The organism is Dyella solisilvae, from assembly GCF_003351225.1.
Lineage (GTDB): Bacteria > Pseudomonadota > Gammaproteobacteria > Xanthomonadales > Rhodanobacteraceae > Dyella > Dyella solisilvae.
Genome location: NZ_QQSY01000001.1, coordinates 562,124 through 619,794, shown reverse-complemented (window position 1 = coordinate 619,794; position 57,671 = coordinate 562,124). Strand labels below are relative to the sequence as shown.

General features: G+C 64.9%; 36 protein-coding genes, 2 tRNA genes and 1 pseudogene (1 of these 39 cut by a window edge). 26 read left to right on the top strand and 13 right to left on the bottom strand.

Translation table 11 applies throughout. The annotated features are described in order from the left end of the window. From ileS to DVT68_RS02655, 6 genes and pseudogenes are all read left to right on the top strand, one after another. Positions 1–2,227: the 3' portion of an isoleucine--tRNA ligase gene (ileS, locus tag DVT68_RS02680; protein WP_114823502.1), read on the top strand. Its footprint begins 641 nt before the window's first position; 2,227 of the gene's 2,868 nt are visible here — the last part of the coding sequence; the start codon falls outside the window, past its left edge; it ends in the stop codon at positions 2,225–2,227. Between the two features lie 262 nt (positions 2,228–2,489). Continuing rightward, positions 2,490–2,981 (top strand): signal peptidase II, encoded by a 492-nt coding sequence (lspA, locus tag DVT68_RS02675; protein ID WP_114823501.1) that lies wholly within the window; start codon positions 2,490–2,492, stop codon positions 2,979–2,981. Between the two features lie 82 nt (positions 2,982–3,063). Then, positions 3,064–4,023 (top strand): 4-hydroxy-3-methylbut-2-enyl diphosphate reductase, encoded by a 960-nt coding sequence (gene ispH / locus DVT68_RS02670; RefSeq protein ID WP_114823500.1) that lies wholly within the window; start codon positions 3,064–3,066, stop codon positions 4,021–4,023. A gap of 52 nt (positions 4,024–4,075) precedes the next feature. Further along, positions 4,076–4,151 (top strand) — tRNA-Thr (locus DVT68_RS02665). 217 nt (positions 4,152–4,368) lie between these two features. Further along, positions 4,369–4,686, top strand: a pseudogene (locus DVT68_RS02660) (autotransporter outer membrane beta-barrel domain-containing protein); the annotation flags it as partial. A 101-nt stretch (positions 4,687–4,787) separates the two neighbouring features. Then, positions 4,788–5,600 carry a sulfotransferase family protein gene (locus tag DVT68_RS02655; protein WP_114823498.1) on the top strand — a complete coding sequence of 271 codons (813 nt, stop codon included), beginning with the start codon at positions 4,788–4,790 and terminating at the stop codon, positions 5,598–5,600. 92 nt (positions 5,601–5,692) lie between these two features. Here DVT68_RS02655 and DVT68_RS02650 read toward each other — a convergent pair whose 3' ends face one another. Next, entirely contained in the window at positions 5,693–6,589 is an 897-nt protein-coding gene (locus DVT68_RS02650; RefSeq protein ID WP_114823497.1) for an SDR family oxidoreductase, read from the bottom strand. A gap of 104 nt (positions 6,590–6,693) precedes the next feature. Between DVT68_RS02650 and DVT68_RS02645 the strand changes: the two genes are divergently transcribed. From DVT68_RS02645 to DVT68_RS02585, 13 genes are all read left to right on the top strand, one after another. Further along, positions 6,694–7,521: a helix-turn-helix transcriptional regulator gene (locus tag DVT68_RS02645; protein ID WP_114823496.1), complete on the top strand. Its 828-nt coding sequence runs from the start codon at positions 6,694–6,696 to the stop codon at positions 7,519–7,521. 390 nt (positions 7,522–7,911) lie between these two features. Then, entirely contained in the window at positions 7,912–8,439 is a 528-nt protein-coding gene (gene pilV / locus DVT68_RS02640; RefSeq protein WP_158543444.1) for a type IV pilus modification protein PilV, read from the top strand. Continuing rightward, positions 8,436–9,737 carry a PilW family protein gene (locus DVT68_RS02635; protein WP_158543464.1) on the top strand — a complete coding sequence of 434 codons (1,302 nt, stop codon included), beginning with the start codon at positions 8,436–8,438 and terminating at the stop codon, positions 9,735–9,737. Before pilV (DVT68_RS02640) ends, DVT68_RS02635 begins: the two co-directional genes overlap by 4 nt. A gap of 40 nt (positions 9,738–9,777) precedes the next feature. Further along, positions 9,778–10,431, top strand: a complete 654-nt coding sequence (locus DVT68_RS02630; protein WP_114823493.1) for a pilus assembly PilX family protein — start codon at positions 9,778–9,780, stop codon at positions 10,429–10,431. A 17-nt stretch (positions 10,432–10,448) separates the two neighbouring features. Then, on the top strand, positions 10,449–14,198 hold the full coding sequence (locus DVT68_RS02625) for a pilus assembly protein (RefSeq protein WP_114823492.1): 3,750 nt from the start codon (positions 10,449–10,451) through the stop codon (positions 14,196–14,198). 12 nt (positions 14,199–14,210) lie between these two features. Continuing rightward, positions 14,211–14,630: a type IV pilin protein gene (locus DVT68_RS02620; protein WP_114823491.1), complete on the top strand. Its 420-nt coding sequence runs from the start codon at positions 14,211–14,213 to the stop codon at positions 14,628–14,630. A gap of 5 nt (positions 14,631–14,635) precedes the next feature. Further along, a complete protein-coding gene (locus DVT68_RS02615) occupies positions 14,636–15,232 on the top strand; it encodes a GspH/FimT family pseudopilin (protein ID WP_147281658.1) in 597 nt (198 codons plus the stop codon). Between the two features lie 184 nt (positions 15,233–15,416). Then, positions 15,417–15,947, top strand: coding sequence for a type IV pilus modification protein PilV (gene pilV / locus DVT68_RS02610; RefSeq protein WP_114823489.1), 531 nt, complete (start codon positions 15,417–15,419; stop codon positions 15,945–15,947). 14 nt (positions 15,948–15,961) lie between these two features. Then, the gene (locus tag DVT68_RS02605; protein WP_158543442.1) at positions 15,962–17,263 is read left to right on the top strand and encodes a PilW family protein; all 1,302 of its coding nucleotides are present in this window, start codon (positions 15,962–15,964) and stop codon (positions 17,261–17,263) included. Between the two features lie 67 nt (positions 17,264–17,330). Continuing rightward, entirely contained in the window at positions 17,331–17,951 is a 621-nt protein-coding gene (locus DVT68_RS02600) for a pilus assembly PilX family protein (RefSeq protein ID WP_158543441.1), read from the top strand. Positions 17,952–17,963: 12 nt separating this feature from the next. After that, a complete protein-coding gene (locus DVT68_RS02595; protein WP_114823486.1) occupies positions 17,964–21,782 on the top strand; it encodes a pilus assembly protein in 3,819 nt (1,272 codons plus the stop codon). A 13-nt stretch (positions 21,783–21,795) separates the two neighbouring features. After that, positions 21,796–22,224 carry a type IV pilin protein gene (locus DVT68_RS20620; RefSeq protein ID WP_147281657.1) on the top strand — a complete coding sequence of 143 codons (429 nt, stop codon included), beginning with the start codon at positions 21,796–21,798 and terminating at the stop codon, positions 22,222–22,224. Beyond that, positions 22,224–22,838, top strand: a complete 615-nt coding sequence (locus DVT68_RS02585) for a pilus assembly FimT family protein (protein ID WP_114823484.1) — start codon at positions 22,224–22,226, stop codon at positions 22,836–22,838. Before DVT68_RS20620 ends, DVT68_RS02585 begins: the two co-directional genes overlap by 1 nt. 118 nt (positions 22,839–22,956) lie before the next feature. Here the strand turns inward: DVT68_RS02585 and recD are convergent, their stop codons facing one another. The 3 genes from recD to recC are packed head-to-tail and all read right to left on the bottom strand — an operon-like array spanning position 22,957 to position 32,082. Further along, the gene (gene recD / locus DVT68_RS02580; RefSeq protein WP_114823483.1) at positions 22,957–24,957 is read right to left on the bottom strand and encodes an exodeoxyribonuclease V subunit alpha; all 2,001 of its coding nucleotides are present in this window, start codon (positions 24,955–24,957) and stop codon (positions 22,957–22,959) included. Further along, positions 24,947–28,603, bottom strand: coding sequence for an exodeoxyribonuclease V subunit beta (gene recB, locus DVT68_RS02575; RefSeq protein WP_114823482.1), 3,657 nt, complete (start codon positions 28,601–28,603; stop codon positions 24,947–24,949). The genes recD and recB overlap by 11 nt, the downstream gene beginning before the upstream one ends. Next, the gene (gene recC, locus DVT68_RS02570; RefSeq protein WP_114824352.1) at positions 28,600–32,082 is read right to left on the bottom strand and encodes an exodeoxyribonuclease V subunit gamma; all 3,483 of its coding nucleotides are present in this window, start codon (positions 32,080–32,082) and stop codon (positions 28,600–28,602) included. Before recC ends, recB begins: the two co-directional genes overlap by 4 nt. 883 nt (positions 32,083–32,965) lie before the next feature. Here recC and DVT68_RS02565 point away from each other — a divergent pair. Then, a complete protein-coding gene (locus DVT68_RS02565; protein ID WP_114823481.1) occupies positions 32,966–33,721 on the top strand; it encodes a hypothetical protein in 756 nt (251 codons plus the stop codon). Between the two features lie 41 nt (positions 33,722–33,762). On the opposite strand, the gene DVT68_RS02560 is transcribed toward DVT68_RS02565, so the two are convergent. Further along, on the bottom strand, positions 33,763–34,215 hold the full coding sequence (locus tag DVT68_RS02560) for a hypothetical protein (protein ID WP_114823480.1): 453 nt from the start codon (positions 34,213–34,215) through the stop codon (positions 33,763–33,765). 968 nt (positions 34,216–35,183) lie between these two features. After that, entirely contained in the window at positions 35,184–35,369 is a 186-nt protein-coding gene (locus DVT68_RS02550) for a hypothetical protein (protein ID WP_114823478.1), read from the bottom strand. A 283-nt stretch (positions 35,370–35,652) separates the two neighbouring features. Here DVT68_RS02550 and DVT68_RS02545 point away from each other — a divergent pair, with 283 nt between their 5' ends. Beyond that, positions 35,653–36,363 (top strand): rRNA pseudouridine synthase, encoded by a 711-nt coding sequence (locus tag DVT68_RS02545; RefSeq protein WP_114823477.1) that lies wholly within the window; start codon positions 35,653–35,655, stop codon positions 36,361–36,363. A gap of 383 nt (positions 36,364–36,746) precedes the next feature. Here the strand turns inward: DVT68_RS02545 and DVT68_RS02540 are convergent. After that, a tRNA-Val gene (locus tag DVT68_RS02540) sits at positions 36,747–36,821 on the bottom strand. Between the two features lie 132 nt (positions 36,822–36,953). Here DVT68_RS02540 and DVT68_RS02535 point away from each other — a divergent pair. Further along, positions 36,954–37,295, top strand: a complete 342-nt coding sequence (locus DVT68_RS02535; protein WP_114823476.1) for a lipid-A-disaccharide synthase N-terminal domain-containing protein — start codon at positions 36,954–36,956, stop codon at positions 37,293–37,295. A 152-nt stretch (positions 37,296–37,447) separates the two neighbouring features. Here the strand turns inward: DVT68_RS02535 and metH are convergent, their stop codons facing one another. From metH to DVT68_RS02520, 3 genes are all read right to left on the bottom strand, one after another. Further along, on the bottom strand, positions 37,448–40,132 hold the full coding sequence (gene metH, locus DVT68_RS02530; RefSeq protein ID WP_114823475.1) for a methionine synthase: 2,685 nt from the start codon (positions 40,130–40,132) through the stop codon (positions 37,448–37,450). Between the two features lie 145 nt (positions 40,133–40,277). Next, a complete protein-coding gene (locus DVT68_RS02525; RefSeq protein ID WP_114823474.1) occupies positions 40,278–41,357 on the bottom strand; it encodes a homocysteine S-methyltransferase family protein in 1,080 nt (359 codons plus the stop codon). A 9-nt stretch (positions 41,358–41,366) separates the two neighbouring features. Then, positions 41,367–42,293, bottom strand: coding sequence for an ArsR/SmtB family transcription factor (locus DVT68_RS02520; RefSeq protein ID WP_114823473.1), 927 nt, complete (start codon positions 42,291–42,293; stop codon positions 41,367–41,369). 169 nt (positions 42,294–42,462) lie between these two features. On the opposite strand from DVT68_RS02520, the gene DVT68_RS02515 reads away from it, so the two are divergent. Next, complete coding sequence (locus tag DVT68_RS02515; RefSeq protein ID WP_425477423.1) at positions 42,463–43,656, top strand: acyl-CoA dehydrogenase family protein; 1,194 nt, start codon at positions 42,463–42,465, stop codon at positions 43,654–43,656. A gap of 189 nt (positions 43,657–43,845) precedes the next feature. On the opposite strand, the gene DVT68_RS02510 is transcribed toward DVT68_RS02515, so the two are convergent. Then, the gene (locus tag DVT68_RS02510) at positions 43,846–44,748 is read right to left on the bottom strand and encodes a LysR family transcriptional regulator (protein WP_114823471.1); all 903 of its coding nucleotides are present in this window, start codon (positions 44,746–44,748) and stop codon (positions 43,846–43,848) included. A 98-nt stretch (positions 44,749–44,846) separates the two neighbouring features. Here DVT68_RS02510 and DVT68_RS02505 point away from each other — a divergent pair, with 98 nt between their 5' ends. Beyond that, the gene (locus DVT68_RS02505; RefSeq protein WP_114823470.1) at positions 44,847–45,680 is read left to right on the top strand and encodes an SDR family oxidoreductase; all 834 of its coding nucleotides are present in this window, start codon (positions 44,847–44,849) and stop codon (positions 45,678–45,680) included. A gap of 151 nt (positions 45,681–45,831) precedes the next feature. Here the strand turns inward: DVT68_RS02505 and DVT68_RS02500 are convergent, their stop codons facing one another. Continuing rightward, a complete protein-coding gene (locus DVT68_RS02500; RefSeq protein ID WP_114823469.1) occupies positions 45,832–49,077 on the bottom strand; it encodes an efflux RND transporter permease subunit in 3,246 nt (1,081 codons plus the stop codon). Between the two features lie 14 nt (positions 49,078–49,091). Continuing rightward, a complete protein-coding gene (locus tag DVT68_RS02495) occupies positions 49,092–50,312 on the bottom strand; it encodes an efflux RND transporter periplasmic adaptor subunit (RefSeq protein ID WP_114823468.1) in 1,221 nt (406 codons plus the stop codon). 873 nt (positions 50,313–51,185) lie between these two features. Here DVT68_RS02495 and DVT68_RS02490 point away from each other — a divergent pair. Together DVT68_RS02490 and DVT68_RS02485 are read left to right on the top strand one after the other, a co-directional pair. Continuing rightward, on the top strand, positions 51,186–56,120 hold the full coding sequence (locus DVT68_RS02490; RefSeq protein WP_114823467.1) for an NAD-glutamate dehydrogenase: 4,935 nt from the start codon (positions 51,186–51,188) through the stop codon (positions 56,118–56,120). Between the two features lie 150 nt (positions 56,121–56,270). After that, entirely contained in the window at positions 56,271–57,032 is a 762-nt protein-coding gene (locus DVT68_RS02485) for an NAD kinase (protein ID WP_114823466.1), read from the top strand. The last annotated feature ends 639 nt before the right edge of the window (positions 57,033–57,671 follow it).

The window sequence follows — 57,671 nt, the reverse complement described above, 5'->3', positions numbered from 1 at the left end:
CGCCTATGACGCCGTCGATCCGAAGGCGCTCGCGCAGAAGTTCGGTGTCGATGCGGGCGATGCCATCGTCGCCATCCCGATCTGGACCACCACGCCGTGGACGCTGCCGGAAAGCCTCGCGGTGTCGCTGGGCGGCGATCTCGAATACGCATTGATCGAAGGCCTCGCGCGCGACGGGCATCGCGTGCTGCTGGTCGTCGCCAGCGCGCTCGTCGAAAAGGTCGCGCAGCGCTACGGCATCGAAGGCGAAGCGAAGGTGCTTGGCCACGTCGCCGGCCAGGCGCTGGAAGGCGTGCTGCTGAAGCATCCGTTTTACGTGCGCGAAGTGCCCGTGCTGATCGGCGACCACGTGTCCGCCGAAGACGGTACCGGCGCCGTGCACACCTCGCCTGACCATGGCGTGGAAGACTTCGTCGTCTCGCGCAAGTACGGCATCGAGACGCTCAACTACACCGAGGCGCGTGGCACCTATCGTGCCGACACGCCGGTGGCGCTCGACGGCACCGTCATCGCCGGCAAGCATCTGTGGAAGGCCAACGACGAAATCGTCGAGCTGCTGCGTGGTCGCGGCGTGCTGCTGGCGTTCGCAAAGATTGAACACAGCTACCCGCATTGCTGGCGCCACAAGACGCCGGTGATCTTCCGCACCACGCCGCAGTGGTTCATCAGCATGGAGAAGGAAGGTCTTCGCAAGACCGCGCTCGATGCGATCAAGCAGGTGCGCTGGGTGCCGGGCTGGGGCGAGGAGCGCATCGCCGGCATGGTCGGCGATCGTCCCGACTGGTGCATCTCGCGCCAGCGCACCTGGGGCGTGCCGATCGCGCTGTTCATCCACAAGGGCACGCAGGAACCGCATCCGGATTCCGTCGCGCTGCTGGAGCAGGTAGCCAAGCGCGTGGAGCAGGGCGGCATCGATGCCTGGTACGCGCTGGATGCCACCGAGCTGTTGGGCGACCAGGCGAAGGACTATGAAAAGGTCCTCGACGTGCTCGACGTGTGGTTCGACTCCGGCGTCAGCCACTTCGCCGTAGTCGGTCAGCGTCCGGAACTGCAGCAGGGCAAGGCCGCGAGCTACAAGGTGATGTATCTGGAAGGCTCGGACCAGCATCGCGGCTGGTTCCAGTCGTCCCTGCTGACCTCGTCGGCGATGTTCGCCAAGGCGCCGTACAACGACGTGCTCACCCATGGTTTCACGGTGGATGCGCAGGGCCGCAAGATGTCCAAGTCGCTGGGCAACGGCATCGAGCCCCAGGACATCATGAAGAACCTGGGCGCGGACATCCTGCGCCTGTGGATCTGCTCGACCGACTACCGCAACGAGATGTCGCTGTCGGACGAGATCCTCAAGCGCGTGTCCGATACCTATCGCCGCATCCGCAACACCGCGCGCTTCCTGCTCGGCAACCTCGACGGCTTCGATCCCGCCAAGCACCTGGTGCCGGTGGAGCAGAGTCTGTTGCTGGACCAGTGGGCCGTGCAGCAGGCGTACGACGTGCAGCAGGCCGTGGCGGCGGCGTACGACCGCTACGACTTCCCGGAGATCGTGCAGCGCGTGCAGAACTTCTGCACCAACGAGCTGGGTGCGCTGTACCTCGACATCACCAAGGATCGCCTCTACACGATGCCGACCGACAGCCATGGTCGCCGCAGCGCGCAGAGTGCGATGTACCGTATCGCCGAGGCGCTGGTGCGCTGGCTGGCGCCGGTGTTGAGCTTCACTGCCGAGGAAATCTGGCAGCACCTGCCGGGCGAGCGCAGCGAAAGCGTGCTGTTCGAAACCTGGTACGAAGGGTTGGCGGCCACGCAGGGTTCACCGGAACAGCGTCGCTACTGGTCGGACCTTCTGGCGATCCGCGAAACCGCGTCGCGCGTGCTCGAAGGCATGCGCAAGGGCGAGCAGATCGGCGCCTCGCTGGAAGCGAAGCTGGCGATCCACGCCGATCAGGCGATCGTGGCACGCTACCAGCCGGCGGCGTCCGAGCTGCGCTTCTTCTTCATCACCTCGGACCTGCGCCTGGACCTGGCCGGTGGCCAGCCCGCCGATGCCGTGCTGACGGAACTGGAAGGCGCCGACGTGTGGGTTTCGGCAACCGTCAGCGATGCCGCCAAGTGCGTGCGCTGCTGGCATCGTCGCGATGATGTCGGCACGCATGCGAACCATCCGGAGCTGTGCGACCGCTGCATCAGCAATGTGGATGGTCCGGGCGAAGATCGGCGCTGGTTCTGAGGCGGCAAGACACAACTTTCCCTCATCCAGCGGTCGCAAGACGTGCGGCGAGGGGAGGGTGGAGCAAAAACCAAATCTCGCCGCTGGATGACCTATCCGTCATCCCGGCGAAGGCTGGGATCCAGTGACTTTGAAGCCTGAGCTTCAAGCCAAGGCACGGGATTCTAGCTTTCGCTGGAATGACGCGGGGTGCAGCGGTTCCACGACATTCAAATCTCTCTTCCCATCAGGGACGGGACTTCAGTCGAACGTTGATTGACTCATGAAACCCAAATCCAACGCTCTGCCGTGGCTCTGGCTCTCCGCCGTCGTCATCGTGCTCGACCAGTTGAGCAAGTGGTGGGCGCTCACCTCGTTGCAGCCTGCTGGTACGCCGCATCCGGTGATCCCGGGATTCCTCAACTGGACCCTGGCCTTCAACACGGGCGCCGCTTTCAGCTTCCTCGCCAACGGCTCCGGCTGGCAGCGCTGGTTCTTCGTGCTGCTGGCGGTGGTGATCAGCGGCGTGCTGGTGGTGTGGCTGGCCCGCACCGCGCGCAGCGACTGGAAGACGGCGATGCCGCTCGCCTTGATCATCGGCGGCGCACTGGGCAACCTGATCGACCGCCTGCATGCGTCGCAGGTCACCGACTTCATTCATGTGTACTTCCGTGACTGGAGCTACCCGGTGTTCAATCTCGCCGACTGCGGGATCACCGTGGGGGCCGTGATGCTGGTGGTGTTCGGGCTGTTCACGGGCAAGGCCAAGGCCTGAACGGCCGGTTTCGTGCGGCCCGGCGGGCCGTGCGATAATGCGACGCCTGTCAGTCGACCCGTCCTCAGGGTCTGGAGCTTTCGTGGACATCCTGCTCGCCAACCCCCGTGGTTTCTGCGCCGGCGTCGATCGCGCCATCGCCATTGTCGAGCGCGCGCTCGAATCCTATGGCGCGCCGATCTACGTGCGCCACGAGGTCGTGCACAACCGCTACGTGGTGGACAAGCTGCGCGCCGATGGCGCGGTGTTCGTCGAGGAGTTGCATGAGGTGCCGGACGGCGCCACGGTGATCTTCAGCGCCCACGGCGTGTCCAAGGCGGTGCGCGAAGAGGCCGACCAGCGCGGGCTCAAGGTGTTCGACGCCACCTGTCCGCTGGTGACCAAGGTGCACATGGAAGTCGCGCGCCTCGGTCGCACCGGCCGCAGCGTGGTGCTGATCGGCCATGAGGGCCATCCGGAAGTGGAGGGCACCATGGGCCAATGGAATGCCGCCAATCGCGGCGAGATCCTGCTGGTCGAGTCGGTCGAGGACGTAAACGCGCTGGAGCCAAAGTTTCCGCACGAGCTGTCCTACGTCACCCAGACCACGCTGTCGGTGGATGACACCAAGGCCATCATCGAGGCCCTGCGCGCCAAGTTCACCGACATCGAAGGTCCGCGGAAGGACGACATCTGCTACGCCACGCAGAACCGCCAGGACGCCGTGCGCCGCCTCGCCGACGCGGTCGACCTGATGCTGGTGGTTGGCTCGGTGAACAGCTCCAACTCCAATCGCCTGCGCGAGCTGGCGGAGAAGCAGGGCGTCCGCTCCTACCTGATCGACGGCGCCGAGCACATTGAGCGCCAGTGGCTCGATGGCGTCACGCGCATCGGCCTGACCGCCGGCGCATCCGCGCCCGAGAAGTTGGTGCGCGATGTGATCGCCCGCCTGCAGTCGTGGGGCGCGGGTGAAGTGAAGGAGCTCGACGGCGAGCCGGAGACGATCACCTTTGCACTGCCGAAGGAACTGCGTCTGGCGGGTGGCGTTTCGGCCAGCCTCTGAGCGCCGACGTCTTGCGCGGTCTGCCCGTGCTCCGTAGAATTGCGGGTTCATCGCCGGAATAGCTCAGTTGGTAGAGCGGCGCATTCGTAATGCGTAGGTCGCAGGTTCGACTCCTGTTTCCGGCACCAAAATCAAGTAGTTAGCGAAAGGCCCAATCTTCAAGATTGGGCCTTTTTCTTTTGCAATGTCCCCGTTTTGTCCCGATCTATAGCGCTTGTGCTCCGCTTTTTCTGTCCCAATGGCGTCCCTGGGCGCTGAGGGACCCGCCTTTTTACTAGGCCATGCAACGGCAACTCCTCCGCACGCGCTTCTCTCTGTAGCGCTGCGTGGGGTTACCGCACCGGCACCCACACGGAACAGACCGGCACGGTGGTGTCGGGCCAGTCGGCCAACGTGGTGGCGACGCGCCTGCGCCTGCGCGGCGACTTCACCCGGGGCGACGGCCTGCCGATGCGTCCGTTTGCAGGAGTGAACTGGTGGCATGGGCCGCAGAAGCAGACGACGACCTTCGGTGGCATCGCAGTCACCGACCCGCTCCCGGCGAACCGCGTCGAAGGCAGTCTGGCGCGGGCGATCAGCCTGTGGGGTGCGCTCGGCTATCAGGCGGGTGGCAACGACTACCACGGCGCGCAGGTGCAGATGGGCGTCAAGTACACTTGGTAAGCGTGATCGCGAACGCCCCGGGCCGCGCCGGGGCGTTCGCGCCACCTCCGGTACCATGACCGGACCGTTCGCCCCATCGCGACCTCTCCAGGAGCTATGGCATGTCACGCACGATCCATTTCATCTCGGGCCTGCCGCGTTCGGGCTCCACGTTGTTGGCCGCCCTGCTGCGCCAGAACCCGCGCTTTCATGCCGGGATGAGTGGGCCGATGGCCGGCATGTTCGCCGCGATGCTGGGCGAAATGAGTGGCCGAAACGAGTTCTCGATGTTCATCACCGATGCCCTGCGGCAACGCGTGCTGCATGGGTTGTTCGAGAACTACTACGCCGATTCCCCACAGGACGTGATCTTCGATACGAATCGCGCCTGGTGTACGCGCTTGCCAGCGCTCAGGCAGCTGTTGCCAGACAGCCGCGTCATCGCCTGTGTCCGTCACGTGGGCTGGATCGTCGACAGCATCGAGCGCCTGGTGCGCAAGAATGCCTTCAGCCCCTCATCGATTTTCAACTACGCCCTGGGCGGGACGGTCTATACCCGCGCCAATGGCGTGGTCGCCAACGATGGCGTGGTTGGCTATGCGTACGATGCGCTGAAGGAAGCATTCTACGGCGAGGACACCGATCGCCTGATGCTGGTGCAGTACGAGAGCCTGGTGAAGGATCCCCACACGGTGCTCAAGGCGATCTACGACTTCATCGGTGAGCCGCCATTCGCGCACGATGTCGAGCATGTTGCCTACAGCGCGGACGAGTTTGATCAGCGTGCCGGCACGCCGGGCCTGCACGTGGTCCGTCCCAACGTGTCCATGGTCGAACGACCTACGATCTTGCCGCCGGATCTATTCCGGCGCTTTGAGCACGATGCGTTCTGGCAAGGGGCGGCCGCAAACCCCCGTGGGGTTCGCGTGATTTGACGAGCCGTCACTTCGCAGCCTGGGGTGGGACACGACACGCTCACGATGTCAGGGTCAGGGGTGAGCTGCAGACGATGCGGCTCTCCACATCGTCACGTTTCGGCGACATGTAGTTGCGCGAGATCGGCAATCAGGCCCGGCCCGGTCGGCTGCCAACCCAGCTTCTTGCGTGTTTGCTCGCTCGATGCGGGAGCGTCGTGTCCTGCAAACATCGCGAGCCAGCCGAAGAAGTCTTGTGCTTCCTCGGGAGCGAGAGATTTGACCGGTAGTTTCAGGCGTCGACCGAGGGTTTGCACGATGTCGCGCAGTGGTACGCCTTCTTCCGCCACGGCGTGATAGATGGCGTTCGGCTCGGCCTTTTCGATCGCCAGCCGATAAAGGCGCGCTACATCCAGGACGGAAGCGGCCGGCCACCGGTTGTGCCCGTCTCCGACATAGGCGCACACACCCTTGTCACGGAACACCGAGATCGCGTAGGTCACAAGTCCCTGCTTCACCGTGTCGTGAACTTGCGGAAGACGCACCACCGACACGTTGACGCCATCGGCAGCGATGGCCGCGGCGGCCTCTTCCGAGGCTGCACGGGGGATCACATCGGAGCCGATCGCCGCGTGCCGTTCCGTCGCCGGCTGACCTGGCGCGGCGTGGGCCATCCCGGTCCCGGAAGTCACGATCAGGGGCCGGTTGGAGCCGGCGAGAACCGAGCCCAGCGCCTTGATGACACGTCGATCATCTTCGCAATTTGCCGCAAATTTCGAGAAGTCGTGATTGAAGGCGAGATGGATGACGCCATCCGCTCGGGCGGCGCCGTCTTTCAGGCTATCCAGATCCTCAAGCGATCCGCGCTGAACCTCAGCCCCCGCAGCAACCAGAGCCGCCGCTTTGTCGTCCGAGCGGCAAAGGCCCAGCACCTGATGGCCCGCATCGATCAACTCTCTGACGACTGCCGATCCGATGAATCCGGTAGCACCTGTGACGAATACACGCATGAGAGACGTCTCCTTGGATTGTCAGAGACAAATCTCCACCAGAGGCATATGCTAGTAAAGTAGTGACGTCATCATGTTATACCGACTAACAGGATGGACCGGCCATGTCGCACGACAACCAGCTCGGCGTCTATCTGAGAAACCGCCGGATGAAGCTTGATCCGGTGTCGTTCGGCTTCTCCTCCGCGCGGCGCCGCACGCCGGGCTTGCGGCGCGAGGAGGTGGCACAACGCGCCAACATCAGCCCGACTTGGTACACGTGGCTGGAACAAGGTCGTGGCGGCGCTCCCTCGGCCGACGTGCTCGACCGGATCGCACACGCGCTGATGTTGACGAATGTTGAGCGCGAACATCTTTTTCTTGTGGGGCTCGGCCGCCCGCCGGAAGTGCGCTATCAGAAGAACGAGACGGTCACTCCGCGTCTGCAGCGTGTACTCGATGCGTTGAATCCCATGCCTGCCATCATCAGGACGGCGATGTGGGATGTCGTCGCCTGGAATCAGGCCGCCACTGTGATGTTGATGGACTATGCATCGCTGCCACCAGAACAACGCAACGTGCTGCGCTTCATCTTCCTCGACCCGCGGGCCCGCGTGACGCAGCCCCATTGGGAAAGTGTGGCGCGCTTTGTCGTGGGCGCGTTCCGCGTGGATGCTGCCCGAGCGGGAGCCGCGTTGGACGTTGAGCCGCTTGTCGAGGAGCTGTGCCGACTAAGCCCCGAGTTCAAAGCGATGTGGCACGACAATGATGTTCGCGGAGCGCATGGCGATGCCGTGAAGCACATCCGCCATCCGGTGCTTGGCCCGCTTGCCTTCGAATATTCGGCGTTCGCCGTCGATGGACGGACCGATCTCAGCATGGTGGTCTACAACCCGGCGACGCCCGCGGACGCGGAGCGGATCAGTGACGCACTGCATCGACTGAACACGTAGCAACCTCTCCCGATTCTGAGTGGCCGGGCAGTCGGATGCCGAGCCCCATCCAGACGTCGACCTGGCGGCGATAGCGGTCAAGACGGGAACCTTGCTGCCGAGGGCGTTTTTCCCAATGTCCATGAGGCCCATGTCAGCGGGCCTCTTTCCTGGCGCGTGAATTCCTGCGTCAGTTATACGTAAGTAATTGAATGGCAAGTAATTACGCGCAAGCGCACCGTAAGCATGCGATAAGTGCGTTGAATATGCGGGATATTTAGTGACATCGCTCAAGCTTTCGTAAGTTCTGACACCGTTTGTCGGCAATTTCTTACCATTTGTCGTCGCATCTATTTACGATACGGCGCGATGGCGGGAGTCTCACCGCCGGATGACAGGGGGAGAGCTTCCATGGGGAAAGTGTCGCGACAGCGGGGCGTCTCGCTGATCGAGGTGCTGATGGCCGTGCTGATCTTCAGCGTGGGCCTGATCGGTGTCGCGGGTCTGCTGGTGATGGCCGCGCGCTCCAATCACGCGGCGTACCTGCGCACGCAAGTGACTTTCCTGGCCGGCAACATGGCCGATCGCATGCGCGCCAATCCACAGGGTGTGTGGACTGGCGCCTACAACGCGTCGAGCTATCCCACGAGCAGCAAGCAGTCCTGCACCAACACCAGCGCATGCACTCCGGCGCAATTGGCCGTGCGCGACCAGTACATGTGGAGCCAGATGCTCACGAACCTGCTGCCGGTCGCCACGGCTTCGATCAGCTGCACCGGCGCGGACGCGATGGACTACAACCCGTCCGGCCAGCTTGGGGCGAGGCCGCCCTATGGCGGCAATTGCGAAATGACCATCAGCTGGTCCGAACGACATGCGGGCGACGCCAGCCACAGCGACGCGGCGCAGCAGACCTTCGCGTGGGAGTTCCAGCCATGATGCGCGCCACGGCAAGTCGCCCGCAGTCGGGCGTAACCCTGATCGAGCTGATGGTGGCGATGGTGCTCGGCCTGCTGGTCGCCTCCGGCATCGTGACCGTGTTCCTGTCCACCTCGAGCAGCAACCGCGCACAGAATCAACTGGCGGTGTTGCAGGAGGAAGGGCGCTTTGCCATGGCCACGCTCACCCGCGACCTGCGCCTGGCCAACGGCCACTACTGCACGAACTCCGGCGGTGTGGCCAATCAGACCTCCAGCGGCCTGCTGCTGGACAGCCTGCGCGCGCCCAAGGTCTATGCGAACGACCTGATGTCGGCGTTGAACGATGTCAGCACGCCCTGGGGCAGTTCGCCGTATCCGGCCAAGCCGGACAGTCCGTATTACCTGCCGTCGTTCCTGTCGATGCGCGGCTACGACTGTGATGACAAAGCCTGCACGCCGGCCTTGCCCAACACCATCCCGGCGCAGGGCAAGGCGGTGGGCAACCGCGTGATCGGCAGCAGCGTACTCACGGTGCGCCACCTGGACACGTCGCGCGGTTGGGCGCTCGGCGGCAGCAGCTCGGTGAACACGGCAGCCGATGGCACGGTGTCCTCGATCACCTTGTCGCCCAACAAGGACACCGAGCCGGCTATCAGCACGTTCAAGCCGGGTCACCTCGCCTTGCTCGCCAACTGCTCGAGCGCGGAGATCTTCGCTGTCGACGGTCCCAACGCGGCCGGGCAGCTGTCGCCGGCGGCTGTCGGCACCGACAGCGCCAACAACACCGGCAAGCCGGTGGCGCAGCAGCCGCAGTCGGCGCCGCGCCTGTTCGACTTCAACACCGACTACCAGACGGTGACGTACTACCTGCGCGTGGTCGATGCCGGCGACGGTCAGACCACCGGCGCACTGGTCCGTCGCGCCAACGGCGTGGAAACCGAGGTCGTGCATGGCGTCGAGCGCCTGGACTTCCTCTATGGCGTGGAAGACGGCAACGGCAATACCGGCTTCCTGACCGCGCAGCAGATCGATAGTGGCGCCAACTGCCCGCCATCCGTGCCGATCAAGTTGGGCAGCGACCCGGGCTGTCTGTGGCGGGCGATCAAGAGCATCGAAGTGCGCATCCTGATGAGCGGACAGCAGCGGTTGCCCTCGCTCAATTCCACCGTGATCGCCTACTCCTATGCCTCCGACGGCGGCGGCCAGGTGGCGGCGCCGGCGGACCACACCATCACGCCAGCCCAGCAGGGCTTTGCCGACCAGATGCTCCGCCGCGAGTTCAGCGCGATGGTGGCGCTGCGCAACTACAACCCTTGATGACAAGGCGCCGCGCAAGCGGCCGCCCTTGGAGCGCGTGATGAAGAAGCCTGTTGCCCATGGTCGCCCCCGGTCGCCGCGTCGTCAGCGGGGCGTGGTGCTGGTGGTGGCCCTCATCTTCCTGGTGCTGCTGACCGTGTTGGCGATCAGCGCCTCGACCCGTTCGCTGTTGCAAGAGCGCATGGCAGGCGGCCTGCGCAATTCGCAATTGGCCGAGATGGCGGCGGAAAACGCATTGCGCGGCGCGGAGTGGAAGCTGTGGTCCGCCGGCAGCCAGGGCGGCATCAGCTGCGGCAGCACGGTAATCACGGACTGCTATGTGTATTCGCCGAGCAGCCCGATCACGACGGTGGAAAAGTTCCGCGCCAGCGCTGGCTGGGTGACGGATGGTTCGGCCGAATACAAAGGTTCGGCTGGCAGCCTCGACTACACCAAGCTCGACAACAGCAAGCTGAGCTCGGACCAGAAGCTCATCGCGGCGCTGGCCCACAACCCGCGCTACCTCATCGAGGACCTCGGCGAAGAGCTACCGCCGGGTGTCGGCAGCCAGCACGAGTCCGGCGTGACCAGCAGCACCAATACCGGCGCCGACAATCCCTCCACTCATATCTACCGCATCACCGCGCGCGGCGTGGGCGCCAGCGAGAACGTGGTGCGCACGCTTGAATCCACCTTCGGCGCCAAGAGCAACTGAGACACGGAATGCCCCTCATGCTGATGACGATCGCTGCCAACTACCGTCTTCGTCACACCCTGCTTGGACTGGTGCTGACCACGCTGGCCGGCCATGCCGGCCTGTCCATGGCGGGCACCGTGGAGTTGAGTCCCGGCCCGCCGTCCGCCACCACCTCGGTGGCGCCGAACCTGGTGCTGACTTTCGACGACTCGGGCTCGATGAACTGGCATCACATGCCCGACGCGCGCCCCTACGACGACAAGGCTTGGGTCAACAGCACCACTGACCAGAAGCAGGACGACACCAGCAATCGCACGTATACCGCCAACTATCCCTGGTTATGCGCCGGCACGATCAATTCGGCCATTACGGATACGGCGGACGTCCGTTCATGGAGCATGAACGGGGTGTACTTCAACCCCAACAATACCTATACGCCCCCTGTGAAGGCCGATGGCAGTTCGATGGCCAACGCGACCTACGCCAGCGCCTGGGACAACGGCATCACGAACAACCGGCCGACCAGCCCGTCCACATCCACCAAGACCAACCTGGGCGCCGCCAGCTTCTGCGGCAAGACCGGCGGTGGCTATTACAAGTACACCGGCGCCACGCTGTCGGTGGATTCGAGCACAGGCAAGCTCACCAGCGCCTCCATCACCAGTCTTTACACCAGCGGCAACTGGACCTGGGTGGCCGTGACCACAGCCCAGCAGCAGAACTTCGCCAACTGGTACTCGTACTACCGCACTCGAACCATGGCGGCGGTTTCGGCGGTGTCACTGGCGTTCCAGCCATTCAGCGACAACGTGCGTGTGGCCTGGCAGAACATCAACAACAGCAGCAACGTGCTTTCCACGAGCACGAATATCTACAAGTTCGTGGATGACAACGCCGCCAAGAAAATCTCCACCGGCAACGTGCGCAGCAAGTTTTACGACTGGCTGTTCGCCATGCCGGCCACCGGCTCGACGCCCAATCGCACCGCAGCCATCCGCGTCGGCGACTACTTCACCAATCGCACCGGCGCCTCGGACAACAACCCCTACTGGGACCGCGACGTCAACAAGGAGTTGGTCTGTCGCCAGAACTACCACATCCAGATGACGGACGGCATGTGGAACAGCGATACGCCATCGGCGCAGTCGCCCAACGATACGACTTCGATCAGCAAGCTGCCTGACGGCCTGCAGGGCTTTTCCACGTCGGACGCGGAAAGCAAGGTCATCTGGAACGAGGCCAGCAACTCGGTCCCCACCATGGCGGACATCGCGTTCAAGTACTGGGCAACCGACCTTCAGGCCGGCGTGACGAGCGGCTCCAGCCTGTTCTCGACCGCAGCCAATCGCCTGAAAGTGACGCCGAGCCTGACGGACCAGTCGACCACCTTGTTCGGCAAGACGCTCTCGGCCGACTCGGATCCGCGCACGAACAAGGAGATCTACTGGAACCCGGCCAACGATCCCGCCACCTGGCCGCATCTGGTGCAGTACATGATCGGCTTTGGCGCCTCAGGCACCTTGAACAATACGGCGGCGACGCTGAAGAGCCTGCGCCAGGGCAACACTGCGTGGCCAGTACCGGTGGTGGCCACGGACGACGGCAAGAAGATCGATGACATGTGGCACGCGGCGATCAACAGCCGCGGCGCGTTCTTTGCCGCCAGCAGCCCGTCGGCGCTCAGCAATGCGCTTAAGAGCATCATCAACGGCATCATCTCGCGCAGCACCACCTCGGTGGCGGGCAGCATCAACTCCTCGGTGCTCACCTCTGGTTCCGTGACCTACCAGGCGGGCTACGACACCAATGACTGGAAGGGCAGCCTGACCGCCAACCGGGTGAATACGGATGGTTCGATCTCCACGGCAGCCTTGTGGAATGGTCGCACCTTGCTGGATGCACAGGCCAAGAAGGGCGACACCCGCGTGATCCTCACCAGCACCGCTGCCGGTACCGGCAAGGGCGCCGCCTTCACTGGCGCCAGCGTGGTGGCGGCGATCAAGGCGGTCGACGCCAATTTCGACGCATCCTCCACGGGCACGGATCGCCTGGCCTGGTTGCGTGGTGACCAGAGCAAGGAGGCCACCACGTTCCGTCAGCGCAACTCGGTGTTCGGTGCGGTCATCAATGCCCAGGTGGTCTATGTGGCGCAGCCAAGCAGCGGCTATCGCGACGTCTGGCCGGCCAAATCGCCGGAAGCCGATGGCGTCGCACTGGGCAAGACTTACGAACAGTTCCGCTACGACCATGCCAAGCGTGCGCCGACCATTTACGTGGCGGCCAACGACGGCATGCTCCACGCGTTCGACGCCACCACCTCCGATACGAAGGCCACCAGTGTCGATGTGACGCCCAATCCGGGCGCCGAACGCTGGGCCTATGTGCCGCAGTCCGCCTATGGCAGGTTGACCGGCTGGTCTTCGCTGACGAACTTCTCGTTCATGCCGTCGGTGGATGGCACGCCAGTGACCCGCGACGTGTACTTCAGTTCGGGCGCAAATACGGGCTGGCGCACCATCCTGGTGGGTGGGCTGCGCCTGGGTGGGCGCGGTGTTTACGCCCTGGACATCACCGAGCCCACCGCCAGCCAAGGCGGCGCCTCCGGCAAGGTGATGGGGCCGGCGGACAAGGTGCTGTGGGAGTTCAACAGCTCGCTGGCGTCCGGCGCCAACGGCGATCCCGCCAACCTCGGCTATACCTATGGCCGTCCGAACATCGGCCGGCTCGCCAACGGCAAGTGGGTGGTGCTGGTCCCTGGTGGCTATTTCCCCACCGGCAGCACGGAGACGGCCGCAGGCAACAATTACAGCTCGCTGTTCGTGCTGGACGCGCAGACCGGCGCCTTGTTGCAGGAGCTCAAGACGCCCACCACGGTCACCGGCATGACCGGCGACGTGGTCAGCTATGGCCTGACCACGCCGGTGATGGGCGACTACAACAGCGACCAGATTGACGATGTCGCGTTTGCCGGCGACCTGCAGGGCAACGTCTGGCGTTTCGACCTCACGGACAGTGATCCGGCCAAATGGAAGGTCGATCTGTTCTATCGCCCGCAGAACCCCGGTTACCAGCCGGTCACCGTGATGCCCCGACTTTTCCCCGATCCGATCGCGGGAGGCCTCGTCGTCCTGTTCGGCACCGGCAAGTATCTTGGCGGCGTGGACAACGTGATTGACGACAACACCCAGGTGCAGTCGATCTACGGCATCCGCGATTCTGGCGTGGCGGGGCAGACCCCGGTGGTCGGCAACAACACCAGCACGCCACTGGTGAAGCAGACCATGGTGGAGATGTCGGGCGTGCGTGGCCTGACCAGCAATCCCGTGCCAGTCAAGACTTCGGGGAACGTGCCCATCCGCGGCTGGTACATCGACCTGGACATCAGCTCCGCCAAGGGTGAGCGAGTGGTGGTGGACGCCTCGGCGATCTTCAGCACCAACCAGGCCATCCTGACCACGCTGATTCCGCAGAACAACGATCCTTGCGATCCGGCGCCGCGCGGCGCGCTGATGGTGCTCGACGCGGCCACGGGCCAGGCCAACCTCGGCGGCAATGTTGGCGCCATCGGCGGTTGGCCGGATGGTTACGCCCAGGCCGGCCTGCGCGTGAAGAACCCGCCCACCGGAGGCTTCCTGCCGGTGGCCTCGGCGATGGGCGGTGGCGTGGCCTATATCCCCGGCCTGACCTCCGACACCAGCGTGGGCGGCAGCGACGGCAAGACACCATCGTTCGGTATCCCCGTATGGCGGCGTCGCTCCTGGCGCTCGCTCAACGATGCTCAATAAGGACCACGAGACATGTCGAGGACTCGAGGATTCACCCTGGTTGAATTGATGGTGGTGGTGGCGATCATCGCCATCCTGGCTGCCATCGCGATTCCCAGCTACAGCCGGTACGCGTATCGCGCGCGCCGGGCCGATGGGCAGCAACTGCTGCTGCATATCGCCAATGCGGAGGAGCGTTATTACGCGACGTACAACAAGTACGCAGGGCTTGCGGCCATCGGCTATGCGTCGGCTGATTCGGCGACTTCCGAGCACCAGTACTACCAGGCATCGGTCGACGTGGCCGATGGCGCCCAGAGCTACACCGCAACGGCAACGCGCCAGGGCGCGCAGCAGGCTGATGTCTGCGGCAACCTCGCGATTACCAGTGCCGGGGTCAAGACGCCGCAGACCAGTGATGCCGCCGCCAACAGCAACGGTCATTGCTGGTGAACGCCATGCACATGCATTGCGGAAGGGTGAAGGGCGTCACTCTGGTGGAGTTGATGGTCACGCTGGCCGTACTGGCCGTCTTGATGATGGTCGCCGCGCCAGGATTCAGCAGCGTGATGAAACGACAGCGGGTCAATGGCGCCGCCACGCAATTGCGTGCCGACCTGGCCTACGCCCGGGCGGAGGCGGTCAGCCGCGGCAGCTTTGTTTCGATATGCGCCAGCAGCACGGGCCAGTCCTGCAGCAAGTCGCAGGACTATTCCACCGGGTGGATCGTCTACAGCTACCGGGTGGGTTCAGCTGGCGCGGATCAGGAGTACGACGCCAGCAAGAGCTCCGACGGGTTCCAGTTGCTGCGCGCGACTGATGCGCCCGCCGGTGTCTCCGTTCACGCGGCCGACGGGAACGTCATCAGCTATGGGCAGCAGGGGCAGATCAAGCGCGATCTTGCTGGCGGCGGCTACGACTTCCTGGTCTGCTCGTTTCCGCCCGGTACGGAGCGGCCGGAGAATTCTTCGTATGTGCCCGGTAGCGATCTGCGGATCAGCGGCTCGGGCATTTTGATCCTGTCGTCCATGAAGGCCGACGCCACCTGCGATTGACGTACGACGGGGTTTCACAGTGAGTGGGCGAACCGACGTGGTGCTTTGACGCAACCGATTGGGTTGCGTCATTTTTCGGGCAACTTGTTGGCCGCTCGTCCAACGTTTCCCACCGCTGGTCGGCCGGGTGCGCCGCGCGTCGATAGCATCGCCTAGAGTCCTTCCGTCAAACGGAGGGACGGTCATGGATAGACCGAAGCATCAGCGCGGCGTGTCGCTGATTGAAGTGCTCGTGGCGATGTTTGTGTTTGGGATCGGCTTGGTGGGCATGTCCGGGTTGATGCTGGTCTCGGCCCGGTCCAAGCATGCGGCGTACCTGCGCACGCAAGTGGCGTTCCTGGCCAACAACATGGCTGACCGGATGCGCGCCAATCCTGTCGGGGTCTGGACCGGTCGTTACAACGGCGGCGCCTATCCGGTGACGTCCGGTTCCGTGGAGTGCGACGCGACAACGGCCTGCTCGCCCGATGCTGTCGCGGCGCGCGACAAGGGGCTTTGGAGCCAACTGCTCGCAAGCCAGCTTCCCGACGCCAGCGCAAAAATTGAATGCACTGGCGTTGACAGGGTCGGCTATGACCCATCGGCACAGTTGGCGAAACGGCCGCCCTTTGGCGGTACCTGCACGATGTGGATTACCTGGACGGAGCAGGGGATCGGCCGTCAGCAGAATGCGCAGGCGGCCACACAATCGTTTGCCTGGATTTTCCAGCCATGACGGGGACAGGTTGCATGCGTCGCCAATCTGGCCTCAGCCTCATCGAGCTGATGGTGGCCATGGTGCTTGGACTGCTGGTGGCCGCCGGCATCGTGAACATCTTCATTTCCGGTTTGGCGAACTACCGCGCGCAAAGCCAGCTGGCCCAGGTGCAGGAAGAGGGACGTTACGCGATAGGGCGTTTGACCGACGACCTGCGGATGGCCAATGCCCAGTACTGCACGTCCACCGGAGGCGTCGCGTCACAGGGGGCCAGTGGATTGTTGCTGGATGGCCTTCGCGCGCCCGTGGTGTACGCCCGGGATCTGAGCGGGGCGTTCAAGGACAAGGACCTGACCACGGACTGGGGACATACCTCCGGCTCCAATACTTATCCGGCGATGCCTGCGGCGCCGTATTCGATGCCGTCGTTCCTGTGGATGCGTGGCTACGACTGCGACAAGCAGACTTGCATGCCCATCAAGCCACCTGCTGCCGTGGCGCCAGCCATGGGCGTGACGCCCGGGAGTCGCGTCATCGGCAGCAGCGTGCTCACGCTGCGATACATCGACAATGCGCGAGGCTGGGCGTTGGGGAGTCGAAGTTACGTCGTTGCGGATCCGACGACCGGCCTGGTGTCCTCTATCCACCTCGCGCCCGCCGCCGACGAGCCCCCCTTGTCCGACTTCAAGGCCGGCGACCTGGCCATGTTCGCGGACTGTTCGGGAGCCCAGGTGTTCGCGGTGAGCGGGTCGCCCGATCTGGCGCCTGATCCCAGTCGCAATTTCGCACAGCCGATCGCCCGCACGCCGTACTCGGCGCCTCGCCTGTTTGATTTCAATCGTGACCTCGTCACGGTGACCTATTACCTCAAGGTGGTGGCGGACGAAGACGGCTCCACAACCGGCGCGCTGATTCGCAAGGATTACACCGGAGGCCAGGAGCTGGTGCGCGGTGTGGAGCGCCTCGACTTCCTCTACGGTGTGGAAGACAGCGACGGCAATACGCGTTACCTCACGGCGGATGACGTGGACAGCAACGCGGGCGGCCGGATCGCCTGCCCACCGTCAACGGCGCTGCCGCTGAATACCGACCCCGGTTGCCTCTGGCGGGCGATCAAAAGCATCGAGGTGCGCCTGCTCCTGAGCGGTCCAAAGCCCCTCTATACGCTGACCGACAAAGAACGGATGTATGCCTACCAGTCGGATGGCCTGGATCGTCCGGCGCCGCCGGGTGCTCAGCAACGACGTGTATCGCCGGCATCGCAGGGGTTTGTCGACGCCAAGGTGCGGCGCGAGTTCATCGCGCTGGTTTCCTTGCGCAATTACAACCCGTGAAAGCGGACCGCGCGCACTAAGAAGCGCCTAAGCAGGAGCAAACAAGATGCGACAGGGAGCGTCATCCATGGATGGACGAGGGCTGTGCCGTCAGCGCGGCGTGGTGCTGGTGATAGCGCTGGTATTCCTGATGTTGCTAAGCCTGTTGGCGATCAGCGCAGCAAGTCGCTCGCTGCTCCAGGAGCGCATGGCTGGCGGCCTGAGGGATGCGCAACTGGCGGATATGGGCGCAGAGGCCGCCTTGCGTGGCGCGGAATGGCGCTTGTGGAAAGCAAGCGCGACCTCAGCCGGTTTGAGGTGCGGATCCACTGTGCTCACAGACTGTTACCAGTTTGATCTTTCGGGTCTCCAGTCGCCCGCGGTGAGCCGTTTTCGCACCGGCGTGGGCTGGAATTCCAGCAACGGCACGGAATACAACTCGGCGAACGGTGGCGCCAATTTCGTCAAACCCGGGGCGGGATTCGACAACGCTGCATTGGCCCACAATCCGCGCTACCTCATCGAGGACCTGGGAGCCGAGCTGCCTCCGGATACCGGGGCACAGCACGAGTCGGGAGCCACGGGATCGACCGGGACCGGCTACACCTCCATCACCCGCCATATCTATCGCATCACGGCGCGCTCCACAGGGGGAAGCGAAACCACGGTTCGCGTTCTCGAAAGCACGTTCTCAGCCAAGGGCGATTAGAAGGAGCTTCCCATGCGTTCTTTGATGGCGCCGGTGTTGGCGCTCATGGTTGTAGTCGGTGGCGCCATGGGGGCGCCCTCGCTGCATGCAGGGACGGTGGATCTGTCGGCTACACCGCCGGAGCTTACTCCGGCGGTGGCGCCCAACATCATCCTGACTTACGACGACTCCAACAGCATGCGCAATACGTATGTGCCTGGATATATCGGCGACGGTGAGGTGAGGTATGGGGAGCGCAGTGGCTTGATCACGGATCCGCGGACCGGTATGGCCATTTGCGGCTGGTACAGCGCGGATGACAGCAAGGTCATCCATCCCTGGAACTTCTCGCCCGCGGTCAACACGATCTACTACGACGAACAGCAAACCTATGTCGTTCCGAACAAGACGGACGGCACGCCCATGGATGCAGGCAGTTTCACCGAGGCATGGGACGACGGCGTGGCAGCCAATACAGGGGGAAGCCGCCTGGTCAAGAATCTGCTTACCGACTACTCGATCTACTGGGGCGGGAACACCATCTGGCCGGAAATCATCTACCCGGCAAGTGTTTCGCATCCAGCGTCGAGCAAATGCAGCGTCGATAAGGGTTACATGCCATTCCCGTTCTCGAATCCGAGTACCGGAATCGCTCCCGCGTTCCACTATCGGTTCAAGGGCGACCGCACACAGCGCGTTGACCTGTTTGACCCTGGCAAATACGAGGCTGTCAACGTTGCAACGCTGAGCGAAGCACAGAAGAAGAACTTCGCCATCTGGTACGGCTTTTACCGCACACGGAATCAGGCCGCGCGCAGTTCGCTTGCTCGCGCCTTCGAGAGTGTTCCGCGCTCCATCCGGATGCAGTGGCAGCGGTTGAATAGCGAGGAACTTGGCAACACCGCCGTGATACGGCCGCTTTCGGATGCTAGCCAGCTCAGGAAGCTCATGGATTTTCTCTATGCGAGCGTACCTGAAGCAGGTACGCCCACGCGAAGCAGCATGGCGCGGGTGGCGATCTATTTCGGGACCAACAACGCGAAGCTGTCCGAAACCAATCCATACTTCGATGCCGGCTCGGGAACGGAGGTGAGTTGCCGACGCAACTACAGTCTGCTCGTGACAGATGGCGGATGGAATACATATAACGAGGGCGATTTCACGAAAAACTGGTCGGATACCGCTGTCATGGGGGCCAGCGCCGGTCCTGTCGCCGCCAATCCCGATCAGCGCACTACGACATTACCCGATGGTCGCCGATACAACCCCGGCGCCGCGGTTTCCGCGGTCTATGGAGGCGGACCGTCACAGCTTGGGCTTTCCGGCTTCGCCGATGTCGCATTCCACTACTGGGCAACCGACCTGCGACCGGACTTGAGAAACAACGTAGCGCCATATTTGCCCGATCGAACTACCGGCGTGACAGGCCCGTTGATCGCCACGCCGATCGGCAGTGATGTCGCATCCTTGCCTGACGAGGTGTACTTCAATCCCGCGAACGATCCCGCCACATGGCAGCACCTTTCACAGTTCATCGTGACGTTCGGCTTGGCTGGCCAGCTGGATTTTCCGGGCGATCTCACGGACCTGCGTAAAGGCATCAAGACCTGGTCGGACTGGGCCTCGCCGCCGAACACCGAGAATGCCGACACGCCCGCCAAGGTAGACGACACGTGGCACGCGGCCATCAATAGTCGTGGTGAGTTGTTCAATGCCAACAATCCGCAACAGCTGATCGACCAGATCAAGCGGGTCATCAACAGCATCGTTGCGAGGAGTGCTGCATCGACTGCGGGGGCGATGAGCATGACGGTGCTTGCAACGGATGCCGCCTATTTTCGTACCGGATTCAGCAGCGACGATTGGAGTGGCGTCGTGCAGGCGGTGCGCGTGGACGAGTCGGGCAACTTAGGCGCAACACTATGGAGTGCCGGCGATCTTCTGGATGCACGCACGGGCGCGACGGAAAATCGAGTCATCCTCACCAGTTCGGCTCCGGGAGGTGGGCATGGAACCCCTTTCCGTGGAAGTGAGGTACTCGTCGCCATTCGTTCGGTCGACCCTGTGTTTGCCAGTGGCTCCGCCGGCGGCGATCGACTGGATTGGATTCGTGGCAACAGGGCGAAGGAAGGTACGGTTTTCCGCCAGCGCAGTTCCGTGCTCGGCGCGGTGGTCAACGCGCAGGCCGTCTACGTCGCCTATCCGGCCAGCGGCTATCGCGATGCCTTTCCACCGAGGCGCAGCCATCCGGAAGAACGGGCACCGGAGATGGAGACTAGGCCCGATGGCCGCCTGCTGCACAGCTACGAGCAATTCGTCGCCGATCACCTCAAGCGGGCGCCGACGATTTATGTTGGAGCCAACGACGGCATGCTTCATGCCTTCGACGCCACAACGGCCGGCACGAAGCCGGCAAGTGTTGATCTCGCCCCCCATCCCGGTGCGGAGCGTTGGGCTTACGTGCCTTATTCCGTCTATGGTCGATTGAGGGACATGGGTGCGTTGACCTATTACCAATATGCGCCGACGGTGGATGGAACGCCGGTGGTCCGCGACGTCTACTTCAGCGCTGGAGCGAACGTTGGGTGGCATTCCATTCTCGTTGCGGGCCTGCGGCTGGGCGGGCGCGGCGTCTATGCGTTGGACGTGACTGACGCAGGCGCCACTGAGGGGCCTTCCACGGCGGGCATGCCGGGCCCTACCGACAAGGTGCTTTGGGAGTTCAGCCATGACTCGATGGCTGGACAGGGCGTGGCCGCCAATCTGGGCTACACCTTTGGCAGACCCAACGTCGGCCGGCTCGCGAACGGCAAGTGGGTGGTGCTGGTGTCCGGGGGCTATTTCCCCACCGACAGCACGGAAGCTGCAGCATCCAATCGATTCAGCTCGTTGTTTGTGCTGGACGCCCAAACCGGATCCCTGCTGCGCGAACTGCGTACGCCGACAGCCGTCGAGGGCATGGACGTTGTCAGCAGCGGGTTGTCGACACCGGTCCTGGGCGACTACGAGAACGACCAGGTCGACGACGTCGCGTTCGCCGGCGATTTGGAGGGCAACCTCTGGCGTTTTGACTTTACCGACGAAGACCCGTCCCGGTGGCAGGTGGATCTGCTGTTCAAGCCGTCCGTTCCAGGAAGCAGGCCCATCACGGTCATGCCGCGATTGTTTCCCGATCCTGCCACCAGGCATTTCATCGTGGTGTTCGGCACGGGCAAGTATCTCGGCAGTAGCGACAACATCATCGATGGCTCGACGCCGGTGCAGGCGGTCTACGGCATTCGCGATCCCGGCGCGAAGGGCACCATGCCAATTTTCGAAGGCTCAGCGGTCCTCGTTCAGCAGACGCTGTATGAGCGGGATGGCATTCGCGGCCTCACGCGGAACGCCGTGCCGCTGAAGGATCGCGCAGGAAATTATGTCGGAGGATGGTATTTCCTGTTGCAGCTGGTTGGCGGCGATGGGCACCAAGCCAACGCCGGTGAGCGTGTCGTGGTGGACGCCACGGCGCTGTTTGACAGCAATCGCGCCGTGATCACCACCTTGATCCCGCAGAAAGCCGATCCATGCAACCCGTCGCCACAGGGGGCGGTGATGGTCGTTGACGCGGCGACGGGCGGTGCTGCGGTCGGCGTCGATCTTGGGGTGGTCGCCGGATGGGATGCCGGCTTCGCGCAGACCGGGGCTCGCCTCAGCAATGTACCGACCAGCGGTTTTCTTCCAGCGGCGGTCCGGGCCGGTGGAGGGCGGGTTTACCTTCCGGGTATGACCCTGTCCAGGGACGGCAGCACGTTCTCGGTGGGGGACGCGATCTGGCGCCGCCGCTCCTGGCGTGTTCTCAACAGTGATCAATGACAAGGAGCGCCTCATGTCACGGAATCTGGGGTTCACGCTGATCGAACTCATGATCGTCGTGGCCATCGTGGCGGTGCTTGCCGCCGTGGCCATACCCGCCTATGGGCGTTATGCCTATCGGGCGCGTCGTGTGGATGGGCAGACCTTGCTGCTGCATATCGCCCAGGCGCAGGAACGTTACTACGCGGTGAGCCATCATTATGGCGACCTTGGGGACCTCGGCTTTGGTGGCGCGGCCGCTGTGACTTCGAAAGCCGGCCACTACCAGGCGGAAGTGACACTGCAGGATATCCATGGCGTGGGCCAGGGCTATGTGGCGACGGCCACGCCACAGGGCGTGCAAGTGAAGGATGCGTGCGGCGCTCTGTCCATGGACAACACCGGCCAGCGATCGCCGGATGCATCGCGCGAGTCGCTCAACATCAATGGACGTTGCTGGTGATGGCGTCCCTGTCGAGCGGGGCGCAAGGGCGAGGCGTTACCCTGATTGAGCTGCTGATTGCGATGTCCGTGCTGGCGGTGCTTGCCATGCTGGCTGCTCCTGCGTTCCACGACACGGTGGGTCGCCACCAGCTCAGCGCCGCCGCCGACGCATTGGCCGCCGATCTGACCTATGCGCGGATGGAGGCCATGCAGCGGGCGACTTTCGTGTCACTTTGTCCCAGTCGGGACGGCGTGCGCTGTTCAGATGACTCCTCCTACGGACAGGGTTGGATGACCTATAGCTATCCCGTCAGTGGCAGCGGAGCCAATCGCGAATTTGCGGCTGCTGACCAGACCTTTCGACTCTTGCGATATTCACGCACGTCGGGCGCCTTGACCGTGACGGCTGCCGACGGCGACATCGTCACCTTCGGCCTGCAAGGGCAGCTCAAGCCTTCCGGCGAACGGGGAGGGCGATCGTGGCGGTTCTGCATCTTGAGCGATACAGGTCATTTGGGCAGCGGTGTGTCGACGTCTGCGATTCCAGGCACTGAGATTGCAGCGATTGCCTCTGGCAGCTTGCAGCGTCGACGGCTGGCGGTCGACGAAAGTTGCGTGCCCGAAGTTCGATGACGCTGGACCTTGAGCGCAAGGCGCCCGAGGGGGCTCGATGGCGCATTCATGCGCGTGTGCACCCCACATCGGCTGCGAGGGCTGAATCACGCCGGACCGTAGCCTCGAGTCCCCGGATTTACTGCTCAGCGTCCGCCTGTGGGCCCGGCCACTGATCGAACGCCCACGGCAGACCAGACTCGCGACGTCTGCGGTTGCCCAGGCCATGCACGATTCCCTGGGCCGTGGACAGGAGGCTGAACCAGCGACGGGCGCGGGTGATGCCGGTATAGAGCAATTCGCGAGTTAGTACGGCGCTGGATTCATCGGGCAGCACCAGAGCCGCGTGGTCGAATTCCGAGCCCTGCGATTTGTGCACGGTCATGGCGTAGACGGTCTCGCGGTCGCCCAGGCGCGACGGTTGTACGAAGCGCATGCGCGTAGCAGTCTCGCCCGCTTCGCCGGCCACTTCGAACGCCACCCGTAGTTGCAGCACGCCACGATCATCGGGAACGCGCAAGGCGATGCCGACGTCGCCATTCATCAGGCCGAGGCTGTAGTCGTTGCGCGTCACCATCACCGGGCGCCCTTCGTACCATTCATGGCTGGCGTCGATCAGTCCGGCCTGGTGCAGGATGCCGGTGATCTGACGGTTGAGGCCGTCGGTCCCCTGTGGTCCCTGACGCAGCGCGCACAACAGCTGGAAACCGCCGAAGGTGCGGAGCACATCACGCGCCCAAGTCTCGTAGACAGCCTTATCCGCCAGCGGCGACGGCCGCTGCTCGCGCAGCGATTGCAGATAGTGACGATAGCCTTGCGGCGAGGCGCCATCCGCGCGTGCGGCGAAGCGTTCGCGTCCACCCTCCAGCACCAGTTCGCGCAATGGCTGGGCAATGGCCGGGCCATCGGACCAGGCGACATCCGGGTGGGTTTGGCCAAGCCAGGCCATGGTGGCGCCGACCTCGCCATGGTTGACGAGCTGCGCCAGAGTGCCGATGCCACTATCCGCGCCGAAGCGGTGGCTATGCCGCAGCATGACGATGTGCTGGTCCAGCGCTTGCGCGTCGTTGCTCACCCAGGCGTCGAGTGTGTCGCCGGTGGTCGCGCGCAGCCAGTCGACGGTGGCCTGGCTGTAGTGGACCGCTTCGGCGCGACGGCACAGGTCGCCAAGCACTGCGCCGGCTTCGACCGAGGAGAGCTGGTCCTTGTCGCCCAACAGCACCAGTCGCGCATCGTCGGGCAGCGCGTCCAGCACGGCGGACATCATCTCCAGATCCACCATCGAGGCTTCGTCGATGACCAGCACGTCCAGATGGAGCGGATGGCCGCTGTCGTGGCGGAAGCGGCGGCTATCGGGGCGGGCGCCGAGCAGGCGATGGAGAGTGTCGACCTGGGTGGGGATCGTCGGGCGCACCTCGTCGACCACGTCGAGTTGGTCGACCTGCGCGCTGATGGAGCCTTGCAGACGCGCCGCGGCCTTGCCCGTGGGCGCGGCCAGGCGGATGCGCAGTGGTCGCTGGGCCTGCTGCCGGCTGAGTGTCTGCAGCAGACCCAGCAAACGCACCACCGTGGTGGTCTTGCCGGTGCCAGGGCCGCCGGTGATCACCGTAAAGGCGCTGCGCGCAGCCAGCGCGCAGGCTACGCGTTGCCAGTCGATGCCGAGGTCCGGGCTGGCGGGAAACAGTCGCCGCAGTTGCTCGCCCCACGGCGCGGGCTCCTGGGGCGCCTGCAATAGGCGACGGGTGATCGCGCGTGCGACGCGTTGCTCGTGGTTCCAGTAACGCCGCAGGTAGACGCGACTGCCGTCGAGCACCAACGGCGAGCCTTCGTCATCGGATTCGTCCGGCAGACCCAGCGCGCCGCTGGCGGCGAGCAGGTCGGGGTCCGCCGCCGCGGTGCCGATCAGGCGACGCCATGATGTTGGCCAGGCGGCTTCTTCCGCCAATGCTTCCCAGCCGGCGAGATCGAGGCAAAGGTGGCCGTCGGCCTGCTGCCGGCTGACCAGCGCGCCCAGTAGGGCCAGGCTTTCGGGCGCTTGCGGCGCCTGCTCGGCAAGGAAACGGGCGAAGGCGACATCAAGGGGGCGGAGCAGGCCGCGCTCGATGCCGGCCTCGATGAGTGTGAGGACTTCATGCGGCATGGCTGCGTCCTTCTGCGGAAAACAGTCGGTCCATGGCGTCGATCAGCGCGAACGGCAGGCGTTCTCCATGCACGCCGTGCCCATGGCCGTCCACGCCGCGCAGATAGAGGTAGGCCACGCCTCCCATGTGCCTGTCGTAGTCGTAGTGGGGCAGGCGAGCACGCAGTTGCCGGTGCAGCGCAAGGGTGTAAAGCGCGTACTGCAGGTCGTAGCGCTCGCGCAGGATGGAGTCGCGCATGGCTTGCGAGGTGTATGCGCTGGCATCGTTGCCCAGCTTGTTGGATTTGTAGTCGATCACGTAGTAGCGCCCCTGGCGCTCCACCACGAGGTCGATGAAGCCCTTGAGCAGGCCGTTGATGCGCTCGGCGATGAGCGGTTGGCGCGCTCGCCCTTCCAGCGTATGCGCGGTGACCAGGCGGTCCAGCGCCAGCGTGTCGACCCGATGGGCCTCGAACCAGAATTCCAGTTCCGCGTAATAGGCGTCCATGTCGGCGAGGCTGGCGACCGTGCCGTCAGGAAGGGACAGCGGCACGCGCAGCAGCGACGGTAGCCACTCGCCGAGCAGCGGGGCGTGCGCCTGCCAGCCGCGACGCAGGCAGCGACGTGCGATTTCGATGTCCAGCGCAGCCCCATCGGTCGCCACGCCGGCGAAGCCCTCCGCCGCCGACCATTCCAGCAGGTCGTGCAGGAAGGTGCCGGCCTCGGCGCCGGCCGGGAAGGCGTGAATGCCTTCGGCCATGGCTGGCGTGGTTTCGCCGGTGGGCGGCTGCTCCTGGCCCAGTTCAATCAGGACATCCTGGCTGGCGGTTTCCGGGGCGTGCGCGGTCGACTCGCTTTCGTCCACCTTCAGCGAGCTGTAGCTGGCGACCCACCAGCGCTCCTGCGGCGAGCCCTGGTAGGGTCGGGCATCCCATAAAGGCCGGGTGTCGTCTTCGACTGGTCGCAAGGGGCGGGAATCCGCGGGGACCAGCGTCTCGATGTGCAGGCCGGCGTGCGCGCCGCGCAGCTGTTCGAGCAGGGGCATGAGTTGCTCGGGCTGGATCACCGCGCCGCCGGAGAGCACGTAGCCGAACGCGGATTTGTGCAGCGCAGGCGTCCTGCTGTTGCCTACCCTGTAGCAGGCCACGCCCAGCCAGCAGGCGTAGCGGGCGCGGGTGAGCGCGACGTAGAGCAGGCGCAGGTCTTCTTGCAGGCGCTCGCGATCGGCCTGCACGCGCGCGGCGTCGTTGGCGCGCAGGTCCATGCGGGCCTGCCCATCGCGGTCGTGCCAGATGAAGCTGTCGTCCTGCTTCACTTCGCGCGCGCTGCACACGAATGGCAGCAGCACCAGCGGGTACTCCAGGCCCTTGGATTTGTGGATGGTCACCACCTTGACCAACGCAGCTTCACTTTCCAGCCGCACGATCTGTTCTTCCGCAGTCTCGGACTGCGGGTCGGTGGCGCTGGCCATCTGCGCGGCGAGGTGACGGATCAGCGCGTGCTCGCCATCCAGGGTGGCGGCCGCGTGCTGCAACAGTTCGGCCAGGTGCAGCAGGTTGGTCAGCGCGCGCTCGCCGTCGGGACGGGCCAACAGGCGCGCGGGCAGGTCGAAGGCGTGCAACAGGTCGTGCAGCATGGCCAACACGCCGTGGCGCCGCCAGGTCTCGTGCAGCCGGCGGAAGCGCTCGCCGCAGGCTTCCCAGTGGTGTTCGTCGAGATTGAGCCGGTCGAGCTCGGCGTTACTCTGTCCCAGCGTGGGCGTGGCGAGCGCGGCGCGCATCGCGCGATCGGAGCCCGGCGCGGCGCAGGCTTGCAACCATCGCAGGAGGTCGGTCGCTTCAGCCGAGGCATAGACCGAATCGCGATCGGACAGGTAGACGCTGGGGATGCCTCGACGCTGCATTTCCTCGCGCACCCGGGTGGCTTCGGCGCCGCTGCGCACCAGAACCGCGACATCTCCTGCCTTGAGCGGCGTGAGCGCACCTTCGTCGTTGAGGAACCCGCAGCGGCCTTCCTGTGCGGCATCGAGCAGTCGCACCAGATAGGCGGCGGCTTGCCTGGCCATTTCGCCGGCATAGGCGGAGCTGCTGATGGCCTCGTCGCCGACTTGCACCTTCAGCCGCATGGGCGGCAACGGCTGGCCGTCCAGTACGAGCTGGTCGCGTCGCCCGCGTGCCTTCACCGGGAGGAACGGCAGCGCCTCGCGGCCGAATGCGAAGGCGCCGTCGTCATGGGTGTCCGCATGCTCGAATACGCGATTGACCGCGCTCACCAGGGCCTCGGTGGAGCGGTAGTTGGTGTCCAGGGTCCAGGTGGGTTGGCGCGCGCGATCACGCGCGCGCAGGTAGGTGTGGATGTCCGCGCCGCGGAAACCGTAGATGGCCTGCTTGGGATCGCCGATCAGCAGCAGCCCGGTGCGTTCGCGCCTGGCGTAGATGGTCTGGAAAATGCGCCACTGCAGCGGATCGGTGTCCTGGAACTCGTCGATCAGCGCGATCGGGTATTGCCGGGCAATGGTGTCGGCCAGCCGGGGGCCAGTGACTTCGTGCAGCGCATCGTCCAGCCGGCGCAGCATGTCGTCGAAGCCCAGCTGGGCGCGGCGCTGCTTGGTCTGTTCCAGACGCTGCGCGACCCAGCGAGTCGCCTGCGCCAGTATCGCCGGTTGAAGTCGTTCCATCTGATCGATGCCCTCGACGCAGGCAGTGATCGCGTCGAATGCGGCGTGGCGAAGCGGCTCGGCGTTCTTGTTGAGCGCACCGTCCAGCGCGGTCTGCGCGTAGCGACGCAGGGTTTCCGTGTCGATCGGCTGCCCTTGCGACCACTGGCGCAAATCCGCCAACTGCACTTCGACCGCCTCGCGCGGCATCTTCCTGCCATTCAGCGCGCGCGCGTCCAACGCCTTGGCGAACATCGCTTCGATTGCGTCCGCATCGTCGCGCCACGCCCGGCGCGCACGCTCTTCGGTTTTGCCAGTGTTGGCGATGCCTTGATGAAAATGCGCCAGGGCCTGGTCGGATTCGGGCAGCGGCCGGCCATCCAGGCACAGGTTGGCCAGCGGCTGGCGCAGCAGCGGACGCAACGCCTGCTGCAGCTCGGCAGGGCTGCGCCACCAGCCGGAGACCAGCGCGGCGCTGCCACGGTCGAGCGGAAAGAAGTGGCTGCGCCAGTAGTCGCGGACCGTCTCGCCGAGCAGCGCGCTCTCGTCGGTGTTGGTGTCCTGCACGAACGCATGGCCGCTGTCGAAGGCGTGCTGTCCCAGCATGCGCTGGCACCAGGCATGGATGGTGTGGATCGCCGCCTCATCCATCCATTGCGCGGCCAGCTCCAGCTGGCGCGCGGCGCGTGCGCGCGCGTCCTCGTCCGCGTAGACCGCAATGAGCTCGCGCAGGAAGTCGTCGGGCGCCTGGCGGCCACGGAACGCGTCCGCCGCCTGGCCCAGCCGTTCGCGGATGCGCTCGCGCAGCTCAGCCGTGGCGGCCTTGGTGAAGGTGAGCACCAGGATCTGCGCCGGCAGCAGCGGTACGCCGCCTGCCACGCCGTGGCCTAGCACCAGGCGCAGGTACAGCGCGGCGATGGTCCAGGTCTTGCCGGTGCCGGCGCTGGCCTCGATGAGCTGGATGCCCTCAAGCGGCAGCTGCAAGGGTTGAAGTGGCGTGCTGGCGCTCATGCTTCCTCGTCCATGGTGGCGATCTCCAGCAGCGGCCGGTACAGCACGAGCCAGTGCTCAAAGCCGCCGTCGAGCAGCGCCTCGAAAGTGGGCCAGGCTCGGGTCAGGTAAGGGTCCTCGTCCCGCTCGCCATGTCGTCCGCCAAAACTGTTGCCGTCGTACGCCTGCTGCGCCTGGCTGCTCGCCTTGCCTTCGTCGGCGGCCTGCAGCCAGGCGAAGGCGGTGCGGCGGGCCAGCGGCAGCGGAGCATTCATGCCGACGCGCAACGCGGCCAACAGCTCGCCCAGCCAACGCGTCGCTTCCTCACGGATGATCGGGCGCAAGCTCACTTGCGCATCGATGCCGATCACGCGCGTGGTCAATGTCAGGCCCTGCGCATGGGCCAGCAGGTGGATGATCCAGGCGGTACTCAGCTTGTCGTGGCGCAAGCCGCCGCCCTTCTGCGCCAGCTTGCCGGCGGCCAGCTCCAGGCGGAGCAGGGCGCCGTTGTCGCCGCGGCGCAGATCGGTCAGCCAGTCTTCCACGCGCACGCCGTGGGCTTCGTGTTGCAGTTCGATCTTGTCGTCCAGCAGCGGCCAGCGCTGGCAGGCGTCCAGCCAGGCTTGCGCCAGCACGTGTCCTTCGCGCGCGAGCTCGTCCTGCGCCAGCTCGCCGAAGCCACCGGGCGGCAACAGGCCTTCCCGGGCAAGCTGTCGTGCCGCGCTCAGCACGGCGTCGCCGGCATCACCTGCGCGCACGGCGGACTGCACCACGGCAGTGGAAGCCTGATGCTGCTCCAGCGCGTTCAGTACGAACGGTTCGTCGTCGCTGGCCTCGGCCTCCAGTTCGCCGAAATACACCTTCAGGCGCTGGTTGAAGAACGTCCGCACCGGCTGCGCAAGGAAACCGCGCAGCTGGGTGATGCCGAGTGCGGCGTCGGGCTGCCAGTCAGGCAAGTCGGCGTTCGCGGTGTCCTGGTGGGAGCGATGCGCCTCGCGCCACTCGCGCGCATAGGTAAACAGGTGCGGGTCGGCATCAGCGTTGAAATAGCGACGGCTGAACGGCTGCAACGGATGCACGGTGGTCATCGCGTCGAGCAGCGCGTGGGCGGTCGCGAGTGAATCGGGGTCGTCGCCCTCGCGATGCCAGCCGGCAGCGAGGTAGTCGCGAAGCTGGCCCAGCAACACCGAGGGTGGCAACGCGCTGTTGTCGCGCACGTTGCGGCCGACCCAGCTGATGTAGAGCGTGTCGCGCGCGGAAACCAGGGCTTCCAGGAAAAGGTAGCGGTCATCCTCGCGGCGCGAGCGGTCGCCCGGGCGCGCGTGACCCGGCAGGGCCATCAGGTCGAAATCGGCCGGCGCCTGCTGGCGCGGATAGTCGCCGTCGTTCATGCCCAGCAGGCAGACCACGCGGAATGGGATCGCGCGCATCGGCATCAGTGTGCAGAAGCTCACCGCGCCGCCCATGAAGCGCTGCGAAAGGCGACTCTCGTCCATGGCGCCCAGCCAATGCTCGCGCACGATGCCCAGCGGCAGTGGCGATTCGAAGTCGGCCTCCGCGCAGGCCTCACGCCAGGCGTCCAGCGCATCGCCGAGTCGGGTGAGTCGGTCGCTGTCGTCGGAGTCCTCCGCCTGGAAGCAATCCTGCAGCAGCGCGTGCAGGCGGGCGTGCCACTCGGTGGGAGTGGCGGGTGCACGCATTTGCTCCCAGCACTGTTCGAGGCGATCCAGCAAAAGTGTGAGCGGTCCGACCAGGGCTGCGTCGAGGCCACCAACTTCGTCGTAAGGGGCGATGCCCTGCCAGCTCTCTCCTTGGCCCACGGCATAGCCCAGCAGCATGCGGCGCAGGCCGAAGCGCCAGCTGTTCTGTTCGACGCCGGGCAGGTCCAGGCTCTGCTTCTGCGCGGCGTCCAGGCCCCAGCGGATCCCGGCGCCCTCGATCCAGCGGCGCAGGATCGGCAGGCCGGCGTCGTCGATGTCGAAGCGGCGGCGCAGCGCGGGCACGTCAAGCAGGTCGAGCAGGTCGCTTACTGCAAAGCGCGACTCGGGCAGGGAGAGCAGGTGTTCCAGCGCCACCATCAGCGGCACGGCGCCGCGAGTGGGCTGGTCGGCCACGGCATACGGCAGGTGGCGCGGGTCGTTTGGCGGCAGGCGCCCGAACACCGCCTGCACGTGGGGCGCATAGGCCTGGATGTCAGGCACCATCACGATCACGTCGCGTGGCGACAGCGGGGCGCCCGCTTGCTCGGCCTGCTCGAACATCGCCAGCAACTGGTCGTGCAGGATCTCCACCTCGCGCTGCGGACTGTGCGCCACGTGGAAACGCAACGAACCGTCGCGGTCGCGCCATGGCCGTCGCAGGGTCGGTTCTGCCGGTAGCGGCTCGAGATCGAGAATGGCCTGCTGCACCTGGCGCAGCAGCGTGCCGCCATCGGTGTCGGCGAACAGGTCGATGCTGCGGTTCCATGCGGCGAACTGCGGCCGGTAGCGTTCGGGGCGGTCGAAGGCGTCGAGCAGGCGTATATAGTCGCGCCCCTGTCGCCCCCACGCGGCGAGCAGCGGGTTCGCGTGCAGATGCAGGTCTTCGTAGCGCGGCTCGGCTGGCAGCCCGGGCTTGCCCGCATGGCGGCGCTGCGCCGCCTTGAGCAGCTCGCGGTCCTCGATGATGTCGGCCCAGTAATGGCGACACGGATTGGCCACCAGCAACAGCACCTGGCTGAAGCGCGCCAGCGCGGTGAGCGCCTCGAGCGTCTGCTGGGGCAGGGAGGAGATGCCGAACACCACGATGCGCCGCGGCAGCCGTGGCGGCCGAACAGTAAGCTGACCGACGCGTTCGATAAAGGCCTGGTGCACGGCGGCGCGGTGGTTGTGGCGTTCTTCTCCCACGTCGTCCAGCAGCAGTTGCCACAGCCGCGCCTGCCAGCGCTGGTCGGCCGCCAGAGACGTGTGTTCACCACGCAACTCGTCGCGCAGGCGGTAGTTGCCATGCTCCCAGTCCGCCAGCCAGTCAGCGCGATAGACCTGGTATTGATCGAACAGGTCGGCCACGCGTTGGGTCAACTGGAAGCGCTTGCGTTCGTCTGGATCGTTGCGGAGGAAATCGCGCAGCGGGGCGAAGTCCGGCTCGTGCAGGTGGGCGGGCAGCAGGCGCAACAGGCGCCAGCAGAGGCGCGACTTGTCGAACGGCGAGGTGGTGGGCACTGCATCACGGCCCAGCACGCTGCGGTAGGCCGTCCACAGGAAGCGGCCGGGCAGCTGCACGTCGATCGCCGCGCTCACACCCAGGCCGCCGTCGTCGACCGGTCGCGCCAGCGCCCATTTCAGCCATTGGGCAATGCCGTTGCTCTGCACCAGCATCAGCTCGTCTTCCAGCGGACGCAGCGGCGCCCGGGCCAGCCACGCGGCCAGCAGGTCGCGCAGGTCTTCCATGCGGTTGCCATGGATCACCATCAGGCCCGGTTCGATCGGGGCCTCCAGGGGCAGGTCCAGGCTATGGCTCACGTCGGGCAAGGGGCGGCTTCGCTCATGGGTACATTCTCGCCGAGCGGGCGGAGGATGTCGCCCATGCTCGCCGCTGGCCGTCGCACCGAGTGAGATCAAGTGCGTGTCACCGGGTTTGTTGCGTTGCGCAAGATGCCTTGCCCAGAGTCAGCGCCAGCATGCGACGCGAGCGTATGGATGTCCAAACGAAGATGACTCGGGATTCCTGAGGAAAGGCACAGTCGTCGCACCAGTGCTTGCACTGGACGATGCCGGTAATCGATGGCGCCGACATCGCATCCAATGGCGCCAAGGCGGAAGCCATGCGCGATGCGTGAAAGGGCCGCTTGGGCGTTCAGCGGATTGCGCGCATCACGCACGCCGCCGACGTGTCGTTCCGTGATGCTCAACAAGGTGGGGCAGCAGTGGATCTCGTCTGGCGACCTCAATGGGCTCCTCGCGCTGACGTTTGTGCCGGCACTGCTTGCGCCTGCTACGCAGTCCACACATTCGGAAGCTCGCCCGGCGACTAACGTCCGATTTGAGAGTCCTCTCAAGTTTGGTCCGCAACCGGATCGACACAATGCGCGCGTCTCGCCGTGTTGGCGACGGGGGCCCGCCTAGGCCTTGTGTCCCGTCAAGACTCGGCGAGGCGACGTGTCAGCGGAACCGTCGTTCGACACGCAGGCCCGCGCCGTGAGGCGCCAGCCAAGGTCGGCAAGGGATGTCTGACCACCGGGTGGCGTGCAACCCAGGACGGGTGGCCCACCCAACTGCGCTCGTTCCTCATGCGCGCGCGTGGGCGACGCGTCGCTTCGGCGCGCCGCCTGTCATCCTGATGATCACCCGGCCCGTTACGATCGGCGACGCATTCGTCCCCTTATCGAGCACAGGAGCAAAGACCATGCAGGGAAAGCGCGCCATCTGGCCCTGGGGCCTGGCAGTGGCATTGTTGGCGAGTCCGCTGGCCGTACTCGGCCAGTCCGCCAGCGGGGTTCCGCTGCCGGACAGCGAGCCGGTTCCGACCGACGCTGATCTGGCCAATACGCAGTGTGCGATTGGCGAAGAGCGATTCCTGCCAGGTGATTACTACTACTGCCTGGGCAAGCAGAGCTATGGCAATCACCGCTACGCCAGTTCGCAGCGATTCTTCACCACCGCCGCCAGTTGGGCCAGCAAGCCAGCCCAGTATGTGCTCGGCATCATGGCTCTCAATGGTGATCAGCAGCCGGTGAACCGCCCCCTCGCGTTGGCCTGGCTGGCGCTGGCGGCGGAGCGTTCCGGCTCGGACTATGAGCAGGCCTATCAGGCGGCGTACGCCAAAGCTTCGGACGAGGAGCGCAAGGCGGCCGAACAGCTGCTGGTCGGCATGCGTCCGATTTATGGCGACGGGGTCGCCGCCAAGCGGGCGGAGCAGCGCTACGCAGCCGGCATGGCCGAACTGACCCGGCTCAGCAGAAGTGGGGGCCAGTACTGCATGGCGGGCGCGGGGAACACGGCGCAGCCCACCACCAATCCCACCAGCTGCCCACCGGCGCAACTGGTGGTGAAGGCCGTGGACGCAGCGGCGGCCAACGTGTTCGATGGATGGGTTGGCCACGTCCAGGTAGGGGAGCTGGAACAGGCAACGCCGCCAGACGACGGGAAGCGTTCGAAGTAAGCAGAGTCGTCGCGGCTGTGTGCCGCGGCGACTTCGATGCGTCAGTCGAGGAAGGCGGCCGAGGGAACACCCGGGATGCTGCTGAGTGCGTCGGCGCGATGCATCGCGCGCTCGGCGCGCTCAAGGGCATGGCAGGCCGACTCGGCCGCGTAGCGCATCAGGTAGGCGAGGTGGGCGCGGTATTGCGAGCCGATGCCGTGCGCGCGGATCATGCTTGCGGCCTCGGCCAGGCATTCCAGGTCGGTGTAGGCGCGGTCGAGATCACCGCTGCTCGGACACAATACGAAGTCGCTGGCCCGCGCCGGATCGTTCGAGCGAACGCTCACCACGTCTTCCACCAGGCGGGCAGCCTGTCGCGCGGCGAACACCAGCACGTCGGCAGCTGCATGCGACAGCTCGCTATCGGACATGGCTCTATCCGTGAGTTCGACCAGGCTGCGCGTCACAACGAGCAGTTGCGACACGGGATACGCCGTGGCGTTGCTCTGGCTCATCTTCCCGTCCCCTTCCGAGAATTCGACGCCGTATTCTCCACAGGGCAGGGCGCTTTGGATATCGGAAATTTGTGTCAATCGGGCAAGGCAGGGTGACAGCCTTGATCGGCAAGGCAAATCTGCGCACGGGCAGGGTGCTCGCGGAGCCGGGGCGGAGCCTGATCGAGGTGGGATGCAACAACTTGCGGCGCCTGGCTGGCCGCCCCAGGAAATCCGGAGGTCACCCCTCCAGCCTCTTGTCCCCGCGAACGCCGGGATCCGGCGCCTTCGCGTTGGAAGGCGCGAACCTCCTTCGTTCCCCCTTTCGCGGGGACAGCCGACGACCTGGGACTCCCCTCAATGAGTACCTGGCACGTAATCGACCGGCGCCGCCCGGCCAAGCGAAGCGAGCTGACGTCTCGCTTGCCGTATCTGCAATTCGCCACTCGGATGCCGCCGCAGTTGCGCCTGCAACAAATCGATCTCACGCCTCAGGCGGAGGTTCTCATCCAATGCGGTACCCAGCGCATTGACCAACAACACATGCTCCCGCTCGCATGACATGACGACACGGACCTCCGTCGCAGTCTCCCCGGCATCATTCCCGGGTTTGAGCGCAGGGTAGGCGTCGATTTTGACCGTCAGCCGACAACCATGTATCGGCAAGGCTTCATGGGGGCCTATGGCGTGGAGGGGAGTTGCAGCTCCGGCCGTGACATGTGGCGGGGCTAGGACGCCTCACTTTGGTATTGGCGACAAGGCGCGTTGCGGTGCTTGCAGGGTTGCTTGCGTCAGGCTAGAGGCGAGCCGGACGGAGTTGCCTGTGTGGCGGCACGTCGTTGCCTCGGGAAGCCTTCTTGTTGCGTCCTCCTGAATACCGCATTGCGCCGCCATCGGCACTTCGGTTCAGTGCTTACGAAGGGCCAGCGCCGGGTCGCATGCCGACTCGCCCGGCTCCATGGAACGCACGAGGTTTGCGCGCTTTGAGGTTAGCGGCGAAACGGTCCCTTGCCGACTTTGGGCTGCTGCGGCGCCTCACCGGAGTGCGAAGGATCGCGAACGAAGCGGTTCGTCGATTTGAATTCCTTGGCCTGATCAACCACAGATGAAATCTTCTTGCCGGAATAGACGGAATGAATGGTGGCGGCGGACAACGGCTTGGTTGTGTCATTCATTTGGGTGTCTGCCCTGGTCGGTGAGTAACCTCACCACCATACTCCCTATCGGCTCGCTGCACAGTGGTCGTGGCGGAGCGATGCCGTCTGCGTTGGAGAAGGCTGAATAAGGGGCCGGTGGTCGTTGATCCCCGGCCATGAGTTTGGCCCCCCTTCAGGAGGCGTGCCTCGTTGGTGATGGCCCCCGGCGACGGCAAGCCGATGACGTGGCCGGCGCTAAGCGGCAAGTCTTGGCCGGAGCGGGCACGCCTATAATGCCCGGCATGACTCCCAGGCCCTGCCAATGACCGAACCTCTGCGCCTCGCCAAACGTGTCGCCGCCCTGGCTCAGTGCTCGCGTCGCGAGGCGGAGATGTACATCGAAGGCGGCTGGGTGCGCGTGGACGGCGTGACCGTGGAAGAGCCGCAGTTCAAGGTGCTGGAACAGCACATCGAGATCGATCCGCACGCCAGGCTCGAACCGCCCGAACCTGCCACGATGGTGTTGCATAAGCCCGCCGGCATCACGGTGGATCAGGCTCGCGCATTGATCCACGCCGAGAGCCACGCCGCTGACGACGCCTCCGGCGTGCGCCTGCTAAAGCGGCACTTCGCTCGACTGGAATCGCCGCTGCCTTTGCCCGACAAGGCGAGTGGCCTGTTGGTGTTCACGCAGGACTGGCGGGTAAAGCGTCGCCTGGAAGACGATTCCGACCGCATCGAGCAGGAACTGGTGGTTGAAGTTGAGGGCAAGCTGGCGCCGAACGGACTTGCCCTGCTCAACCACGGACTCAGCTTCGACAACTACGCGCTGCCACCCATCAAGGTGAGCTGGCAAAACGAAACCCACCTGCGCTTCGCCTTGAAGCGGATTTCGCCCGACAGGGTCGAGCGCATGTGCAACGCCGTCGGGTTGAAGGTCCTCGCCATCAAACGCCTCCGTATCGGCCGCATTCCCATGTCCCGACTGCAGCCAGGACAGTGGCGCTATCTGGCAAGCACGGATCGTTTTTGATTGCCTGGACTTGGTCGGCGTAGAAATCTGTCGCTGGCGGAATTGACCGAGCCATCCGTGCATCGCCACTAAGTAGCTATCGTCGCGGATGCTCCGGGGACGTTGCGGACATGATCTTGTTCGGGGCCTCGGATAACGTCCTGATACGCGCGCTCAGTCGGTCGCATCGTTGCGAACACAGCGAGTTGCGATGAGGTTTTGATGCCTCCCCGTGGCGACGCTCGCGCACCACAGCCACCGGCAAATGCGCGCCATCGGGGGGCGACCGCGGCATTCAATCGAACGGAGAGTTCTCGTGCGACGGCATGCCGGAATCCCTTTCCGTACCGGCGTCCGCAATAGAAAAAGGCCACCCGTTGGGGCGGCCTAAGTCTTTGATTCGGTGGTGGGCGATGCAAGGATCGAACTTGCGACACCTGCCGTGTGAAGGCAGTGCTCTACCGCTGAGCTAATCGCCCGCCGAGCGCGCAAATATACGAGGAGTGAGGGGCCGGGTCAAGGCTTTGCATGCAAAAAATTCACGTTCGAGGCAGTTGGGCGAAAGGTGGCCGCGTACAATGGCGCGTTTCCCTCGTTATTGGCCCAGGCTCATGGACTTCCTGCAGCACGAACTCACGCACATCATCAATGCCCTGCACAATTTCGAGTTCACGCCCTGGAAGATGGTCGGCTACCTTGGCTCGGTGATGTTCACCAGCCGCTGGTTCGTGCAGTTGTACTACACCCGCAAGCTTCGGCGCGTGGTGATGCCGCTGTCGTTCTGGTGGCTGTCGGTGATCGGCAGTGCGCTGCTGCTGTCCTACTTCATCTTTGGCAAGAACGACTCGGTGGGCATCCTGTCAAACTTCTTCCCGGCGTTCGTTTCGGTCTACAACCTCGCCGTGCACATGCGCGAGGTGAAGCGCCGCTCGCTGGTCGAAAGCGAGGTTTGAGCAGGGGGACGTCTTCCCGCTTCATTGCTCGCCATTCCCGCGAAGGCAGTAATCCAGCGTCTTTTTACGCAGCGGAAGGCCAAGACTCTGGATCCCAGCCTGCGCTGGGATGACAAGCAAAACCAAGGTCGCGGCAGAGGACAATCCCGCAATTAGTCCGGGTCGTAGTCAAGATTGGAGGCCAGCCAGCGTTCGGTTTCCTGGCGCGTCCAGCCTTTGCGCTTGGCATAGTCGTCCACCTGTTCGCGGGTCATGCGGCCGACCACGAAATACTGGCTGTCCGGATGCGAGAAGTACCAGCCGGATACCGCCGCCGTGGGAAACATCGCAAAGCCCTCGGTCAGTTCGATGCTGGTGTTGCGGGTGGCGTCGAGCAGGCGGAACAAGGTGGCCTTTTCGGTGTGATCCGGGCAAGCCGGGTATCCCGGCGCCGGGCGGATGCCGCTGTACTGCTCCTTGATCAGTGCTTCGTTGTCCAGCGATTCGTCCGCCGCGTAGCCCCAGAATTCCCGACGCACGCGCTGATGCAGGCGCTCGGCGAAGGCCTCGGCCAGGCGGTCGGCCAGCGCCTTGAGCAGGATGGACGAGTAGTCGTCGTGAGCCGCTTCGAAGCGCGCGACGTGCGCATCGATGCCGATACCGGCGGTGACGGCGAAGCCGCCAATCCAGTCCTGCTTGCCTGCACTCTTTGGCGCGATGAAGTCGGAGAGGGAGAAATCAGGACGCTCGACCGGCTTGTCGACCTGCTGGCGCAGGTGATGCAACACGGTCTTGCTGCCATCGTCCAGGCGGATCTCGATATCGTCACCGAGATTGGCGGCTGGCCAGAAGCCGATCACGGCGCGGGCAGTCAGCCACTTCTCGGCGATCAGTGCGTCCAGCATGGTCTGCGCGTCTTTGAACAGTTCGCGCGCCTGCTTGCCCACGATCTCGTCGTCGAGAATGGCAGGGTAGTGGCCGGCCAGCTCCCAGGCATTGAAGAACGGTGACCAGTCGATGTACTGGCGCAGCTCGGCAAGGTCGTAGTTGTCGAACACCGTGATGCCGGGCTGGCGCGGCTGCGGCGGCTCGTAGCTGGCCCAGTCGGTGTTGTAGCGCTGCGCGCGGGCCTTTTCCATCGGCACCAGCGGCTTGCCGCTGCCGCGATTGCGGTGGCGCTCGCGCACTTCGGCATATTCGGCCTTCACCTTGGTGATGAAGGCGTCGACCAGCTCCTTGCTGAGCAGCGACTGCGCCACGCCGACGGCGCGCGAGGCATCCTTCACCCAAACCGTCGGCGACTTGTAATGCGGCTCGATCTTCAGCGCCGTATGCGCGCGCGAGGTGGTCGCGCCGCCGATCATCAGCGGGATGGAGAAGTTCTGGCGCTGCATCTCGCGCGCCACCTGGCTCATCTCCTCCAGCGAGGGGGTAATCAGGCCGGACAGGCCGATGATGTCGGCGTTCTCGGCGATGGCGGTGTCCAGGATCTTCTGCGTCGGCACCATCACGCCGAGGTCGATCACCTCGAAGTTGTTGCAGCGGAGCACCACGCCGACGATGTTCTTGCCGATGTCGTGCACGTCGCCCTTGACCGTGGCCATGACGATTTTGCCGTTGGACTTGCCGGCATCACCGGTGCGTGCCTTTTCCTCCTCGATGAAGGGGATCAGGTGCGCCACGGCTTTCTTCATCACGCGGGCGGACTTCACCACCTGCGGCAGGAACATCTTGCCGGCGCCGAACAAGTCGCCGACCACGTTCATGCCGTCCATCAGCGGGCCTTCGATCACATCCAGCGGACGCGCCGCTTGGATGCGCACGGCCTCGGTATCTTCGACAACGTACTGGTCGATGCCATGCACCAGCGCGTGGCTGAGGCGCTCGCGCACCGGCTTCTCGCGCCAGGCGAGGTTTTCGGTGACGACTTCGCCTTTCTTTGCCTTGTAGTTGTCGGCGATCTCGAGCAGGCGCTCGGTGGCGTCCGGGCGGCGGTTCAGCACTACATCTTCGACGCGCTCGCGCAGTTCTTCGGGCAGGTCGTCGTAGATCATCAACGCACCGGCGTTGACGATGCCCATGTCCATGCCGGCCTTGATGGCGTGGTAGAGGAACACGGAGTGGATCGCCTCGCGCACCACGTTGTTGCCGCGGAACGAGAACGACACATTGGAAACGCCGCCGGAGACGTGCGAATCGGGGAAGCGGCGCTTCAACTCGCGGGTGGCCTCGATGAAGTCCACCGCGTAGTTGTTGTGTTCCTCGATGCCGGTGGCGATGGCGAAGATGTTGGGGTCGAAGATGATGTCTTCGGGCGGGAAGTCGAGCCTGCTGGTGAGCAGCTCGTAGGCGCGCGAACTGATCTCCACCTTGCGTGCACAGGTGTCGGCCTGGCCCTGCTCGTCGAAGGCCATCACCACCACGGCGGCGCCGTACTGCTGCACCTTGCGGGCGTGCTCGAGGAACACCTCCTCGCCTTCCTTCATGGAGATCGAGTTGACGATGCCCTTGCCTTGCAGGCAACGCAGGCCGGCCTCGATCACGGTCCACTTGGACGAATCGACCATGACCGGCACGCGGGCGATATCCGGTTCGGCCGCGATCAGATTCAGGAAGCGCGTCATCGCCGCCTCGGAATCGATCAGGCCCTCGTCCATGTTGACGTCGATGATCTGCGCGCCGTTGGCCACCTGCTGGCGCGCCACGTCCACCGCTTCTTCGTAGCGATCCTCCTTGATCAGCTTGCGGAACTGCGCCGAACCGGTGACGTTGGTGCGTTCGCCGACGTTGACGAAGAGCAGGTCAGGGGTGATGACCAGCGGTTCGAGGCCGGAGAGGCGGGTGTAGCGAGGCATCATGCGTTGTCCTCCTCTCCCTGGCGGGGAGAGGATTGAGGTGAGGGGGTGGGGCTTGAGATGGTGTGCATCGGGGTGCGCGTCGATGGTGGCGCGAGGCGAGCCTGGTCGCTCACGCCAGCCCTCTCCCTAGGGGAGAGAGGGGCCATCAGGCCGCTTCCTTCTTGTCGGCAGGCAGCACGCGCGGCGCGACATCGCGCACCGCGTCGGCAATGGCCTTGATGTGCGCAGGCGTGGTGCCGCAGCAGCCGCCGACCAGGTTGAGCAGGCCGTCGCGGGCGAAGCCGCCGATGACAGACGCCATCTGCTCGGGCGTTTCGTCGTACTCGCCGAAGGCGTTGGGCAGGCCGGCGTTGGGATGCGTGCTGACGAAACAGCCGGCCACGTTGGCCAGGGTCTGCACGTGCGGGCGCAGGTCGGCCGCGCCCAGCGCGCAGTTGAGGCCCACGGAAATCGGGCGCGCGTGCTGCACCGAGTAGTAGAAGGCTTCGGCGGTCTGCCCCGACAGCGTGCGGCCGGAGCGGTCGGTGATCGTGCCGGAGATCATCACTGGCAGGCGCGCGCCGCGCTGGAGGAACAGCTCACTCACCGCGAACAGCGCGGCTTTTGCGTTCAGCGTGTCGAAGATGGTCTCGACCATGATCAGGTCGGCGCCGCCGTCGATGAGTCCGCTGGCGGCCTCGGTGTAGTTGGCAACGAGTTCCTCGAAGGTGACGTTGCGGAAGCCTGGGTCGTTCACGTCCGGCGACAGCGAGGCGGTGCGGCTGGTGGGGCCGAGCACGCCGATCACGAAGCGCGGCTGGTCCGGCGTCTTCGCTTCCCAGGTGTCGCACGCGGCACGGGCGAGGCGAGCGCCTTCGAGGTTCAGCTCATAGGCGAGGTGTTCCAGGTGATAGTCGGCCTGGCTGATGCGGGTGGAATTGAAGGTGTTGGTCTCCACCAGGTCCGCGCCGGCTTCCAGATAGGCCTCGTGCACTCCGCGGATGACCTCCGGATTGGTCAGCGTGAGCAGGTCGTTGTTGCCCTTGAGATCGCAACCGCCGGGATGGTCGTGCGCATGCGCGCTGTCATGGCCATCAACGAAACGTTCGCCGCGAAACGCGGTTTCGTCCAGCTGATGCCGCTGCAGCATGGTGCCCATGCCGCCATCGAGGATCAGGATGCGTTCGCGCAGCCGTTTATCCAGCAGGGCGACGCGTTCGGGATGCAGCCAGGGGAGCGTACTCATGGGGAGACCTTAGGGTTTGCGTGCGAGCAGGCTCATCACTTCGAAATGCGGCGCCTTGCGCTCGCGGCTCAGGCGGGTGCAGCTCAGCACGGACAGGCCGGCGGCTTCGGCGAAGCCGCTCAGTTCGTCGGCGGCGAAGCCGAGGTTGCGGTGGTCGAACGGCTCGACCACGGCGCGGTGGTCATGCTTGCCCAGGGTCACCGCCAGCAGGCGGCCGCCGCTCCGAAGCAGGCGGGCCGCTTCGGACACGGCCTTGGCGGGCTGTTCGGCATAGGTGAGGGCGTGCAGCATCAGCACCAGGTCGAAGCGACGCTCGCCCAGGTCCAGCGCGTGCATGTCGCCCTGGCGTACTTCGACATTGGCGAACGGCTTCAGTCGCTGCGCGGCGGCCTCGACCACACGTTCGCTGCTGTCCACGCAGACAATGGAGTGCGCGTGCGGGGCCAGCAGCTCGGCGGTGATGCCATCGCCGGAGGCGATGTCCAGCACGTCGCCGGTACCCAGCAGCTGCAGCAGCGAGCGGGCCAGCGTTTCCCAAGTGCGGCCGGGCGAGTAGTGGCGCTCCATGTCGCCGGCTACCGTGTCCGCCCAACCTTCCTCGCGGGCGCGCTGGGCCAGCACGCCGGGCAGGCGGGCGGCATCCTCGCGGAGCAGGGCGTCGTCTATGCTGTCGCGCAGTGACTTCAGCAGTGCCTGCTGGTGCTCGTCCGACTCGCTGTTGGCGCGGTAGTAGGCGGAGACGCCGGCGCGGCGGTCGCGCACCAGTTCGGCCTCCTTGAGCTTGGCCAAGTGGGTCGACACGCGCGGCTGGGCGAGATGCAACACCGCGGCCAGCTCGGCCACGGTCAGTTCCTCGCGTTCCAGCAGGGCGAGCAGGCGCACACGGGTGGGGTCCGCCAGCAGGCGCAGCACGCTGGAGGCGGTGGCCAGATCCATGGGTATCCTTATATCGCGATACAGAGATGCGTAAGGCTAGGCCTCACGCCGCGAGGCGTCAAGGTCCGATGGAGAGCCGGTGGGGCGGCAGGGCGTGCTTCCAACAAGGGTGGAGCGGCGTGGCGGCTTGCTGCACCCGCACAGAGGGTATCGGGCCAGGCGGGCTAAAATGGGCGGCTTCCTCCTTCCCTTTGGAGTCGTTATGGATTTCCGCTTTACCGAAGACCAGCTGTCCATTCAGGCCATTGCACGCGATTTCGCCCAGAAGCGAATCGTGCCGGTGGCGGCGGAACTGGACGAAAAGGGGGAGTTTCCGCTGGAGAACATCCGCGAGATGGGCCAGCTGGGCCTGATGGGCGTCGAGGTGCCGCACGAGTACGGCGGCGCCGGCATGGACCCTATCGCCTACGTGCTGGCGATGATCGAGATCGCCGCGGCCGACGCCGCCACGGCGACCATCATGTCGGTCAACAACTCGCTGTTCTGCAACGGCATCCTCAAGCACGGCAACGAGGCGCAGAAGCAGAAGTTCGTGCGCGCCATCGCGCAGGGTGAGGCCATCGGCGCCTATGCGCTGACCGAGCCGCAGTCGGGTTCCGATGCGTCGGCCATGCACACCCGGGCGACGAAGAACGCCGACGGCGACTGGGTGATCAACGGCAAGAAGAGCTGGATCACCTCCGGCATGGTCGCGCGCTACATCATCCTGTTCGCCATCACCACGCCGGGCATCGGCGCCAAGGGCGTGTCCGCCTTCATTATCGATACGCAGCTTCCGGGCTTCCACGCTGGCAAGAGCGAGCCGAAGCTGGGCATTCGCGCTTCGGCCACCTGCGAGATCGAGTTCACCGACTACGTGTGCCCGAAGGAGAACCTGCTGGGCGCCGAAGGCAAGGGCTTCGCGATGGGCATGAGCCTGCTCGACGCGGGGCGCATCGGCATCGCGTCGCAGGCGGTGGGCATCGGGCGCGCCGCCTACGAGGCCACGCTGCAGTGGTCGCGTGACCGCAAGGCGTTTGGCCATCCGATCGGCACGTTCCAGATGACCCAGGCGAAGATCGCTGACATGAAGTGCAAGCTGGACGCGGCGACGCTGCTGACGCTGCGTGCGGCCTGGGCCAAGGGCGAGGCCGAGAAGAATGGCGGCCGTTTTGGCACCGAGGCCTCCATGGCCAAGCTCACCGCCTCCGAGGCGGCCATGTGGATCGCGCACCAGGCGGTGCAGATCCATGGCGGCATGGGCTACTCCAAGGAGATGCCGCTGGAGCGCTACTTCCGCGACGCCAAGATCACCGAGATCTACGAGGGCACCAGCGAGATCCAGCGCATCGTGATCGCCCGCGCGGAAACCGGGTTGCGCTGATCACCATGGCCCGGCCGGTGACCCGGTCAGGCATGTTTTTGGGGGCGCCATGACTGACCTGATGCCGCAGTTCGATTGACGGGGCATCAAGTTTCGTAAATACTTGCGTTTAGCCAGGGATTGGTCCCTCCCGCCATGGACGGCGCCTCATTCTTCAGCCTGCTTTCGCCGCCCAGCCGCCGCACAACCTCATGCGTCAGTGCGCATGGTTTCGCGAACGAGTTCGACGAAGGCGCGCAGTCCCGCCGGCACATGCCGATGGCCTGGGTAGTACAGGGCCAGACCGGGGAACGGCGGCGTCCAGTCGTCCAGCACGCGAATCAGCCGGCCGGCGGCGATATGGCCGGCCACCGTCCATTCGCTCGCATAAGCCAGCCCCACGCCCTGCAGCGCGGCCTCGACCATCAGGTCCCACTGGTTGAGCGTGAGTGGACCGGCCACGTCCACGCTCACAGTCTCGCCGTGCTTTTCGAATTCCCAGCGATACGGCGTACCGCCAGGCAGGCGCGCGCGGATGCACGTATGTGACATCAGGTCGCCGGGCGTCAGCGGGTGCGGATGATCACGAAAGTAGCTCGGCGAGCCGACCACCGCGAAGCGCAGCTCGGGCGTGCAGGGCACGGCGATCATGTCGTTCGGCACGGCCTCGAGCTGGCGGATGCCGGAGTCGAAGCCTTCGGCCACGATGTCTACCATCCGGTCGTTGGAGACCAGGTCGACATGCATCTCCGGGTAGCGCTGGAGGAAGCGCAGCACGATGGGCGTCAGCACCATGCGCGCTCCGCCCAGCGAGACGTTGATGCGCAGCGTGCCGGCCGGCGTGTCGCGAAACTGGTTGACCGCCTCCATGGCCTCGGAGATGTCGCGTAGCGCCGGTCGAACCCTTGCGAGGAACTGCTCGCCAGCCTCGGACAGCGCCACGCTGCGCGTGGTGCGATGAAACAGGCGTACGCCCATGCGTTGTTCGAGCGTGGCGATCGCATGGCTGAGGGCGGAGGGCGACATGCCCAGCTCGGCCGCCGCGGCGCGAAAGCTGCGGTGCGTGGCTACGGAAACCACGGCGTTGAGTTCGTCCAGCCCGGCGCGTTTCATTGTGCTGGATTGTGCATCAGGCCATGCGGGGTTGCGTCGATTGTTACATCAATGCCTCGCCGCTACGTTTCATGCATGCCCACCATCGAGCAGGAATCATGAAAAAGACCGTACTCATCACCGGAACCTCGTCAGGCATCGGCCAGGCCGCGGTCCGGCGCTTTGCCGAGGCGGGTTGGAACGTTGTGACAACCATGCGTTCACCGGCCAGGGCCGTTGAGCTGGCGTGGCCCGAGCAGGTGCTGGTGACGCGACTGGATGTGCAGGACCGCGCCAGCATCCATGACGCCATCGAAGCCGGCATCGCGCGCTTCGGCCGCATCGACGCACTGGTCAACAACGCGGGATTTGGCCAGTACGGCCTGTTCGAGGCCACGCCGGAGGACAAGATCCGCGAGCAGTTCGACGTCAACGTCTTCGGCGTGATGGAAGTGATACGCGCGATGCTGCCGCATTTTCGTCAGCATCGTGCAGGCGTCATCGTCAACGTGAGCTCCGGCGCCGGCATGTTCACCCTGCCGATGATCTCGTTGTATTGCGCCAGCAAGTTCGCGCTGGAGGGCTTCTCCGAATCACTTTCCTACGAACTGGCCTCGCAGGGCGTGGCGGTGAAGCTGGTGATTCCGCATGGCGGCGTCAGCAGCACGCGCTTCGGCGAGCGATCCGGGCGTGAGTACGCCGGCCATGCGGCGATCGCCGACTACGACGCGTTCGTCGCCGCGACCAACCAGGCCTTTGACCGCATGCGCGCTGCGCGCATGATGACGTCCGATGAAGTGGCGCAGGTGATCTACGAGGCCGCCACCGATGGCAGCGACCGCTTGCGTTACCTGGTGGGGGACGACGCGCGCGGCTTCGTCAAGGCGCGCCGTGAACTGCCTGAAGAGGGGTATATCGATTTCATGCGGGCTCATTTCCGCACGGAGGAATGAGACCCAGCGCTGCGGTGCTCACCCTCACCAAGCCAGGCTGCGGAGACGCAACATGGCGGTGAGCAGCGAGGTCTGACCCTCTGCATGCCCGATAAAAAAAGCCCCGGTCCTGCGACCGGGGCTTTTCGATGTGCCGGTGACGGCGGGGCGCTTACGCGCCGCGTCGCGGATCGGAATCGAACGGCTGCATGCCACCCGGTTCCGGCGCGTGTGGCGGTTGATCGCCCGCCTCACCGCCATGCGCATGGCGGATGCCGTGCGATGTCTCATCCAGCTTGTCGCCCAGCAGGCGGCGCACCGTGACGTAGAACACCGGGATCAGAAGCAGGCCCAGGAAGGTGGCGAACAACATGCCGCCGATCACGCCGGTACCGATCGAGTGACGGGAGTTGGCGCCGGCGCCCGTGGAGATCGCCAGCGGGAACACGCCGAGGATGAAGGCCATCGAGGTCATCAGGATCGGCCGCAGTCGTTGGCGCGAGGCAGTGACCACCGCCTGGAACAAAGTGTGTCCTTCCTGTTGCTGCGCCACCGCGAATTCCACGATCAGGATCGCGTTCTTCGCAGCCAGGCCGATCACTGTGATCAGGCCGATCTTGAAGTACATGTCGTTGGGCAGGCCGCGCAGCATCGAGAACACCACGGTGCCGAGCAGGCCCAGCGGCACCACCAGCAGCACGGCGACCGGGATGGACCAGCTTTCGTACAGGGCGGCCAGGCACAGGAACACGATGAAGATCGACAGCACCATCAGCAGGGTCGCCGAGTTGCCGGCGAGGATTTCCTGATAGGACTGGCCGGTCCAGTCGGAGCCGAAGCCCCTGGGCAGGTCGTTTTCGACGATGCCCTGCAGCGCCGCCATCGCTTGGCCGGTGGAATAACCCGGTGCTTCGTTGCCCACGATTTCCACCGCCGCGTAGCCGTTGTAGCGGGTGAGGGCGGGTGAGCCCATGTCCCACTTCGAACGCACCACGGATGAGATGGGAATCATGTTGTACGGGTTGGTGGTCGAGGCACTGGTGGAGCCGGTGGCCAGGCTACTGGGCGTAAACAGATGCTGCAGCGCATCCGGGCCCATGCGGTAGGGCTGGTCCGCCTGGATGTAGACGCGCTTGACGCGGCCACCGTAGACGAAGTCGTTGACGTACACCGGCGCTAGTGCGAGCTGGATGGCCGTGTACACGTCACTGACCGACAGCCCCATGGCCTGGGCCTGCACGCGGTCCACGTTGAGGTCCCACTGCGGCGCGTCTGGCAGCGAGTTCGGGCGCACGCCGTACAGCGCGTGGTTGTCCTTGGCCTTGGCCAGCACGGTACCCATCGCCTGCATCAGCTCGCCATGCGTCTGGCCGCCTCGCGCCTGCAGGTACATGTCGATGCCTCCGAACTGGCTGAGGCCGCGGATGGTGGGCAGGTTGACCACGAAGATCTGCGCGTCACGGATGCCATGCAGCACGCCGTTGGCCTGCAGGATCAGTTCGTCTGCGGTGATCTTTCGTTCCTTCCAGTCCTTGAGCTTGATGAAGGCCATGCCCGTGCTTTCGCTCGAGCCGATGAAGCTGAAGCCGCTGATCTGGTAGATGCCGACGATGGCATCGTTGAGCGGGCTCTTGGCGATGCGCTCGCGCATCTCGGTCATCACTTCCTGCGTGCGGTGCAGGGTGGCGCCCGGCGGCAGGTTGACGATGGCCAGCGCGAAGCCCTGGTCCTCGCTGGGCACGAAGCTGGTCGGCAGCCTGGTGTACAGCAGGCCGGCCAGGCCCGCCACCAGCACGAACACCATCATCCAGCGGGGCGCATGGCGTGCCGCGCTGCCGATGTGCCCGCTATAAGTGTGCGTTACCCAGTCGAACAGCTTGTTGAAGCCACGGTAGAGCGGATTCTTCTTCTCATCGTGGGTGGGCTTGAGCAGGGTGGCGCACAGCGCCGGGGTGAACGACAGGGCCAGGAACGCCGAGAAACCCATCGAGATGGCGATGGTCAGGGCGAACTGCTTGTAGATCACACCCGAGGCGCCGGGCTGCAGCGCCGACGGCACGAACACGGCGGCCAGCACGACCGTGATGGCCACCACCGCGCCGGTGATCTGGCCCATCGCCTTGCGCGTGGCTTCCTTCGGCGAGAGGTGCTCCTCGCTCATGATGCGCTCGACGTTCTCGATCACCACGATCGCGTCGTCCACCACGATGCCGATCGCCAACACCATGCCGAACAAGGTCAACTGGTTGACGGTGAAGCCCAGCGACACGAGGCCGATGAAGGTGCCGAGCAAGGCCACCGGGATCACCAGGGTGGGGATCACCGTGGCGCGGAAGTTCTGCAGGAAGATCAGCATCACCAGGAAGACCAGGATGATGGCCTCCACCAGCGTATGCACCACTTCCTCGATCGAGATCTTCACGAACGGCGTGGTGTCGTAGGGCGCGAACCAGGTGACGCCTTCAGGGAAGTCCCTGGAGAGCTCGGTCATCTTGGCTTTCACGGCATCGGCCACGTCCAGTGCGTTGGCGCCGGGCAATAGCTGCACGCCGAGACCGCCGACCTGCTGACCGTTCCAGGTGGATGCGCGGCCATAGGTCTGCGGGCCGAAGCTGATCTTCGCCACATCGCTGAGCCGGACCACGGTGCCATTGTTGTTGGCGCGCAGGATGATGTTGCCGAACTCTTCCGGCGTGGAGAAACGTCCCTCGGCCGACACCGTGGCGGTGAAGCTCTGGTCCTTCGGGGACGGGTCGGCGCCAAGCGAGCCGGCGGCGAACTGCACGTTCTGCGCCGCCACCGCGGCGTACACCTGGCTCGCCGAGAGGCCGAAACCTTGCAGCTTGTCCGGGTTCAACCAGATGCGCACGCCATATTCGGAGCCAACCAGGAAGGTGCTGCCAACGCCGGCGATGCGGCCGACCTGGTCCGCCACCTGCGATGCGATGATGTCGGCGAGACGATTGGCGTCGATCTCGGGATTGGTCGACACCAGGGAGACGAACATCAGGAAGTCGGGGTTGTTCTTGGAAACCACCACGCCTTGCTGGGTCACGGCCGTGGGCAGGCGCGGCTGCGCCAGCTGCACCTTGTTTTGCACCTGCACCTGGGCGATGTCCGCATTGGTGCCGGTTTCGAACGTCAGCGTGATCGATGCCGAACCGTTCGAGTTGGACGACGAACTGAAGTAAAGCAGGTGGTCGATGCCGGTGAGCTGCTGTTCGATCACCTGGGTGACGTTCTTTTCCACCGTATCGGCGTTGGCGCCGGGATAGGTCGCCGACACCACCACCTGTGGCGGGGCGATGTTCGGGTACGACTCGATGCCCATGTTCAGCACCGAGATGATGCCGACCAGGGAGATAAGAATGGCGACCACCCAAGCGAAGATTGGGCGGTCAATAAAGAAACTCGGCATGTTGGTCGGCTCCCTTACTGCTTGCCGGCAGCGGACTTGGCGCCAGCTGCGGCTCCCTGTTGACCCGGCGCGCCGGACTTCTGGTCCGGCTGCCACGGCGTCGCCTTGGCGGGCGCGCCCGGCTGCACCGTCTGCAAGCCCGAAACGATCACCTGGTCGCCGCTGTTCAGGCCGCCGGTGACGATCCAGTCGCCGCCACGCACGTTGTCGGCATTGACGTTCTTGCGCACAACCTTGCCGTCCTGCCCCACGACCAGGGTGTATGCACCGGCCACGTCACGCAGCACGCCGGCCTGCGGAATCAGGAACACGTTGTGCTGTTCGCCGAGGTTGGCGGTGATGGTCACGTAGGTGCCCGGCAGCAGGCGGTGATCGGGGTTGGCCAGCTGGGCGCGCAGGTTCACGCTGCCCGTGGTCGGGTCGACGGTGGCTCCGGAGAAGTCCAGCGTGCCGGCCTCGGGAGATTTGCTGCCGTCGGGCAGGGTGACCTGCACGGTGGTCTTGCTCTGGTCGGCCAGCGAGACGTTGCCGGCCTTCTGGGAACTGCGCAGGCGATCGAGGTCGGCGGCGCTGACGGTGAAGTTGACGTAGAGCGGATCGAGCTGGTCGACCGTGGTGAGCAGGGTCGACGTGGCGCCGGTATCGGCGTTGGCGCTGCCAACGATGGCGCCCTCGGTCACCTGCTGCTGGCCGGCCCGACCATCGATCGGGGACGTCACGCGCGTGAAGCCCAGGGCAATGCGGGCGTTCTCCACCGCGGCCTGCGCCTGCTTCACCTGAGCGGCGCTGCTGCGCTCGTTGGCTTCGGCGGCATCCAGATCCGACTGCGAGACGTAGTTCTGCGGACGCAGCGAGCGGAAGCGCTCGGCGGTCTTGTGATAGTTGACATAGGTGGCCTGGGCCGACACCACGTTGGCCTGTGCGGAGTTGAGCGTGGCCTGGTAGACGGACGGGTCGATCTCGAACAGCACCTGGCCCTGCTTGACGTCCGTGCCTTCCTGATACACGCGACGGAGCAGCACGCCGGAAACGCGGGCGCGCACGTCGGCGCTGCGGTAAGCGGACACGCGACCCACCAGGTCCTTGGTCAGGGGGGTGCTCTGCGGCTGCGCCTTCACCACGCCGACTTCCGCTGCAGGCGGTTGTGGCGGTCCTTGTTCCTTGCCTTTACCGCAGGCAGTCAGAGCAAGCAGGCCAAGGCACAACAAGGGTGCGCGCAATGACGAGGACTTCATGTGAGCTCCAATCTTCTAATGTTGTCGGGGATGTAGCGCGGCGACGCCTCTCCGGGCATCGACCAAAAGGCGGTTCATCTTCGAGCACACGACTTGGCAGCTTGCCCTGGATGCCACGGGGGATGGCGTGGGGCGGGGTATGGCAGCCGTGTCTCAATAAGAGCAGACGAGCTTGGACTATACCGTACAGTTTAAAATTTGTAGAGCCGTTGACCCGGCCCCAAAACGTTGCTCTACGGGGGCCGGGAGGGCGCCGAAGCGCGGCCGGGAGCGTTATGTGTGCCCCCGTGCCGATCCGGCCCCAACAATTTTGGCTTAAAACCGTGAAGGTAGGGTGTCGGCCTCCATGCGGACGGGCATCCAACCCCACGCCGCGATGCTGCCAACCATTCCGTTGGATCGCCTGTGCCAATTGTCCGGTTGTCCCGAGGCTGGGGCAGTGCGCAAGTCCCGATATTCCGTGGATGGAACGACAGGTCGAGGGAGCCGGCGGCGTTTTGCGTCTGGCCGCCGTCGGCATCGACGGGCGCCCCGGCGCTCACGCGCACTTGTTGCGTTGCAGCGCCTAATCGATCCAAACGCCTTGGCATACGCATGGGTATTGCCGCCATGCTCGCGCTGACCGTGCAAGCGATGGTCACGCCAACGCACGAACGCAGCAAACGTTTTCGCACACACGCACTGTTCACGGCATGCATGCACAACGTCGTTGCAGGCAGATGAAAAGCGTTGTCGACCGGCTTTGCTGCAACGCCGTCATGGCCCACTGCAGGCTTAAGTGAAGCGCGGGCGAAGGTGGATAAGGCCTGATGCGAGGCGTATCCTTTTAGGGCTTTTTTTGCCTCATTCCGTCTCCCCAACACAGTAGATGCCATGAACGCGATTCGTGCGGCTAGCAACAGCTCCTTCCCCACTGTTGTTTTCGAAGAACTGAAGCAAAGCGGATTCCCTGTCGAGCGCCTTGATGAGGCGCAATTTTTTATCAGCGCTTTTTTTGCGCGCCTTTCCGAAAGTGATCTCGATCTGCACACGCCGGCCGAATGGGCCGCGCTGGTTGGCGATCTGGTGGGCTTCATGCAGCAGCGCCAGTCCGGCCGCGCCGCGGTTCGCGTGATCAATCCGGCGACGGGCCATGCCGGGCGCAGCTACGTGCAGGTCGTTACCGACGACATGCCGTTCCTGGTCGACACGGTCACCATGGTGGCCTCCGAACACCTGCAGATCCACGCCGTGATCCACCCGGTGGTCAACGCGACGCGCGATCCGTCGGGCAAGCTGCTCAAGCTCGGCGCCGAGGATGCTCAGCCGGAATCGGTGATGCATTTCGAAGTGGACCGCGTGGCGGACGAGGATGCACAGGCCACGCTGAAAGCCCGGCTCGAGACCGCGCTGGAGGATGTGCGCATCGTGGTGGCCGACTGGCCGAAGATGCGCGACAAGCTGCTGGCCATCGCAGCCGACCTGCCGTCGCGCCAGATGCCGCTGGATGACGCCTCGGTCCAGGAGGCCTCGGAATTCCTTCGCTGGCTCGCCGATGACAACTTCACCTTCCTCGGCTACCGCGAATACGTGGTGACCGAGGTCAATGGCGAGGAAGTGCTGCGCGCCGACGAGTCGTCCGGCATGGGTATCCTGCACAAGAGCGAGCGCTCGCTGGCCCCGCGTTCGCTGAGCACGCTGGTGGCGCATGACCTGCCGCAGTCGGGCTCGACCGACGCCATCATCCTCACCAAGACCAACGCGCGCTCGCACGCGCACCGCTCGGGCTACATGGATTACGTGGGCGTGCTCAGGTTCGACGCCGCCGGCAAGCCGATCGCCGAGCAGCGCTTCCTGGGCCTGTTCACCTCCAGCGCCTACATGTCGCGCCCGCAGGTCGTGCCGCTGGTGCGCCAGAAGTTCGAGTACGTGATGGACCGCTCCGGCCTCAAGCGCGACTCGCACTCGGGCAAGGCGTTGCGCCACATCCTCGAGGTCCTGCCGCGCGACGAGCTGTTCCAGGCCAGCGAAGAGGAGCTGTACAGCATCTCGATGGGCGTGCTCGAACTGCGCCAGCGCGCCCGTACGCGCCTGTTCACGCGCCGTGACCGCTACGGCCGCTTCATCACCTGCACGGTGTTCGTGCCGCGCGAACGCTTCAACACCACGGTGCGCGAGCGCATCGAGTCGCTGCTGCGCACCACCATGCGCGGCGAGTACCTCGATTCCTCCGTGCTGATGGGCGAGGCCGCCCTGGTGCGCCTGCACGTGGTGGTGCGTCCCAAGATCGGCGACCCGGTGCAGTACGACGTGGCCGAGCTTGAAAAGGGCATCTCCGCCATCGTGCGCAACTGGCAGGACGACCTGCGCGATGCGCTGGTGGCCAAGCTGGGCGACCACGATGGTGTCGTGCTGGCCAACCGCTATGGCAAGTCGATGCCCGCAGGCTACGTGGAAGACGTAGCGCCGGCGGCGGCCGCCGAGGATGTCCGTCAGCTGTCCCTGCTGAAGGGCGACGATGCGGTGCGCATGTCGTTCTATCACCCGGCGGCCCGACCGCAGGAGCTGCGCTTCAAGATCTACCGCATCGGCGGCGACATCGCGCTGTCCGAGGTGCTGCCGCAGCTGGAGAACCTTGGCCTGCGCGTGCTCACCGAGCACCTGTATGACATCCACGTGGGTGACACCACGCTGTATATCCAGGACTTCGAGGTGCAGACCGCCGGCAGCCTGGCCTTCAGCGTGGAGCAGGTGGGCACGCTGTTCGAGGACGCCTTCGAGCAGATCTGGCGTGGCAATGCGGAGAACGATGGCTTCAACCGCCTGGTGCTCGGCGCCAAGCTGAGCTGGCGCCAGATCGCCATGCTGCGCGGCTACTGCAAGTACCTGCTGCAGACCGGCGTGGCGTTCTCGCAGAGCTACATGGAAGACGCCTTCAACCGCTACCCGGCGATCGCCGGCCTGCTGGTGGAGCTGTTCCTCGCCAAGTTCGACCCCCGCCGTGAGACGCTGGCGGCCGACGAGCTGCGTCGCGCTGGCGAGCTGCTGCGCGGCGAAATGCAGGCGCTGATCCCCGAATCCGTGCGCACCGCACACCCGGGCCTGATCGATGGCCTGGTGGGCGCACTGTCCAAGCCGCGCGCCGAGCAGTTCACGGTGGTGGAGGAGAGCATCAACACCCTGCTGGAAACCGTCTCCAGTCTGGACGACGACCGCATCCTGCGTAGCTTCGTGGCGTTGATCCGCGCCACCCTGCGTACCAGCTTTTTCCAGCAGTGGGATGGCGCCTACCGCAGCTACATCAGCTACAAGTTCGACTCGCACCGCGTGCCGGACCTTCCCAAGCCGGTGCCGTACCGCGAGATCTTCGTCAGTGCGCCGCGCGTGGAAGGCATCCACCTGCGCTTCGGCTCGGTGGCGCGTGGCGGCCTGCGCTGGTCCGACCGCCGCGAAGACTTCCGCACCGAAGTACTGGGCCTGGTGAAGGCGCAGATGGTGAAGAACACCGTGATCGTGCCCGTCGGTTCGAAGGGCGGCTTCTTCGTGAAGCACCCGCCGGTGAACGGCGACCGCGATGCGCAGCTGGCCGAAGGCATCGCCTGCTACCGCATGTTCATCAGTGGCCTGCTCGACATCACCGACAACCTCGTCGAGGGCAAGGTGGCTCCGCCGCATGACGTGGTGCGCCACGACAACGACGACCCGTACCTGGTGGTCGCGGCGGACAAGGGCACCGCGACGTTCTCCGACATCGCCAACGCCATCTCCGTGGCGCACGGCTTCTGGCTGGGCGACGCCTTCGCTTCCGGCGGCTCCAACGGTTACGACCACAAGGGCATGGGCATCACCGCCAAGGGCGCGTGGGAGTCGGTCAAGCGGCACTTCCGCGCGCTGGGCCGCAACAGCCAGACCGAAGACTTCAGCTGCGTCGGCATTGGCGACATGTCCGGCGACGTGTTCGGCAACGGCATGCTGCTGTCGCGCCACATCCGCCTGGTGGCCGCATTCGACCACCGCCACATCTTCCTCGACCCGCATCCGGACACCGAGCGTTCGTTTGTCGAGCGCGAACGCATGTTCAAGCTGCCGCGCTCGAGCTGGGACGACTACGACAAGTCGCTGGTCTCCGCGGGTGGCGGCGTGTATGCACGCACGCTCAAGTCGATCCCGATTTCGCCGGAAGTGCGCGGCGTGCTGGGCCTGAAACCCGAGGTCACCCAGCTCGCGCCCAACGAGCTGCTCAGCGCCATCCTGAAGGCGCCGGTGGACCTGCTGTGGAACGGCGGCATCGGCACCTATGCGAAGGCGACCAGCGAAACGCACGCCGACGTGGGCGACCGCGCGAACAACGCGCTGCGCGTCAATGGCGCCGAGCTGCGCTGCAAGGTGGTGGGCGAGGGCGGCAACCTGGGCTTCACCCAGAAGGGCCGCATCGAGGCTGCCCAGCACGGCGTGCTGATCAACACCGACTTCATCGACAACTCGGCCGGCGTGGATACCTCCGATCACGAGGTGAACATCAAGATCCTGTTGGGCGATGCGGTGCAGCGCGGCGAGCTCACGCTCGACCAGCGCAACACCCTGCTGGCCAGCATGACCGATGAAGTCGGCCAGCTGGTGCTGTGGGACAACTACCGCCAGAACCAGGCCATCACCCTGATGGAGCACCAGTCGGTGCACCGCATCGGCTCGATGGCGCACTTCATTCGCATGCTGGAACAGGAAGGCCTTCTCGATCGCCAGGTGGAAAACCTGCCGAGCGAGTCCGAGCTGACAGAGCGCAAGACTCGCGGCATCGGCATGACCCGTCCGGAACTGTCGGTGTTGCTGTCCTACGACAAGATCAAGCTGTACCAGCAGCTGCTCGACTCCGACGTGCCGGAAGACCCGTACCTGTCCAAGGAACTGGTGCGCTACTTCCCCGAGCCGCTGCACGGCAAGTACGCCGACCACATGCAGCGCCACCGCCTGAAGCGCGAGATCATCGCCACGGCCGTGACCAACTCCACCATCAACCGCATGGGCGCCACTTTCATGATGCGCATGCAGGAAGATACCGGCCAGGGTCCGGCGGCCATCGCCAAGGCCTACACCGCCGCACGCGAGATCCTCGATGCGCGCGAACTGTGGGCGCAGGTTGAAGCGCTGGACAGCAAGGTCGCGGAGAACACCCAGATCGACGCCATCCTGCAGATCTGGTCGTTGCTGCGTCACACCGCGCGCTGGCTGCTCAATCGCCCGGGCGGCACGCTGGACATCAACGCCAACGTCGAGCGCTACCAGGCCGGCGTGACGGAGCTGCGCGCGGCGCTGCCCAACGTGCTTACCGAGACGGGTCGCCAGGAGTTCATCACCAGCCAGGAGAAGTGGGAAGGTCTTGGGTTGCCGTCGGAGCTGGCCCTGCGCATGGCCCGCCTGTCGGAGCTGCGCGCGATGCTCGACATCGTCGAAGTGGCGCAGCAGAGCGGCCAGCCGATCAGCAAGGTGGCCGGCGTGTTCTACGAACTGGGCGAGTCGCTTGATCTGGAATGGCTGCGCAGCCAGATCGAAGTGCTGCCGGTGGAAGGCGCCTGGCATGCCCAGGCCCGCGGTTCGCTGCTGGATGAGCTGAACCACCAGCATCGCGCGCTGGCCCTGCAGGTGCTTTCCATGACCGGTGGCGCCAAGGATGTCTCGCCGGTGCAGGCGTGGCTGCAGCGTGACGACGCCACGCTGAAGTACACCCGCGCCATGCTGGCGGAAATCCTGACCCAGAACGCGGACTACCCGATCGCATCGGTCGCAGTCCGTCGCCTGGCGCAGCTGGCGCAGGTGCCGGTGAACCAGTAAGCCAGGTCGACGCCCCGGCGCAGCTCCCACGGGAGCCGGCGCCGGGGTTCCGCGACATCAACGCAAAGGGCGCAGGCCGGCGACGGTCTTGCGCCCTTTGTCCATCTACGCTCAACTGTGCGCCTCATCCTTGGATCGATGACTCGCCTTATGCGCTTTGCCTTCGTCGCCAGCGAAACCAACGTCGCGCAGCAGGCCCGGCGCAAGTTCGTCGATCGCTACGGCGACGTCCCGCCAGAGCAGGCCGATGTGATCATCGCGCTCGGAGGCGATGGCTTCATGCTGCGCACGCTGCACGCGTATCGCGCTTTGCCCGCGCCGGTCTACGGCATGAAGCTCGGGCGTGTCGGCTTCCTGATGAACAAGCATCGGCTTGACGAGCTGGAGGAGCGCATCGCGCGTGCGCATGCAGCGGCGCTCTATCCGCTGGAGATGCGCACGATCGACGGCAACGGCGATGTGCTCCACGCGCTGGCCTTCAACGAAGTCTCGCTTTTGCGCCAGAGCAACCAGGCCGCGCATCTTGAAGTGAAGCTCAACGATGCCGTGAAGCTGCCCAACCTGGTGTGCGATGGCGTGTTGATCTCCACGCCGGCGGGTTCGACCGCCTACAACCTCTCCGCGCACGGACCGATCCTGCCGCTGGACGCCAACGTGCTGGCGCTGACGCCGATCAGCCCCTTCCGCCCGCGCCGCTGGCGCGGCGCCATCCTGCCGCACCGTACCCTGGTCACTCTGCGCGTGCTTGATCCGGGCAAGCGCCCGGTGAGCGCTACGGCGGACTATCGCGAGGTGCGCGACATCCGGGAGGTGCAGATCCGCCAGTCCGAAGGGCAGGGCGTGCGCCTGCTGTTCGACCCGGAGCACAATCTGGAGCAGCGCATTCTGGATGAGCAGTTCGCGCAGGATTAAGGGTTCTTGGGGTTGAGCGTGTCTTTGCGCGGGCACTGCTAGTTCTTCGTTTCAGCCAATACATCTCCTGCTTCGTCATCTCAGCGAAGGCTGGGATCCAGCGCCTTTGCCCTTGGCTTTCGATTTGGTGCGATCGCTAGAGTGCTCGCCTGCGGCGGGCTTCCGCCGGCCTGCTGGCCGCCGGGTTACTTCTCTTTGTTTGGCCAAAGAGAAGTAACCAAGAGAAAGGCCACCCCGATGGCGCGCCTTCCGGGCTACGCCCTCCAGGTTCGCGGACGGGCTACGGGGTTTGTCGACAGGGCATCCTGCCCTGACGCCAAACTGGCCGGCGTCCCTGCCGGCCACCCTTCGGGCTGTTCCTCCACCCGCCCGCCGCGCCATAGGGGAGGGAAGGTCAAGAGCCGAAGCGAAGAGCCAGAAGCCAAGAGCCAGAAGCCAAGAGCCAGAAGCCAAGAGCCAAGAGCCGCGTCGTCTCTGTAGTAGCGCAAGCTGTGCGGAAACCCGAATTAGGGAGCCTCTCAGCTATCTCGAACTGGGTGCATTCCTACGAAGAAGGACCGAGGTTTAGTGAAGCGATGTGCCGCGCAGCGGCACGAGCCTGCACCTGATCCCCTGTGAGGCGGTGAGGGGTGGACGATG

Excerpts from the sequence above, each read along its gene's own strand:
- lspA (WP_114823501.1), top strand. The coding sequence starts at position 2,490 with ATGAAACCCAAATCCAACGCTCTGCCGTGGCTCTGGCTCTCCGCCGTC.
- DVT68_RS02655 (WP_114823498.1), top strand. The coding sequence starts at position 4,788 with ATGTCACGCACGATCCATTTCATCTCGGGCCTGCCGCGTTCGGGCTCC.
- DVT68_RS02650 (WP_114823497.1), bottom strand. The coding sequence starts at position 6,589 with ATGCGTGTATTCGTCACAGGTGCTACCGGATTCATCGGATCGGCAGTC.
- DVT68_RS02645 (WP_114823496.1), top strand. The coding sequence starts at position 6,694 with ATGTCGCACGACAACCAGCTCGGCGTCTATCTGAGAAACCGCCGGATG.
- pilV (WP_158543444.1), top strand. The coding sequence starts at position 7,912 with ATGGGGAAAGTGTCGCGACAGCGGGGCGTCTCGCTGATCGAGGTGCTG.
- DVT68_RS02635 (WP_158543464.1), top strand. The coding sequence starts at position 8,436 with ATGATGCGCGCCACGGCAAGTCGCCCGCAGTCGGGCGTAACCCTGATC.
- DVT68_RS02630 (WP_114823493.1), top strand. The coding sequence starts at position 9,778 with ATGAAGAAGCCTGTTGCCCATGGTCGCCCCCGGTCGCCGCGTCGTCAG.
- DVT68_RS02625 (WP_114823492.1), top strand. The coding sequence starts at position 10,449 with ATGCTGATGACGATCGCTGCCAACTACCGTCTTCGTCACACCCTGCTT.
- DVT68_RS02620 (WP_114823491.1), top strand. The coding sequence starts at position 14,211 with ATGTCGAGGACTCGAGGATTCACCCTGGTTGAATTGATGGTGGTGGTG.
- DVT68_RS02615 (WP_147281658.1), top strand. The coding sequence starts at position 14,636 with ATGCACATGCATTGCGGAAGGGTGAAGGGCGTCACTCTGGTGGAGTTG.
- pilV (WP_114823489.1), top strand. The coding sequence starts at position 15,417 with ATGGATAGACCGAAGCATCAGCGCGGCGTGTCGCTGATTGAAGTGCTC.
- DVT68_RS02605 (WP_158543442.1), top strand. The coding sequence starts at position 15,962 with ATGCGTCGCCAATCTGGCCTCAGCCTCATCGAGCTGATGGTGGCCATG.
- DVT68_RS02600 (WP_158543441.1), top strand. The coding sequence starts at position 17,331 with ATGGATGGACGAGGGCTGTGCCGTCAGCGCGGCGTGGTGCTGGTGATA.
- DVT68_RS02595 (WP_114823486.1), top strand. The coding sequence starts at position 17,964 with ATGCGTTCTTTGATGGCGCCGGTGTTGGCGCTCATGGTTGTAGTCGGT.
- DVT68_RS20620 (WP_147281657.1), top strand. The coding sequence starts at position 21,796 with ATGTCACGGAATCTGGGGTTCACGCTGATCGAACTCATGATCGTCGTG.
- DVT68_RS02585 (WP_114823484.1), top strand. The coding sequence starts at position 22,224 with ATGGCGTCCCTGTCGAGCGGGGCGCAAGGGCGAGGCGTTACCCTGATT.
- recD (WP_114823483.1), bottom strand. The coding sequence starts at position 24,957 with ATGCCGCATGAAGTCCTCACACTCATCGAGGCCGGCATCGAGCGCGGC.
- recB (WP_114823482.1), bottom strand. The coding sequence starts at position 28,603 with ATGAGCGCCAGCACGCCACTTCAACCCTTGCAGCTGCCGCTTGAGGGC.
- DVT68_RS02565 (WP_114823481.1), top strand. The coding sequence starts at position 32,966 with ATGCAGGGAAAGCGCGCCATCTGGCCCTGGGGCCTGGCAGTGGCATTG.
- DVT68_RS02560 (WP_114823480.1), bottom strand. The coding sequence starts at position 34,215 with ATGAGCCAGAGCAACGCCACGGCGTATCCCGTGTCGCAACTGCTCGTT.
- DVT68_RS02550 (WP_114823478.1), bottom strand. The coding sequence starts at position 35,369 with ATGAATGACACAACCAAGCCGTTGTCCGCCGCCACCATTCATTCCGTC.
- DVT68_RS02545 (WP_114823477.1), top strand. The coding sequence starts at position 35,653 with ATGACCGAACCTCTGCGCCTCGCCAAACGTGTCGCCGCCCTGGCTCAG.
- DVT68_RS02535 (WP_114823476.1), top strand. The coding sequence starts at position 36,954 with ATGGACTTCCTGCAGCACGAACTCACGCACATCATCAATGCCCTGCAC.
- metH (WP_114823475.1), bottom strand. The coding sequence starts at position 40,132 with ATGATGCCTCGCTACACCCGCCTCTCCGGCCTCGAACCGCTGGTCATC.
- DVT68_RS02525 (WP_114823474.1), bottom strand. The coding sequence starts at position 41,357 with ATGAGTACGCTCCCCTGGCTGCATCCCGAACGCGTCGCCCTGCTGGAT.
- DVT68_RS02520 (WP_114823473.1), bottom strand. The coding sequence starts at position 42,293 with ATGGATCTGGCCACCGCCTCCAGCGTGCTGCGCCTGCTGGCGGACCCC.
- DVT68_RS02515 (WP_425477423.1), top strand. The coding sequence starts at position 42,463 with ATGGGCGGCTTCCTCCTTCCCTTTGGAGTCGTTATGGATTTCCGCTTT.
- DVT68_RS02510 (WP_114823471.1), bottom strand. The coding sequence starts at position 44,748 with ATGAAACGCGCCGGGCTGGACGAACTCAACGCCGTGGTTTCCGTAGCC.
- DVT68_RS02505 (WP_114823470.1), top strand. The coding sequence starts at position 44,847 with ATGAAAAAGACCGTACTCATCACCGGAACCTCGTCAGGCATCGGCCAG.
- DVT68_RS02500 (WP_114823469.1), bottom strand. The coding sequence starts at position 49,077 with ATGCCGAGTTTCTTTATTGACCGCCCAATCTTCGCTTGGGTGGTCGCC.
- DVT68_RS02495 (WP_114823468.1), bottom strand. The coding sequence starts at position 50,312 with ATGAAGTCCTCGTCATTGCGCGCACCCTTGTTGTGCCTTGGCCTGCTT.
- DVT68_RS02490 (WP_114823467.1), top strand. The coding sequence starts at position 51,186 with ATGAACGCGATTCGTGCGGCTAGCAACAGCTCCTTCCCCACTGTTGTT.
- DVT68_RS02485 (WP_114823466.1), top strand. The coding sequence starts at position 56,271 with ATGCGCTTTGCCTTCGTCGCCAGCGAAACCAACGTCGCGCAGCAGGCC.